The 57,671-nt window shown below is 71.2% G+C and carries 48 protein-coding genes (1 of these 48 running past the window's edge); 15 read left to right on the forward strand and 33 right to left on the reverse strand.

The annotated features are described in order from the left end of the window. Positions 1 to 103: 103 nt before the first annotated feature. Positions 104 to 1,159, reverse strand: a complete 1,056-nt coding sequence (locus tag N1031_RS05100) for a LacI family DNA-binding transcriptional regulator (protein WP_259478524.1) — start codon at positions 1,157 to 1,159, stop codon at positions 104 to 106. Between the two features lie 254 nt (positions 1,160 to 1,413). On the opposite strand from N1031_RS05100, the gene N1031_RS05105 reads away from it, so the two are divergent. The 3 genes from N1031_RS05105 (at position 1,414) to N1031_RS05115 (ending at position 4,625) form a co-directional block, all read left to right on the forward strand. Further along, positions 1,414 to 2,727: an NtaA/DmoA family FMN-dependent monooxygenase gene (locus N1031_RS05105; protein WP_259478525.1), complete on the forward strand. Its 1,314-nt coding sequence runs from the start codon at positions 1,414 to 1,416 to the stop codon at positions 2,725 to 2,727. Continuing rightward, positions 2,727 to 3,632 (forward strand): aldo/keto reductase, encoded by a 906-nt coding sequence (locus N1031_RS05110; protein ID WP_259478526.1) that lies wholly within the window; start codon positions 2,727 to 2,729, stop codon positions 3,630 to 3,632. The genes N1031_RS05105 and N1031_RS05110 overlap by 1 nt, the downstream gene beginning before the upstream one ends. A 366-nt stretch (positions 3,633 to 3,998) precedes the next feature. Then, entirely contained in the window at positions 3,999 to 4,625 is a 627-nt protein-coding gene (locus N1031_RS05115) for an endonuclease domain-containing protein (protein WP_259478527.1), read from the forward strand. 45 nt (positions 4,626 to 4,670) lie between these two features. Here N1031_RS05115 and N1031_RS05120 read toward each other — a convergent pair whose 3' ends face one another. The 5 genes from N1031_RS05120 to N1031_RS05140 are packed head-to-tail and all read right to left on the reverse strand — an operon-like array spanning position 4,671 to position 10,822. Further along, positions 4,671 to 5,897 (reverse strand): MFS transporter, encoded by a 1,227-nt coding sequence (locus N1031_RS05120; protein WP_259478528.1) that lies wholly within the window; start codon positions 5,895 to 5,897, stop codon positions 4,671 to 4,673. Positions 5,898 to 5,943: 46 nt separating this feature from the next. After that, the gene (locus N1031_RS05125; RefSeq protein ID WP_259478529.1) at positions 5,944 to 7,368 is read right to left on the reverse strand and encodes an aldehyde dehydrogenase family protein; all 1,425 of its coding nucleotides are present in this window, start codon (positions 7,366 to 7,368) and stop codon (positions 5,944 to 5,946) included. Then, positions 7,368 to 8,210, reverse strand: coding sequence for an amino acid ABC transporter ATP-binding protein (locus N1031_RS05130; protein ID WP_259478530.1), 843 nt, complete (start codon positions 8,208 to 8,210; stop codon positions 7,368 to 7,370). The genes N1031_RS05125 and N1031_RS05130 overlap by 1 nt, the downstream gene beginning before the upstream one ends. Continuing rightward, the gene (locus tag N1031_RS05135) at positions 8,188 to 9,141 is read right to left on the reverse strand and encodes an amino acid ABC transporter permease (protein ID WP_259478531.1); all 954 of its coding nucleotides are present in this window, start codon (positions 9,139 to 9,141) and stop codon (positions 8,188 to 8,190) included. The genes N1031_RS05130 and N1031_RS05135 overlap by 23 nt, the downstream gene beginning before the upstream one ends. A gap of 31 nt (positions 9,142 to 9,172) precedes the next feature. Continuing rightward, positions 9,173 to 10,822, reverse strand: coding sequence for a thiamine pyrophosphate-binding protein (locus N1031_RS05140; RefSeq protein ID WP_259478532.1), 1,650 nt, complete (start codon positions 10,820 to 10,822; stop codon positions 9,173 to 9,175). Positions 10,823 to 11,108: 286 nt separating this feature from the next. On the opposite strand from N1031_RS05140, the gene N1031_RS05145 reads away from it, so the two are divergent. The 4 genes from N1031_RS05145 to N1031_RS05160 all read left to right on the forward strand — a co-directional run bounded on the left by N1031_RS05145 (position 11,109) and on the right by N1031_RS05160 (position 15,391). Beyond that, entirely contained in the window at positions 11,109 to 12,413 is a 1,305-nt protein-coding gene (locus tag N1031_RS05145) for an NtaA/DmoA family FMN-dependent monooxygenase (protein WP_259478533.1), read from the forward strand. A gap of 90 nt (positions 12,414 to 12,503) precedes the next feature. Next, entirely contained in the window at positions 12,504 to 13,430 is a 927-nt protein-coding gene (locus tag N1031_RS05150; protein ID WP_259478534.1) for a transporter substrate-binding domain-containing protein, read from the forward strand. Positions 13,431 to 13,440: 10 nt separating this feature from the next. Continuing rightward, positions 13,441 to 14,340: a zinc-dependent alcohol dehydrogenase gene (locus N1031_RS05155; protein ID WP_259478535.1), complete on the forward strand. Its 900-nt coding sequence runs from the start codon at positions 13,441 to 13,443 to the stop codon at positions 14,338 to 14,340. A gap of 49 nt (positions 14,341 to 14,389) precedes the next feature. Further along, complete coding sequence (locus N1031_RS05160; RefSeq protein WP_259478536.1) at positions 14,390 to 15,391, forward strand: LacI family DNA-binding transcriptional regulator; 1,002 nt, start codon at positions 14,390 to 14,392, stop codon at positions 15,389 to 15,391. 16 nt (positions 15,392 to 15,407) lie between these two features. Here the strand turns inward: N1031_RS05160 and N1031_RS05165 are convergent, their stop codons facing one another. Continuing rightward, positions 15,408 to 16,715 (reverse strand): NtaA/DmoA family FMN-dependent monooxygenase, encoded by a 1,308-nt coding sequence (locus N1031_RS05165; protein WP_259478537.1) that lies wholly within the window; start codon positions 16,713 to 16,715, stop codon positions 15,408 to 15,410. A 125-nt stretch (positions 16,716 to 16,840) separates the two neighbouring features. Here N1031_RS05165 and N1031_RS05170 point away from each other — a divergent pair, with 125 nt between their 5' ends. Together N1031_RS05170 and nhaA are read left to right on the forward strand one after the other, a co-directional pair. After that, entirely contained in the window at positions 16,841 to 18,109 is a 1,269-nt protein-coding gene (locus tag N1031_RS05170) for an MFS transporter (RefSeq protein WP_259478925.1), read from the forward strand. 55 nt (positions 18,110 to 18,164) lie between these two features. Then, a complete protein-coding gene (nhaA, locus tag N1031_RS05175) occupies positions 18,165 to 20,051 on the forward strand; it encodes a Na+/H+ antiporter NhaA (RefSeq protein ID WP_259478538.1) in 1,887 nt (628 codons plus the stop codon). A gap of 131 nt (positions 20,052 to 20,182) precedes the next feature. Here the strand turns inward: nhaA and N1031_RS05180 are convergent, their stop codons facing one another. From N1031_RS05180 to N1031_RS05220, 9 genes are all read right to left on the reverse strand, one after another. Next, entirely contained in the window at positions 20,183 to 20,752 is a 570-nt protein-coding gene (locus tag N1031_RS05180; protein ID WP_259478539.1) for a GNAT family N-acetyltransferase, read from the reverse strand. 210 nt (positions 20,753 to 20,962) lie between these two features. Continuing rightward, entirely contained in the window at positions 20,963 to 23,029 is a 2,067-nt protein-coding gene (locus N1031_RS05185) for an SDR family oxidoreductase (RefSeq protein ID WP_259478540.1), read from the reverse strand. Beyond that, complete coding sequence (locus tag N1031_RS05190) at positions 23,026 to 24,522, reverse strand: FGGY-family carbohydrate kinase (RefSeq protein ID WP_259478541.1); 1,497 nt, start codon at positions 24,520 to 24,522, stop codon at positions 23,026 to 23,028. The genes N1031_RS05185 and N1031_RS05190 overlap by 4 nt, the downstream gene beginning before the upstream one ends. 53 nt (positions 24,523 to 24,575) lie before the next feature. Next, positions 24,576 to 26,222 (reverse strand): glycerol-3-phosphate dehydrogenase/oxidase, encoded by a 1,647-nt coding sequence (locus N1031_RS05195; protein ID WP_259478542.1) that lies wholly within the window; start codon positions 26,220 to 26,222, stop codon positions 24,576 to 24,578. Between the two features lie 4 nt (positions 26,223 to 26,226). After that, positions 26,227 to 27,156, reverse strand: coding sequence for a 3-hydroxy-5-phosphonooxypentane-2,4-dione thiolase (gene lsrF / locus N1031_RS05200; RefSeq protein WP_259478543.1), 930 nt, complete (start codon positions 27,154 to 27,156; stop codon positions 26,227 to 26,229). Continuing rightward, the gene (locus N1031_RS05205; RefSeq protein WP_259478544.1) at positions 27,149 to 28,210 is read right to left on the reverse strand and encodes an ABC transporter permease; all 1,062 of its coding nucleotides are present in this window, start codon (positions 28,208 to 28,210) and stop codon (positions 27,149 to 27,151) included. The genes lsrF and N1031_RS05205 overlap by 8 nt, the downstream gene beginning before the upstream one ends. After that, a complete protein-coding gene (locus N1031_RS05210; protein ID WP_259478545.1) occupies positions 28,207 to 29,199 on the reverse strand; it encodes an ABC transporter permease in 993 nt (330 codons plus the stop codon). The genes N1031_RS05205 and N1031_RS05210 overlap by 4 nt, the downstream gene beginning before the upstream one ends. Beyond that, on the reverse strand, positions 29,196 to 30,770 hold the full coding sequence (locus tag N1031_RS05215) for a sugar ABC transporter ATP-binding protein (protein ID WP_259478546.1): 1,575 nt from the start codon (positions 30,768 to 30,770) through the stop codon (positions 29,196 to 29,198). Before N1031_RS05215 ends, N1031_RS05210 begins: the two co-directional genes overlap by 4 nt. 64 nt (positions 30,771 to 30,834) lie before the next feature. Then, a complete protein-coding gene (locus N1031_RS05220; protein WP_259478547.1) occupies positions 30,835 to 31,977 on the reverse strand; it encodes a substrate-binding domain-containing protein in 1,143 nt (380 codons plus the stop codon). A 163-nt stretch (positions 31,978 to 32,140) separates the two neighbouring features. Between N1031_RS05220 and N1031_RS05225 the strand changes: the two genes are divergently transcribed. Then, positions 32,141 to 32,890 (forward strand): GntR family transcriptional regulator, encoded by a 750-nt coding sequence (locus tag N1031_RS05225; RefSeq protein WP_259478548.1) that lies wholly within the window; start codon positions 32,141 to 32,143, stop codon positions 32,888 to 32,890. Here the strand turns inward: N1031_RS05225 and N1031_RS05230 are convergent. Next, positions 32,887 to 33,150 (reverse strand): hypothetical protein, encoded by a 264-nt coding sequence (locus N1031_RS05230; protein ID WP_259478549.1) that lies wholly within the window; start codon positions 33,148 to 33,150, stop codon positions 32,887 to 32,889. The genes N1031_RS05225 and N1031_RS05230 overlap by 4 nt on opposite strands. Between N1031_RS05230 and N1031_RS05235 the strand changes: the two genes are divergently transcribed. From N1031_RS05235 to N1031_RS05245, 3 genes are all read left to right on the forward strand, one after another. Beyond that, complete coding sequence (locus tag N1031_RS05235; RefSeq protein WP_259478550.1) at positions 33,149 to 33,577, forward strand: hypothetical protein; 429 nt, start codon at positions 33,149 to 33,151, stop codon at positions 33,575 to 33,577. The two genes, N1031_RS05230 and N1031_RS05235, sit on opposite strands and share 2 nt — an antisense overlap. Next, positions 33,574 to 34,215 (forward strand): sugar O-acetyltransferase, encoded by a 642-nt coding sequence (locus N1031_RS05240; RefSeq protein WP_259478551.1) that lies wholly within the window; start codon positions 33,574 to 33,576, stop codon positions 34,213 to 34,215. The genes N1031_RS05235 and N1031_RS05240 overlap by 4 nt, the downstream gene beginning before the upstream one ends. Positions 34,216 to 34,325: 110 nt before the next feature. Continuing rightward, positions 34,326 to 38,156, forward strand: a complete 3,831-nt coding sequence (locus tag N1031_RS05245) for a PDDEXK-like endonuclease domain-containing protein (protein ID WP_259478552.1) — start codon at positions 34,326 to 34,328, stop codon at positions 38,154 to 38,156. A gap of 326 nt (positions 38,157 to 38,482) precedes the next feature. Here the strand turns inward: N1031_RS05245 and N1031_RS05250 are convergent, their stop codons facing one another. Continuing rightward, positions 38,483 to 39,856: an aspartate aminotransferase family protein gene (locus tag N1031_RS05250; protein WP_259478553.1), complete on the reverse strand. Its 1,374-nt coding sequence runs from the start codon at positions 39,854 to 39,856 to the stop codon at positions 38,483 to 38,485. Between the two features lie 56 nt (positions 39,857 to 39,912). Here N1031_RS05250 and N1031_RS05255 point away from each other — a divergent pair, with 56 nt between their 5' ends. Further along, positions 39,913 to 40,878, forward strand: coding sequence for a quinone oxidoreductase family protein (locus tag N1031_RS05255; RefSeq protein ID WP_259478554.1), 966 nt, complete (start codon positions 39,913 to 39,915; stop codon positions 40,876 to 40,878). Positions 40,879 to 40,913: 35 nt separating this feature from the next. Here N1031_RS05255 and N1031_RS05260 read toward each other — a convergent pair whose 3' ends face one another. Genes N1031_RS05260 through N1031_RS05280 form a run of 5 tightly spaced genes read right to left on the reverse strand, consistent with a single transcriptional unit; the run spans position 40,914 to position 46,246 of the window. After that, on the reverse strand, positions 40,914 to 41,606 hold the full coding sequence (locus tag N1031_RS05260; protein ID WP_259478555.1) for a histidine phosphatase family protein: 693 nt from the start codon (positions 41,604 to 41,606) through the stop codon (positions 40,914 to 40,916). 10 nt (positions 41,607 to 41,616) lie between these two features. Continuing rightward, positions 41,617 to 41,886 (reverse strand): HPr family phosphocarrier protein, encoded by a 270-nt coding sequence (locus tag N1031_RS05265; protein WP_259478556.1) that lies wholly within the window; start codon positions 41,884 to 41,886, stop codon positions 41,617 to 41,619. 52 nt (positions 41,887 to 41,938) lie between these two features. Further along, a complete protein-coding gene (locus tag N1031_RS05270; RefSeq protein WP_259478557.1) occupies positions 41,939 to 42,769 on the reverse strand; it encodes a PRD domain-containing protein in 831 nt (276 codons plus the stop codon). Positions 42,770 to 42,795: 26 nt separating this feature from the next. Beyond that, on the reverse strand, positions 42,796 to 44,268 hold the full coding sequence (locus N1031_RS05275) for a glycoside hydrolase family 1 protein (protein WP_259478558.1): 1,473 nt from the start codon (positions 44,266 to 44,268) through the stop codon (positions 42,796 to 42,798). Further along, on the reverse strand, positions 44,255 to 46,246 hold the full coding sequence (locus N1031_RS05280) for a beta-glucoside-specific PTS transporter subunit IIABC (RefSeq protein WP_259478559.1): 1,992 nt from the start codon (positions 46,244 to 46,246) through the stop codon (positions 44,255 to 44,257). The genes N1031_RS05275 and N1031_RS05280 overlap by 14 nt, the downstream gene beginning before the upstream one ends. 159 nt (positions 46,247 to 46,405) lie before the next feature. Between N1031_RS05280 and N1031_RS05285 the strand changes: the two genes are divergently transcribed. Continuing rightward, entirely contained in the window at positions 46,406 to 47,419 is a 1,014-nt protein-coding gene (locus N1031_RS05285) for a Gfo/Idh/MocA family protein (RefSeq protein ID WP_259478560.1), read from the forward strand. A 25-nt stretch (positions 47,420 to 47,444) separates the two neighbouring features. On the opposite strand, the gene N1031_RS05290 is transcribed toward N1031_RS05285, so the two are convergent. From N1031_RS05290 to N1031_RS05335, 10 genes are all read right to left on the reverse strand, one after another. Next, positions 47,445 to 47,714 (reverse strand): hypothetical protein, encoded by a 270-nt coding sequence (locus tag N1031_RS05290; protein WP_259478561.1) that lies wholly within the window; start codon positions 47,712 to 47,714, stop codon positions 47,445 to 47,447. A gap of 69 nt (positions 47,715 to 47,783) precedes the next feature. After that, the gene (locus tag N1031_RS05295; protein WP_259478562.1) at positions 47,784 to 47,939 is read right to left on the reverse strand and encodes a hypothetical protein; all 156 of its coding nucleotides are present in this window, start codon (positions 47,937 to 47,939) and stop codon (positions 47,784 to 47,786) included. 63 nt (positions 47,940 to 48,002) lie between these two features. Beyond that, positions 48,003 to 48,779, reverse strand: a complete 777-nt coding sequence (locus tag N1031_RS05300) for an SDR family oxidoreductase (protein ID WP_310795665.1) — start codon at positions 48,777 to 48,779, stop codon at positions 48,003 to 48,005. Beyond that, positions 48,776 to 50,026, reverse strand: coding sequence for a Tm-1-like ATP-binding domain-containing protein (locus tag N1031_RS05305; RefSeq protein ID WP_259478563.1), 1,251 nt, complete (start codon positions 50,024 to 50,026; stop codon positions 48,776 to 48,778). Before N1031_RS05305 ends, N1031_RS05300 begins: the two co-directional genes overlap by 4 nt. Beyond that, a complete protein-coding gene (locus tag N1031_RS05310; RefSeq protein WP_259478564.1) occupies positions 50,023 to 50,856 on the reverse strand; it encodes a DeoR/GlpR family DNA-binding transcription regulator in 834 nt (277 codons plus the stop codon). Before N1031_RS05310 ends, N1031_RS05305 begins: the two co-directional genes overlap by 4 nt. 10 nt (positions 50,857 to 50,866) lie before the next feature. Continuing rightward, positions 50,867 to 52,840, reverse strand: coding sequence for an oxidoreductase (locus tag N1031_RS05315; RefSeq protein WP_259478565.1), 1,974 nt, complete (start codon positions 52,838 to 52,840; stop codon positions 50,867 to 50,869). An 11-nt stretch (positions 52,841 to 52,851) separates the two neighbouring features. Continuing rightward, positions 52,852 to 53,985, reverse strand: a complete 1,134-nt coding sequence (locus N1031_RS05320; RefSeq protein ID WP_259478566.1) for a Gfo/Idh/MocA family protein — start codon at positions 53,983 to 53,985, stop codon at positions 52,852 to 52,854. Between the two features lie 18 nt (positions 53,986 to 54,003). Continuing rightward, positions 54,004 to 54,924: a creatininase family protein gene (locus N1031_RS05325; RefSeq protein ID WP_259478567.1), complete on the reverse strand. Its 921-nt coding sequence runs from the start codon at positions 54,922 to 54,924 to the stop codon at positions 54,004 to 54,006. A 26-nt stretch (positions 54,925 to 54,950) separates the two neighbouring features. Beyond that, positions 54,951 to 56,432, reverse strand: coding sequence for an FAD-binding oxidoreductase (locus tag N1031_RS05330; RefSeq protein ID WP_259478568.1), 1,482 nt, complete (start codon positions 56,430 to 56,432; stop codon positions 54,951 to 54,953). A gap of 169 nt (positions 56,433 to 56,601) precedes the next feature. Continuing rightward, positions 56,602 to 57,671 carry the 3' portion of a zinc-binding dehydrogenase gene (locus tag N1031_RS05335; protein ID WP_259478569.1) on the reverse strand. It continues 25 nt past the right edge of the window, so only the last 1,070 of its 1,095 coding nucleotides appear in the window; its start codon lies beyond the right edge, outside the window — the gene reads right to left on this strand; it ends in the stop codon at positions 56,602 to 56,604.

Genomic DNA, 57,671 nt, shown 5'->3' on the forward strand with positions numbered 1-57,671 from the left:
GCTGGGGCGGTGGGCAGGAGGCGCTGGGCGGTGGGGGCGGGGGGGTCGAGCGTGGGGGGCGGGGGGCGGTCGAGCGTGGGGTGGGGCGTGAGGCGGTGGGGCGCTACTGGGGGTGCGCGGGTGGGGCGACGGATGCGCGGGGTACGAGGCGCACGCCGAGTTCGCGTCGTTCGGTGGGGCCCTTCTCCCCCGCCAGGCGGCGGAAGAGGAGATCGGCGGCCACGCGGGCGAGTTCGTCGAGGTCGCGGTCGATGTGGGTGGGGGCGGGGGTCCAGAGGTCGTCGAAGGCCTGGCGGTCGACCACGGCGATCGAGACCTGGTCGGGGATGCGGACGCCCCGTTCGAGGCAGGCGCGGTAGGCGCCGCCCGCCATCGGGGCCGAGGAGACGAACACCGCCGTGGGCGGGCTCGGAGTGGAGAGGAGAGCGTGCATCGAGGCGTGGCCGCCGTCGGGGCGGTCGGTGGAGCGGGCGATGTGGGCGTCGTCGACGCGGAGCCCGGCGGTGCGGGCGCCGTCGAGGAATCCGGCGAGGCGTTCTCTCGCCTGGGAGGTGTCGAGCCGGCCGGTCACGACGCCGACGCGGCGGTGTCCGGCGGCGGCGAAGTGCTCGGCGACGAGGCGTCCGCTCGCGTGGTGGTCGGAGACGACCGCGTCGGCGGCGGGGGCGTGCGGGCCGTCCAGCGACTCCCCCACCTCGCCGTCGAGCTGCACCACGGCGATGCCGGCGGCGGCGAGACGGGCGACGACCGGGTCGTCGATGCTCCACGGGATGACGATCGCACCGTCGACCCGACCGCGGAGCTTCTCGACGAGGTCGTCGGCGGGGCCTCCGCCGTGGGGGCTCTCGCCGCTGAACAGGGCGACGGTGTAGTCGTGGGCGCGGGCGGCACGCTCGGCCGCCTGCACGATCGTGACGGTGAAGGTGCTCGCGACGTTGGGCACGACGAGGGCCACGACACCGCTGCGCCCGAGCCGGAGCGTGCGGGCGGCGTCGTTGCGTCGGTAGCCGAGGCGGGCGACGGCGTCGTCGATCGCATCGGCGCTGCGCACGCGCTGCCCCGAGAGGTGCCGCGACACCGACGCGATCGACACCCCGGCGAGCGCCGCCACGTCGAACACCGTCGGATCACGCCGCGACCTCTCCCCCGCGCTATCCACGCCCGCTCCTTCCCGCATCCGTCACCCACCACCTTCGCCCCACTCACGCCGCATCCCGCTTCACCCGCGCATCCGACAGCCCACGCGTCCGCCAGTCCGCCCATCCCGCGCACCCGCGCATCCGCACCTCTCACCCGTGACACGAAGGATACGCGGTCGATACGCATCCGAAACACGGGCACGCCAGACTCAACTGTAAAGCTTTACAGTTCCCCGCGCATCCGCACCGCCACCCTCGACGCGAAAGGCCCCCGATGCCCGTCAAGAAGTTCCATCTCGGCTGGTTCGCCCAGTACCGTGTGCCCGTCTGGTACCGCGGCAGCGACCCCTGGGCCGGCAACGTCGGCCGCCAGTGGCAGGACGGCACCTTCCTCATCGACATGGCCCGCATCCTCGACCGCGCCTGCTTCGACTTCATGATCCTCGAAGACTCCTCGAAGGTGCCCGACGCCATGGGCGGCAGCTTCGAGGCCGACCTGCGTCAGGGCCGCTTCGCCCCGAAGCACGACCCCATCCCCCTCGTGCCGCTGCTCGCGCAGGCCACGAAGAACATCGGCTTCCTCGCCACCATGTCGACCACCTTCTACCCGCCCTACATCCTCGCCCGGCTCATGTCGACGCTCGACCACGTCACCCACGGCCGCGCCGGCTGGAACATCGTCACCTCCTCCGGAGACGCCGCCGCCCAGAACTTCAACCTCGACAGGCTCTTCGAGCACGACCTGCGCTACGACATCGCCGACGAGTTCACCGAGGTCGTCACCGACCTCTGGAAGTCGTGGGAACCGGATGCGCTGGTCGCCGACCAGGCCAGCGGCACCTACGTCGACCACACGAAGGTGCACGAGATCAACCACCGCGGCGAGTTCTTCAAGGTGAAGGGACCGCTCAACACGCTGCCGTCGCCGCAGCACATCCCGGTGCTCTCGCAGGCCGGCGCGTCGTCTCGCGGCATGGAGTTCGCGGCGCGGCACGCGGAGGTCATCCTCGCGCCGGTCACGACGATCGCCGGGATGAAGGCGTTCCGCGACTCGATCCACGAGCGCATGACGGCCTACGGCCGGGCGCCGGAGCAGTGCAAGATCATGTACCTCGTCGAGCCGATCCTCGGCGTGAGCGAGGCGGATGCGCGCGAGCGGCGCGAGGCGCGCGACCACCCCTCCGACTACGAGCTCGAGGATTCGCTCGACATCATGAGCGCCCACTCCGAGATCGACTTCTCGAAGTTCGACCTCGACGCGCCCCTGCCGCCCGGGCTCACCACGAACGGGCACCAGTCCGGGCTCGCCGGGTATTACCAGATGGGCTCGACCGTGCGCGAGATCGCGACGAAGCACCTGCAGCGGGCGATCGTCGAGGAGCTCGTCGGCACGCCGCAGACCGTGGCGACGCGGATGGGCGAGATCATCGACGAGGTCGGCGGCGACGGGTTCCTCATCGCGCAGGCGATGACGCGCACGTACATCACCGAGATCGCCGACGGGCTGGTGCCCGCGCTGCAGGAGCAGGGGCGGGTGCGGACGCGGTACTCGTACGAGCACTTTCGCGACAACCTGATGGAGTTCTGATGGCGGGGTCTGCATCCGTCGCCGATAGCGGCTTCGCGTTTCCTTCCTTCCCGATCGGGTTCGGTGTCTTCCCGCTCACCGGCGAGGCGCGGCCCGGATACGACGAGTCACTGACCGTCATCCACGCGGCGCTCGACGCCGGTGTGCGTTTTCTCGACACGGCCGACTCGTATCAGCCGGTGGGCGGCGAGGTCGGGTTCGGCGAGACGCTGGTGGTGGATGCGCTCCGCAGCTGGCGGGGCGGTGATCCGTCGGAGGTCGTCGTCGGCACCAAGGGCAGCCGCATCCTGCTGCCGAACGGCGAGCGGGTGAGCAACGGCGACCCTGCGTATCTTCGCGCGGCGTGCCGGGCGTCGCTCGCGCGGCTGGCGCCACGCTCGGGCGCGCTCGACCTCTACCAGTTGCACCGGCCCGACCCGGCCGTGCCGTACGAGGACTCGCTCGGGGCGCTCGCTGAGCTGTACGACCAGGGGCTCGTGCGAGCGGTCGGGATCTCGAACGCGAACCCGGCCCAGATCGCAGTGGCTGTGGAGACGCTCGGACGCCGACTCGTGTCGGTGCAGAACCAGTTCGGGCCGGGGTTCCTGTCGTCGGAGCCGGAGCTCGAGCTGTGCGCATCGCTCGGGCTCGCGTTTTTGCCGTGGTCGGCGTTCGGCGGGGCCGACCCCGAGGTGGCACTGCCGGTCACGTTCCCCGTGCTGGGCGAGATCGCGGCAGCCCACGGGGTGTCGTGGTACCGGGTGGTGGTGGCGTGGATGCTCGCGAAGCCGGGTCGCGTGCTGCCGATCCCGGGCGCCCGTCGAGTGGAGAGCATCGTCGACACGATCGCCGGCGCTTCCCTCGAGTTGAGCCCCGACGAACTCGCCCGCATCGAGTCCGCCCTCCACCCGGAGCGCACCGCCTAAGGCGCCTAAGGCGGTCACTGCTCCTGCACAGCACCAGACCGTCGCGAAGGTCTCGACAGTTCACCCACCCGCAATGGGTGGCGCACCAGTTGGTGACCAGCCTGGAGCATGCTACTTGAGCTGGTGGAGCGTCTGGGTGGCGTCGCTCCTGTGCACGAACTCCGAAACCAAGGCGTCACCGAACGACAACTCGCGACCGCCATAGACCGAGGTGAGTTGATTCGGCCGCGGCGCGGTTGGGTCGCACACCCCACGGCCGATCCCAGATTGGTCGCGGCCATGCGAGTCGGAGGAGTGCTGACGTGCACGAGTCTGCTGCGTCGACATGGGCTGTGGGTGCGGGACGACGGACGGTTGCATGTCAGAGTGCCGGCCACGCAGTCGCGGCTGGCCTCACCCGCCCACCGCGAGCGGCCACTCTCGCCCCACCATGCCGTGTGCATCCACCGGCCGGAATGGGCTCCCACCCGACTGGCGGCTCGTGACGACATCGTGGTCGCACTTGCGGTCGCGACCTGTTGTCAGCCGCCGATCGATGCGATCGCCACCCTGGACTCCGCGCTGAACCAAGGTCTGGTCAGCCGCGCCGATTTGGCCGTGGCGCTGGCTCCGCTGCCGGCGAAGTACCGCCGGCTGGGCGACCTGACCGACGGCACCGCACAGTCGGGGCTGGAGACGAAGGCGCGGGTGTCGTTGCGAACGCGCAACATTCGTGTGCGCACTCAGGTCTGGATCGCGGAAGCGGGTCGCGTCGACACCGTCATCGGCGACTGCCTGGTGCTCGAGCTCGATGGGTATGCGTTCCACTCCGGCAGGCGGGAGTTCGAGGAGGACCGCAGGCGTGACCTCGCGCTCACGCGAGCCGGATTCCGGGTGGTGCGGTTGAGCTACGACCAGGTCATGAACGACTGGGAAGCCTGCGAGGAGGTGATTCTGGGTCTGGTGAGAGCCCGGAAGCACCTGTGGCCGCGGCGGAGCGTAGGTTCTGCATAGGAATTCGAGGGGGCATCGACACTATGCACATGCCACCCCGGAATCCTATGCAGAACCTACGGCCGGATGGGGGCCGGGGTGGGTGGGGCCGGGGCGGCGGCCCCAGGGGAGGCCGGCCAGGAGGCCGAGGCCGGCGGCGCCGAGTTGGCTGAGGCCGATGAAGACGAGCAGGCCGCTGCCGCCGGCGGCCGCGCCGAGCGCGCCGCCGACGAGGGCGCCCGCGGCGCTGGTGGCGCGCAGACTCATCGCCGTGGTGAACACCTGGGTGCGCAGGGCCTCGGGGGTGTACGCCGAGCGCACGATGATGGTGGAGGTCGTCATGGGCCCGTTGAGCAGCCCGCACGCGAACATCACCACGAAGGTCAGCGTCGGGTCGTCGGTGAACCCCAGCAGCACGAACGCGAGACCCGACACCACGAGGCTGAGGTAGAGGATGCGCGACGCGTACCGCAACCCGATCGGCCTCACCGCGACGATCACACTCCCGAGCACGCCTCCGAGCGCGTGCGCCACGAGCAGCAGCCCGCCCTCCTCGGCGGCACGCCCCCACTCGAAGGCGAGGAGCGTGACGGCCAGTGGCAGCACCGCGTCTTTGCCGAAGGAGGCGAGCGAGCTGGCGACGGTGGTTCCGCGCAACTGGGGCACCCGGGTGAGCACGACGAGCCCCGTCCAGACGTCACGCACCCGGAAAGGCGGCAGGATGCGCGGCCCCCGCATCGGGATCGACAGTAGCGCGATGAACGCCCACGCGGGCAGCGCGATCACCGCCGCCGCGACCACCGCCCAGAACGGGCCCCAGAGCGCCGCGGTGAAGGTGGCCACCAACGGCCCGATGATGGCCGACACGCTGTAGGTGCCCACGTCGACCGCGTAGCCGCGGGCGAGCTTCTCAGCCGGCACCACGCTGACCACCAGCGGCGTCATCGCCCCTTCGAACAGCGGCGTGGCGCACCCGGTGATGAAGGCGAAGAGCAGCGCGAGCGGCCACAGCCCCGCACCCAGCGTGAGCGCCACCGCCGTGAGGCTCGCCGCGAACACCGGTGGCGCGGCGAGGTAGAGCCGTTTCGGCCGGGTGGCCCGGTCGACGATCATGCCGAGCAGCGGCCCCAGCACGAGCGACGGCAGCACCGTGAACGCCGTCACGGCACCGGCCACGAGCGGATCCCCCGTGGTCGCCACAGCGAGCAGCGTGATCGCGAGCGCCGACGCCCGCGCCGCCAGCCTCCCCGACGCCGCTGCCGCCGCGTAGAGCGCGAGACCCCCGCGCCTCACGACGTCGGGCGAGCGCGGGCGCTGGCACCACCGCGGCGCCTCGCGCTCACAGGCACAGCGTCTTCGTGGTGAGGAACTCCCGCAGCCCGAACTCCCCCGCCTCGCGCCCGTGCCCCGACTGCTTGAAGCCGCCGAACGGCGCCCCCTCGGGCTCGTCGCCGCCGTTCACGTGCACGATGCCGCTCCGGATGCGCCGTGCCACCCGTGTCGCCGTCGCCGTGTCGCTCGACCACACCCCCGCGGCCAGCCCGTAGTCGGTGCCGTTCGCCACGGCCACCGCCTCCTCTTCGGAGTCGACCGGGATGATGACGAGCACCGGCCCGAAGATCTCCTCCTGCGCGATCGTCATCGACGGCGCCACGTCGCTGAACACGGTGGGCGCCACGTAGTACCCACGCGAAAGACCCGCAGGCGCACCGCCACCACCCACGAGCAGCCGCGCCCCCTCGCGCGATCCGGTCTCGATGTACCCCCGCACCCGGTCGCGCTGCACCGACGACACGAGCGGCCCGATGCGCACCGCCGGGTCGCGCGGGTCGCCCACCGTCCACGTCGACACCGTCTCCTCGACCGTGCGCTCCACCTCCCCGAGCCGGTGCCGCGGCACGATCATGCGCGTGAGCGCGCTGCAGGTCTGCCCGGCGTTCGGGAAGCAGCTCGCCACCCCACGCGTGACCGCCGCCGCCATCTGCAGCTCGTCGAGGTCGTCGAGCAGCAGGTTCGGCGACTTGCCGCCGAGCTCCATCGCCGTGGCCTTCACGGTCGCCGCGGCCAGCTCCGAGATGCGCCGCCCCGCCCGGGTCGACCCCGTGAACGACACCATGTCGACGAGCGGATGCGCGACCAGCGCCTCCCCCGCCTCGACGCCGTAGCCCGTGACGAGGTTGAACACCCCGGCCGGCAGTCCCACCTCGTGCACCGCCTCGGCGAGCACGAAGGCGTTGAGCGGGGTGACCTCGCTCGGCTTCAGAACGACTGTGCACCCCGCGGTGAGCGCCGCGGCGACCTTGTCGGCCGTCTGCAGCAGCGGGTAGTTCCACGGCGTGATCGCCGCGACGACGCCGACGGGCTCCTGCACCACGATCGACCCCCCCAGGAGCGTCTCGGGCTCGAGCGCGGCCGCGAGCGACGGCATGGCGAGGAACTTGTCGATCGCCGCCCCCACCTGCACCCCGCGGGTCGCCGCGGTGGTGCTGCCGAGCTCCGACTGGATGACCCGCTCCAACTCCGCGCGGCGAGCGTCGAGCGCCCGCCCCACCGCGGCCACGAGCGCGGCCCGCGCTGCCATCGGCACCGCGCGCCACTCCTCCGCGGCCGCCGCGGCAGCTGCCACGGCCAGCTCCACCTCCGCGGCCCCGGCCTGCGGCACGGTCGCGATCACGCTCTCCGTGACGGGGTCGACCACCTCGATCTCCGGCAGAGCGGTCTCCACCCACTCCCCGCCGATGTACAACGACGACAGCCGCTCCATCAGGCCGCCTTCCCCGACGAGAACACCCGCGACACGAAGTTGATCGTGCGCTCCTCCTTCGGGTTCATCAGCACCTCGGAGGGGTGGCCGCTCTCCACGATCCGCCCGCCGTCCATGAACACCACCCGGCTGGCCACGTCATGGGCGAAGGTGAGCTCGTGCGTCACCACCACCATCGTCATGCCCTCGGCCGCGATGTCGCGCATCACCTGGAGCACCTCGCCCACGAGCTCGGGGTCGAGCGCCGAGGTGGGCTCGTCGAACAGCATCACCGACGGCCGCATGGCGAGCGCGCGGGCGATCGCCACCCGCTGCTGCTGCCCACCGCTGAGGTTGCGCGCGAAGGCGTCTTTGCGGTCGATCATGCCGACCCGCTCGAGCTGCAGCAGGGCCTCGTCGCGGGCGGCCTGCTTCGACAGTCCCTTGAGGGTGCGCGGCGCCACCATCACGTTCTCGATGGCCGACATGTGCGGAAAGAGGTTGAACCGCTGGAACACCATCCCGATCTGCATGCGCTGCCGCTGCACGTGCTTCTGCTTCGCCGTCATGAGCCGCCCGAAGCGGTTGCGCTCGAAGCCGATGACGTCGTGGTCGAGCTCGATGTGCCCGAGGTCGGGCGACTCGAGGTTGTTCATGCAGCGCAGCAGCGTGCTCTTGCCGGAGCCGGAGGGCCCGATGATGCACGTGGTCTCGCCCGCGTGGCACTGCAGGCTGATGCCCTTCAGCACCTCCAGGCTGCCGTAGCTCTTGTGCACCTGGCGCACCTCGATGGTGCCCGGGTTCTGCACCTCGAATCCGGCAGAACCGGCCGAACCGGACTTAGGAAGCCGTGGAATCGCCATGGCGCCTCCTCAGGAGAGAGTGGATGATGCGGTCGGAGAGCTTCTGCACCGGACCGGTCTTGCGGGTGAGCGAGCGGCCGTAGTGGCGCTCGAGGTAGTACTGGCCCACGCTCATCACCGAGGTGCACACGAGGTACCAGAAGGCCACGACGAGCAGGATCTCCATGACCCGCCCGTTGACGAAGTAGAGGGACTGCGCCCGGTTCACGATCTCGGGGTAGGACACCAGCGACGCCAGCGACGAGGTCTTGAGCAGACCGATCGCCGAGTTGCCGAGGTTCGGCAGCACCGCCGGCATGGCCTGCGGCAGGATGACGATGCGCATGGTGCGCCAGCGCGAGAACCCGAGCGCCGACCCGGCCTCGGTCTGCCCGTGGTCGACCGAGAGGATGCCGCCGCGGATGACCTCGGCGAGATAGGCCCCCTCGTTGATCGACAGGCCCACGATCGCGGTCATCATCGGCGTCATGATCGCCACCGTCGACACCACCCCGAACCCGGGGAACCAGATCGACGGCAGGATGAGCGCGAGGTTGAACCACAGCAACAGCTGCACCAGCAACGGCGTGCCGCGGAAGATCCACACGTACACCCACGCGATCCCCGCGAGCACCTTGTTCTCGGAGAGCCTCATCGTGCCGAAGACCACACCGAGCACGAGGCCGATCACGAACGACAGCACCGTGATGATGATGGTCTTGCTCAGCCCCTCGAGGATGAGCGGGTTGAACACGTAGCTGAAGGTGACGGGCCAGTCGATCTTCGCGTTGGCGAAGGTCACCACCACGAAGCCGGCCACAACCACCGCGATCGCGCCGAGCACCCACTGCATGGGCTGGGGGCGCGAGTGCAGGGTGGAGGGCTCGCCCTTCTCCACCTGTTCGAGCCAGGCGTCATGCTCCTTCTGCGACGTCTCGGTCGGTGTGGCCATCGGGTGTCTCCTCGATACTCGGTGGTGCAGGTCACAGCACGGCGGACTGCCGCGCGACGATCACGGTGGGCACGGTGCCCGGATGCACCAGGCTGTCGGCGACCGCCTCGACGAGCGAAGCGATCGAACCCGCCTCTCGCGCCTCGCATCCGAGGGCCCGGGCGAGCAGCGCCAGGTCGGGCACGTGCAGGTCGACACCGAGCGACGGGATGTCCCGGCTCACCATCTGGTCGCGGATCTCGCCGTACCCGCCGTTGTCGAGCACCACCACCGTGAACCCCAGCCCCTGCTCCACCGCGGTGACGAGCTCCTGCACCGAGAACAGGAACGCCCCGTCTCCGAGCAGCGCCAGCACCGGCCGGCCGGGGTTGCCGAGCGAGGCCCCCACGGCGGCGGGCACCGCATAGCCGAGCGTGGCGAACCCGTTGGGGTAGAGGAAGCTCCGGGCCGCCCCCTGCAGCAGCAGCGGTGCGGTTCCGCGGTACGACACCTGCGAGCTGTCGCCGCACACGATCGTGTCGGGCGCCAGCGCAGCGGCCAGGGCATCGTGCAGAGGCACCCACGACGACGCGCTCCCGCGCACCAGGTCCCGGATGCGCGCGGCGCGGTCCAGAGCGTCGGGATGCGCGACGGCGTCGGCCGGCCCCGCGACCGCGAGCGCCTCCACCAACTGGGCGAGCACCCGGTCCGCGTGCCCGAGCAGCGCCACCGTCGGCGCCACCGGTTTCGCGAGCTGGGCCACCGAGATGTCGACCCGCACCACTGCGGAGAGCTCGGAGAACACGTCGGGGTCGACGTCGGTCTCGGCCAGCTCGCTCCCCACCACGAGCACCACGTCGGCCTCGGCGAGAGCCTCGGCCGCGTAGGGCACCGCCACCCCGCCCGAGAGCGGGTGCGTCTCGGCCAGCGCGGCCTTCCCCGTGGTCGTCGTGACGACGGGTGCCCCCAGCAGCTCGGCGAGCGCGGCGAGGCCCACGCCCGCATCCACCGCTCCCCCGCCCGCGAGCACAAGCGGGCGCTCGGCGGCCCGGAGCACCGCGGCGGCCCGCGCCACGGCATCGGTGTCGGCGCTCACAATCCCCGGGAGCACGGAGGCCTCGGCCGCCACCGCGATGGTGCGCGACTCGAGCACGTCGATGGGGATCTCGAGGTGCACCGGCCGGGGCCGCGACACGCTCCACTCGGCGAACGTGCGCGCGATCTCGGCCACCGCCTGCTCGGCGCTGTGGCACCGCACGCTGCGCGCGACGACGGCGTCGACGGCGGCGCGCTGGTCTTTCACCTCGTGCAGCCAGCCGATGTCGGCGCGCTCGAGTCCGGTCGCCGGCCCGGGCGAGAGCACGAGCACCGGGATCGAGTCGGCGTAGGCCGTGCCGAGCGCGGCGAGCGCGTTGAGGAGGCCCGGGCCGCTGGTCGTGATGACGACCCCGGGCCGGCCGGTGCTGCGGGCGTAGGCATCGGCCGCGTAGCCCGCCCCCTGCTCGTGGCGCGGCGTGACGTGGTGGATGCCGGAGCCCTCCGCGCCGCCGCGCAGCCCTCGGTAGAGCTCGAGGTTGTGCGTGCCGGGGATGCCGAAGACGTGCGTCACGCCGTGGGCGGCGAGGGCGCGCACGATCGCTTCGCCGACGCTCTCGGTGAGGAGTCCGGAGAGCTCGGCCGGTTCGTGATTGACGAGTGCCACGGTGCTATTCCACCCCGCGACTGTTTCGACCAGGGCACGCAATCGTTACCACTGTGTTTCGAATTTCACGCCCAAGAGCGGCTCAGCGCACGCCGCACTCACGAAACCGCCTCCTACAAAGACAAGAGGTAACACCCCCGGATTTCCGGGCGATTACGCATGTCAACACTGTGTTACGAGCCCTCGGATGCTGTTGCAGGCGATTTGCCACGCGTAGTACAAACGTTTACGCAAGTACGGCAGAAATGTGGCTCCGGCCACGCGAGGCGACCGGGAGGTCATCGAGATGGGATCCAAACCGTTCCACCTGGGCTGGTTCACGAACTACGCCACTCCGGTGTGGCAGGGCCCGTGGTCGGGCAACGAGACCACGTCGTGGATGGACGGCGAGTTCTACGTCGACATGGCCAAGTCGATGGAGCGGGCCGGCTTCGACTTCATCATGCTCGAGGACTCCGAGATCGTGCCCGACGCCTACGGGGAGTCGATGGTGAAGGCCCTGAAGTACAACATGAGCGCCCCCAAGCTCGACCCCGTGCTGCTGCTGCCGGCCATCGCCCGCGAGACCGACAAGCTCGGCCTCGTCGCCACCATGACCACGAGCTTCTACCCGCCCTTCATCCTCGCCCGGTCGATGCAGACCCTCGACCACATGACGCACGGCCGGGTGGGCTGGAACATCGTCACCTCGAGCGAGGACCGCGCGGCCCAGAACTTCGGCCTCGACAAGCTCTACGAGCACGACGAGCGCTACGAGCGCGCCGAGGAGTTCACCGACCTGGTGGGCGAGCTCTGGAACTCGTGGAAGCCGGATGCGCTGGTCGCCGACTACGAGACCGGCACCTACACCGACGGCGACAAGGTGGAGGTCATCGACTTCAAGGGCACCTATTACTCCAGCCGCGGGCCCCTCAACGTGCCGCCCGGGCCGCAGGGCCGCCCGGTCATCTGCCAGGCCGGCTCCTCGGAGCGCGGACGCGAGTTCGCCGCCAAGTACGCCGAGATCATCCTCGCCGTGCCCACGGGCCTCGAGCGCCAGAAGCAGTTCCGCGACGACATCCGGGCCCGCATGGAGCGCATCGGTCGCGACCCCGACAGCTGCAAGATCCTCTTCATCGCCGAGCCCGTGCTGGGCTCCACCCAGGCCGAGGCCGAGGCGGTGTGGGAGAAGATGAACGAGCCCACCGACGCCAACGTCGAGCGCGGCCTGATCGGCATGAGCACGGTGACCGACATCGACTTCTCGAAGTTCCCCCTCGACGAGCCGCTGCCCAAAGACCTCACCACCAACGGCCACCAGTCGAGCCTGAAGAACTTCTACACCTACGGCGAGACCCTCCGCGACGTGGCCATGACCTGGCTCTACCACTACGCCGACAAGAGCCTCGTGGGCACCCCCGACAAGGTCGCCGAGCGCATGGAGGAGATGATGGACTACGTGGGAGGAGACGGTTTCCTCATGCACGGCCCCATGTCGCGCCGCTACATCAGCGAGGTCTGCGACGGGCTCGTCCCCGCGCTCCAGCGCCGCGGGCTCACGCGCACCTCCTACACGCACGACACACTGCGCGAGAACCTCCTCGCCTTCTGAGCCGCACCACCCGGAAGCACCACCGCACCACCTGTTCCACCAGCACCAGCCGCACCGATCATCCCGACAACCAAGCGACAGGAATCTGGAATGCCCACCTCTCACATCACCCGCGCCGGCCGCAGCCGCCGGCTGCTCGCGCCGCTCGCCCTCACCGCCGTCACCGCGATCGCCCTCGCGGGCTGCGCCAGCGGCAGCTCGGCCGAGACCACGGCCACGCCCGACGCCGAGCTCAGCGAGCTCGCCGCCCAGCTGCCCCAGTCGATCCTCGACAAGGGCAAGATCGACGACCTCGTGCAGACGCCGGCGGCGCCGTTCGAGTTCGTCGACGAGTCGACCGGTGAGCTCACCGGCATCGACATCGACCTCACCAACCGCATCTCCGAGGTGATCGGGTTCCCGATCGAGATCACCCAGGTGAGCGACTTCGCCAACCTCATCCCGGGTGTGCAGAGCGGCCGGGCCGACATGGTGATGTCGGGCACGCTCGACAAGCTCGAGCGTCAGGACGTGGTCGACATCGTCGACTACTTCACCACCGGCACCGTCTTCATGAAGCTCGCCTCCAACAGCGACATCAACGGCTACGAGGACCTCTGCGGGCAGACCGTCGTGACCGCCAGCGGCACCGACTACCCGAGCCAGACGCAGGCGATCTCGGAGGAGTACTGCGGCGACCCGAACAGCATCCAGATCCTCACCACCTCGTCGGGCTTCGGCGACTACGTGAACCAGCTGGAGCTCGGCCGCGCGGTGGCCCTCGTCAACGGCTCCGACTTCAGCGCCTACGAGGCCGCCGAGAACTACCCCGACGAGCTCGAGGTGGTGGGCGACCCCGTCATCAACCCGGGTGTCTACGGCGTTCTCGTGAACAAGGATCTGCCGGAGCTCCGCGACGTCATCCAGCAGGCGCTCACCATCATGATCGAGGACGGCAGCTACCAGGAGATCCTCGAGAAGTGGGGTCAGGGAGCGGCCGCAGTCGACGAGATCACCATCAACTCCGCCACCCAGTAGCCTCGAGATCATGACCGGAATCCTTCTTCGCACCGAGATCTCGTCCATCTGCGGCTCAGACCTGCACGGTCTCCGCGCCGGTCACGAGGCGGGTTCGAACCTGGAGGAGCTCGGTCACGAGTCGGTCGGGGTCGTCGTGAAGAGCGACGACCCCGGCTTCACCCCCGGCCAGCGCGTGCTCCACGCGCCGGTCGTGGAGGACGGCCGCACCTTCGCCCCCTTCCAGCGCGCCCGCCCCGGCTTTCTCGTGGCGGTGCCCGAGGGCCTCGACGCCGAGCGCGCGGTGTTCGGGCAGCAGCTGGGCACCGTGCTGTGGTCGCTCACGCACTACCTGCCGACCGGCGCCGTGCCGACGACCGCGTTCATCGCGGGAGCGGGGCCGGCCGGCCTGCTCTTCCTCCAGGTTCTCCGCGGCCTCGGCGCCGAGCTCGTCGTGGTGAGCGAGCCCGTCGAGTGGCGGCGGGAACTCGCGGCCCGGTTCGGCGCGGTCACCACCACGCCCGAGGAGGCGGACGGGCTCGTCGCCTCGCTCACCGACGGGCGCGGGGTCGCCCTGGCCGTCGACGCCTCCGGGGCCGCCGTCGCCCGCGCCCAGTGCGTGCAGCTGGCCGCGCAGGAGGGCGTGGTGGGCTTCTTCGGCATCCCCAACGACGACGAGATGCGCTTCGACCTCGACCTCTCGGCCGCCTTCGGCAAGAACCTCACGCTCTCCACCGTGCAGGGCGCCCAGTTCGAACCCGGGCTCACCTCGTTCAGCCGCGCCCTCGAGATGATCGCCGACGGCAGCATCGACGTCGACTCCCTCATCAGCCACCGGCTCACCCTCGACCAGGTCGGCTACGCCTTCGACATCGCGGCACGCATCGCCGACGGCGCCGTGAAGGTGCTCGTCGACGTGCGGGACGCCTGACCGCCGCCGGCCGCCCCGCGCCGCCCGGCCCAGCCAGTATCATTCAACCGTGACAGTCGACCTCCGCGCCGTCGCAGAGGCGAGCGGCGTCTCGATCAGCACGGTGTCGCGTGCGCTCAGCGGCTCGCCCCGGGTGAGCCCCACCACCCGCCAGCGCGTGGAGAAGATCGCGGCGAGCCTCGGCTACCGGCCCAACGTGGTCGCGCGCGGGCTCCGCACCCGGCAGTCGAACCTCATCGGCCTGGTCATCCCCAACCTCGTGAGCTTCACCTTCGTACAGCTGTTCTCCGACCTGCAGCGCGGCTTCCGCGAGCACGGCTACGAGATCGTGCTGAGCGTCACGAACAGCGACCCCGAGCAGGAGCTCGCCTCGTTCCAGACCCTGCGCGGTCACCAGGTCGACGGCGTCGTGGTGATCGGCTCCTACGAGGTGAGCACGGAGTACCTGCGCACCACCGGGCTGCCCGCCGTGCACCTCTTCCGCCCGCCGGAGCGGCCGGCCGGCGACTGCATCACCATCGACGACGTGGAGAGCACCCGCAGCTCCATCAGGCTGCTGGCCGAGAAGGGCCACCGCCGCATCGCGTTCATCAACGGCCGCGACCCGGAGACCATGGACGGCTACCGCGTCGCCCTGGCCGAGGCGGGCATCCCGTTCGACGACGAGCTCGTGCACGTGGGCGGCTACAACACCGACACGGGCATCGCCGGGGTCGACAAGGTGCTCGCCCTCGACGACCCGCCCACCGCCGTCTACTTCGGCTGCTACGAGACCTGGCTGAGCGGCATCCCGCGCCTGCAGGAGCTCGGGCGCACCGTCGGCGACGACGTGTCGATCGTGTGCCGCGACGACGCCCCCATGCTGCGCTGGTGGCGCCCCTCCATCACCGTCACCGACGTGGAGGTGGGCCGCATCGCCGGGCTCGCCATCTCACGGCTGCTCGACGCGATCTCGGTGCGCACCGCGGGCGGGCGCACCGAGAGCGGTCGCTACCAGGTGAGCGCGAAGCTCATCGAGCGCGACTCCGTCGTCGAGCTCAGCGCATCCTGACTCAGCACATCCCGACTCAGAACTCCATCAGGTTGTCGCGGAACAGCTCGTGCGTGTACGACGTGCGCGTGAGCCCCCGCCGCTGCAGCTCCGGAACCAGCGCGTCGGTGATGTCGGCGATGTAGCTCCGGGTGAGCACCGTCGTCTCGATGAGGAACCCGTCGCCCCCGATCTCGTCCATCGCCGCCTCCATCGCATCCGCCACCTGCTCGGGCGTGCCCACGAAGTCCTCGTTGATGTAGTGGTGCCACCAGGTCTCGGCGATCTCCCGCACCGTGTCGCCCATGTGGTAGAGGCTCTTGAGGCTCGTCTGGTGCGCGTTTGTGGAGAGTTCGGGCAGCGGCGCGTCGAGGTCGAGGGTGGAGAAGTCGATCTCGGTGTGCGCGCTCAGCCACGACAGCGAGCAGTGCAGCTGGTACTCGTCGAGGGTGTACCGCACCTTCTTCTTCACCTGCGCCTCCTCCGCCGTGCGGCCGATGATGGGCTCGGTGATGAAGAGCACCTTGCAGGTGTCGGGGTCGCGGCCGAAGAACTTCATGCGGGCGCGGATGTCGTCGCGGTACTCCTTCATCGCCTCCACGCCCTGCGAGGCGCAGAGGATGAACTCCGAGTACTTCGCCGCGAAGTCGCGCCCCGCGTTCGACCCGCCGGCCTGCCCGAACACCGGCATGCCCTGCGGCGACGGCAGCGTGGTGAGCGGCCCGCGGCTCTTGAACCAGCGCCCCTCGAAGTCGATGGTGTGCACCTTGTCGGGGTCGACGTACTGGCCGGTCTCGCGGTCCATCAGCAGCGCATCCGGTTCCCAGCTGTGCCAGAGCTCGCGCACCAGCCGCACGTACTCGTCGGCCATCTCGTAGCGCAGATCGTGCTCGATGAGCTTGTCCATGCCGTAGTTCTTGGCCGCCAGGTCGCCGGATGAGGTCACCATGTTCCAGCCCACGCGGCCGTGGGTGAGGTGGTCGAGCGTCGACATGAGGCGCGCCAGGATGTAGGGCGGGTAGAAACTGGTCGACATGGTGCCCACCACGCCGATGTGCTTCGTGGCGGCGGCGAGGATGCCGAGCAGCGGGATGGGGTCGTGCTTGGGGGCGAAGTTGCCGTAGGCGAGGTCCCACTTCGTGCTGCCCTGATAGGTGTTGGGCACCTTCGTGGAGTCCTCGAGCATCATGAGGTCGAAGCCTGCCCGTTCGAGGCTCTGCAGCATGTCGATGTGGAAGGAGCCGTCCATCCACTCGGCGCCGTTGTTGCCGGAGTAGACGTCGTTCCAGTACGGGGTGTTGAAGCTGAGGAACCAGCCGAGGTGGAAGCGGCGATCCTGGACCATGAGACCTCTTTCGCGAAACCGGGGTGGGTGAGCGGATGCTCGTGCAATCGTTTGTAGTACACGAACGTTTCAGGCGGATGAACGCGGGGGTGGGTTCGGAAATATGCTGGTAATGTCAGGTCGTGATGGGGAGCCAAACGATTGCGCGACGGCGCGTGGAGAGCGGTGCCGACCTGCGCACCATGCTCGCCTGCGCCGTCGTCATGTTCGCCTCGGTGGGCATCGGCTTCTACGGCATCTCGGTGGTGATCGACCTGCTCATCGAGTCGGCGGGCGTGGCGCTCGGCGTGGTGAGCATCGGCACGAGCGCGTTCCTGCTGGCCGGATGCGTGGCCAACCCCCTGGTCTCGGTGGCGATGCAGAGATTCGGCACCCGGCGCACGATCGCGCTCGGCGGCGTGGTGACGGTGGGCGGGCTCGCGCTCGTGACGGTGTCGTCGCTGCCGGCCGTGCTCATCGCGGCGTTCGTGCTCATCGGCGCCGGTGCCGCGGCCTGCTCGTTCCTCCCCGTCTCCACCACCCTCGTCGCGCTCCCCCACCGCACGCGCTCGCTCGGCATGACCATCGGGTACTCGGGCGGCACCCTCGGCGGGATCGTGCTCGCCCCCGGCATGATCGCGGTCGCGGAGGCCGCGGGGTTCGTGCCGTCGGTTTTGGCGGCGGCCGGGGTGCTGCTCGTGGTCGTAGTGCCGAGCGCACTGTGGGCGCTGCCGCCCGCGCCCGTCGGCGCGCCCGTCGTGCCGCTCACCGCGGGGCCGGCCGAGATCGCGAGCGAGCTCTCGGCCGAGGCGGTGTCACCCGCGCCACCCCCCGCATCCGGTGCTCTCGACCTGCGGGCGGCGCTGCGCGCATCCTCGTTCTGGTGGCTGCTCGTGGCGCTCTCGCTCATCGGTGCCACGGTCACCGCGGTGCAGCTGCAGATCCTCACCATCGCGCGGTTCGCCGAGATCCCGGATGCGGCGGTGGTCACCGTGGTCGTCGCCGCGTCGGTGGCGGTGGCGCGGTTCGCGGGGGTGGCGGCGCTGCGGGTGCTCAGCACGAAGGCGCTCTCGGTGCTCGCGTGCGGGGTGCAGGCGGCCGCGTTCGTGGTGCTGGCGCTCGCCCGAGACACCACGGGCATCGTGGTCGGCGCGGTGCTCGTGGGGGTGAGCGTGGGGGTGTCGGTGCTGCTGTCGCCGCTCATCACGGTCGACGTGGTGGGCACGGCGCACTTCGCGCGGGTGTACGGGGTGATCCTCGCGGTGACCGGGCTCGTGAACGCGGGGGCGCCGCTCGTGATGACGGCGCTGTACCGGCCCGACAGCGGGTACCTCGTGCCGCTCGTGGTGTTCGCCGGGCTGAGCGCGGCGGCGGCGGGGGCGTTCGCGCTGGTGCGGCTGCGCCCCGGTTCGTAGCGCACCCGGCTCAGCCAGTGGACAAGGCGCGCGCCCGAGCACCACACTGTCACTGATGACCACCAACCTCACGATCATCCAGCGCTCGCCCGACCCCGAAGAGTCGGGCACGAGCACGCAGCGGCGCGCCACGATCGCCGACCGCATCCGGGAGATGGGTCAGAACCGCATCGGGGCACTGCTGCTCCTGCTCGCCACGATCGTCGCCATCCTCTGGGCCAACATCTCCACGCACTCCTACGAGGCGCTGTGGGAAACGCACATCACCGTGGGGGTGCAGGACTTCCAGCTCGACTTCACCCTGCACGCCCTCGTCAACGACGCGCTCATGGCGCTGTTCTTCTTCACGGTGGGGCTCGAGGTGCGGCGCGAGTTCGCCATCGGCGAGCTCACCAGCTGGTCGCGGGCGGTCATCCCGGTGATCGCCGCCGTCGCGGGGCTCGGGGTGCCGGCGCTGCTGTTCCTGCTCATCGCCTCGGGCACCGGGCAGGAGCACGCGTGGGGCGTGGTCATCTCCACCGACACGGCGTTCCTCGTGGGGGCGCTCGCGCTCGTGGGGCCGAAGGCGCCTGGGCGGCTGCGGGTGTTTTTGCTCGCGCTCGCCGTGGTCGACGACATCGGGGCGCTGTCGATCATCGCACTCGCCTACACCGAGAACTTCAACCCGATGCCGCTCGTCATCGCGGCTCTCGGGCTCGCCGGCATCTTCTTCACCCGTTACCTGCGCGGCGGGCGGGGGCCGGTGTACGCGACCCTCTCCATCATCGTGTGGCTGGCGTTCCTGGCGTCGGGCGTGCATCCGACCCTCGCCGGTGTCGCGATCGCGCTGCTCGTGCCGGTGTACCGCCCCAACCGGCGCGACGTCGAGCACGCGCTCGACCTCGCCCGCACCTTCCGGCAGTCGCCCAACACCGAGTACGCGCGGGCGGCGGCGAACAGCCTGCGCGAGTCGATCTCCATCAACGAGCGGCTCCAGACCGCATACGCGCCCTACGTGGCCTACGTCATCCTGCCCTTGTTCGCGCTGGCGAACGCGGGGGTCGTCATCGACGGCGACATCCTCTCGGCCGCCTTCGTGTCACCGCTGTGCTGGGCCATCGTCGTGGGGCTCGTGGCGGGCAAGTTCATCGGCGTGTTCGGCGCGAGCGCCGTGATGAAGCTGTTCCGGCTCGGCGAGTTCGGGGCGGGGCTCACGCTCGACCGCATCGCGGGCGGGGCGGCGCTGTGCGGCATGGGGTTCACCATCGCGCTGTTCATCGTCGACATCGCGATCGACGACCCCGAGGTGCAGAACGAGGCGCGCGTGGCGGTGCTGGCCGCATCCGTCATCGCCTTCGTGTTCGCCACCGTCATCTTCAGGCTCTCGGATGCGCGGCGCGGGCCAGAAGACAGCGGCCGGCTCGTGCGCCCGGTCGACCCGCGGCGCGACCACATCTACGGCGACCCGGATGCGCCGCTGACGCTGCTGGAGTACGGCGACTTCCAGTGCGGGTTCTGCCTCAAGGCCACGGGGTCGGTGGGCGAGGTGCGGGAGGTGCTCGGCGACTCGGTGCGCTACGTGTGGCGGCACGCGCCGCTCACGCGCTACCACCCCAACGCGCAGGCGGCGGCCGAGGCGTCGGAGGCGGCGGCCAGGCAGGGCAAGTTCTTCGAGTACGAGCGGAGCCTGTTCGCCGACCAGGAGAACCAGATGCCGACCGACATCCTGGCGCGGGCGCGCGCACTCGGGCTCGACATGCGGCGCTTCGAAGAAGACCTCAGTTCGCCCGAGGTGGCGGCGCGCGTGCGCGACGACATGCTCGACGCCGAGGCGATGGACATCACGGCGGTGCCGACGTTCTTCATCAACGGGCGGCGGCACACGGGGCCGTACGACGCGCAGTCGCTCATCCGCGCGCTGCAGGCGCCCGTGCCGGGCACCTCGGCGCCCGTCGCGCGCTGACCCGTCGCTGCGAGAGGGGGCGGTTCCTTCGCGCAAGAATCCCGCACACCGAGCCGACATGGGCGGCGGATGCGCGCATCCTTGCGTCAGCGAACCGCTGGCGGCGTTGAGGCCGTGGTGGCGCGCGCGTTCTACGGTGCGGGCGCCGGGCGGGTGAGGCAGGTGAGCTGGGGGCGCTCCTCCCAGGAGGGTGACGGGAGGAAGCCCGCGCGTTCGTAGGCGCGGAGGGCGTCGGTGCGCCAGGCCCAGACCGAGAGCCGGAGCGCCTTCTCGGGCGCACCGGCCGCCGCCGCCTCGAGGAGCGCGCGGCCGAGGCCCGACGCGCGGTGGACCGGCTCGACCCACAGCCGCTTGAGCTCGACCTCGTCGGGAGTCGGGCCGGCGGTGGGGCCGGCGGCGGGGCCCGAGGCGGGCACGGCGATCAGGATGCCCGCGGCCTCGGCGGGTGCCGGCCCCGCCTCGGCGTCCGGCAGGTGCACGGCGTCGACGGCGGGTGGGAACGCGAGATACACGGCGGCGCCGGCGGTGGCGGTGGCGGGGTCGTCGACCTCTCGCTGGTAGCGGGCGGGGAGCATCCCGTCTCCCGGGTCCGTCGCGAGTCCGCGATCGACCTTCTCCCGCTCCGTCTGCCGCAGGTACGCCTCGAGCAGCCGGGACACCGCCGCCGCATCCTCCGGGAACACCGCCCGCCGCACACTCATCCCTCCATCCTCGCCCACCGCACCTCGCCGCGCGCACCGCCGATCGGCCGCTCGGCACCCGGCCTCCCGAACCTCCCACCCCGCAGCGCGCACCGCGCATCCCGAACCTCCCACCCGGCACCGCGCACTCCGCATCCCGGTCGTCCCCACCGCGCACCGCGCATCCCAAACCTCCCACCCGGCGGCGGGCAGAACGGTGGGAGCTGCAGGTCAGAGGACGCGGTCGTTGCCGCCGTCGACGGTGAGGACGGTGCCGGTGGTGGCGCGGAGGGCGGGTGAGACGACGGCGAGGACGGTCTGGGCGACGTCGCGGCTGGTGACCTCGAGGCCGAGCAGGTTGCGGGTCTTGTACTGCTCGACGGTCAGTCCGTAGCTGGCGGCGCGTTCGGCGAGGAGCTCGGGGGTCCAGATGCCGGTGTCGAACACGGCGTCGGGCTGCACGAGGTTCACGCGGATGCCGTCGGTCGCCCACTCCAGGGCCGCCACCCGGGCCAGCTGCGCGGCGGCGGCCTTCGAGGCCGAGTAGGCCGCAGCTCCCGGGCCGGGGGCGGGCACGTTCTTCGACGAGACGAGCACGAAGCGTCCGCCGCGCGGCGCGAGAGCGAGAAACGGATGCGTCGCCCGCAGGCACTCGAGCACCGCCGAGGTGTTGACGTGCAGACTGCGTTCCCATGCGGCCGTGCTCACGTTCTGCACGGGAGTCGGCGGAGCGAAGACCCCGGCGGCCGCCACGACCACGTCGATGCCGCCGAAACGGCGCGCCGCCGCGTCGACCGCTGCGGCGAGCACCGCGGGATCGCCCGCGTCGCCCTGCACGCCGGCCCAGGCCGCTCCCCCGAACGCGTCGACGACGCCCGGCGAGAGATCGACCCCCACCACGGCCGCGCCCGAGGCGAGCAGCGTCTCCGCGATCGCGCGCCCGATGCCCGAGGCGGCACCCGTGACGAGTGCGACCTCGCCCTGCAGGAGCGGGGCCGAACCGGCCGAGCGGATGCGCGCCTGCTCCAGCTCCCAGTACTCGATGTCGAACGAGAGGTCCTCGTCGAGCGAGCCGTAGCGGCCTACCGAGTCGGCGGCCTCGACGACGGCGATGGTGTGGAGATAGAGCTCTTCGGCGATGCGGGCGTCTTTCACGCTGCGGCCTGCGGTGAGGAGGCCGAGCTCGGGGTCGAGCACCACGCGGGGGGCGGGATCGAGGAGTTCGAGCTCGGCGCCGGCGCGGTCGCGGTGCTGTTCGACGTAGGCGCGGTAGCGGTCGGCGTACGCCTCGACGTCGCGGCCGACGAGCGGCGCGCGCTTCGTGCGGATGAGGTGCTCGGGCGTGATCGTGCCCCGCGACGAGGCCTCCGCCACGTCGGGCCGCCGCGCGAAGGCGGCACCTCGCGCGGCCTCGCTCTGCGCGACGATCATCGGCCGCCCCGCCGCCGCACTCAGCGCTGCGCGCACCTCCGCGAGTTCGACGGCCGAGCCGCGCGGCGCCTCCGCGGTGTGATGGGTGGGGGTGGGGATCGGCGCATCCGCGGTGGAGGGGGAAGGAGGGGCGGACGCGGCGGGGGTGGGGTCCGGGGCGGCGGTGGCGGCTGCCGCGGCAGCAGCCGTGCCGAGGAGGTCGGCACCGTGGGCCGGTCCGAAGGAGGCGGCGGCGCGGCGCACGAGCTCGTGGTGGCGGGCCAGCGCCCGGGCGGAGTCGTCGTCGAAGGTGAAGAGGCCGTGGTTCATGAGCACGAGGGCGTCGACCTGGCCCGAGACCACCTCCGGGATGCGCGCGACGGCCCGCGCGAGATCGAACCCGGGCTTCACGTACTCGAGCACCGCGACGCCCTCGCCGAGCACCTCGCGCACGCGGGAGGGCCCGTGGCCGGTCTCGGTGAGCGCCACGATCGCATCCGAGTGACTGTGCAGCACCACCCGGCGAGGGATGACCGCGTGCAGGATCGCCTCGATCGACGCCGTCGGCGCGGTGGCGGAGAGCGAAGCCTGCCGCAGCTCGTTCACCATCGCGGTGTCGGTCAAGGCGGGCAGCGCCGCGAGCTCGAGCAGGCGGGCCCGGCGCAACGGCGCGAAACCGGCCGCCTCGATGGTGCCGAGGTCCCAGCCGCTGCCCTTCACCCACACCACGTCGACGGAGGCGCCGGTGACGTCGGTCTCGACCGTCTTCACCGAGGTGTTTCCTCCGCCGTGCAGCACGTAGGCGGGGTCGCCGCCGAGCTCGCGCGAGGCGCGCACGATCTCGTCGAGCGCGGAGACGGGCGCAGCCGCAGCCGCTCCCCCGCTCACGACGCCGCCGCCGTCCACACCGAGTCCAGCGCCGCCAGCGCCGCGTCGAACCGCCGGTTCTGCGTGAGGTACGACAGCCGGTCCGTCCCCGGCCGCACCACGAGCGCCGGGTCGGGGTCGGAGATCCACCGCGACACGTCGAGCCCCGCCGCCCCCGCCGCGAGCGACGCCACACCCCGCGCACCGAGCTCGGTGCCGAGCTGCCGGCGCACCGGGTGGCCGATCACGTCGGCGAACATCTGGGCCCACACCGGGTTCTTCGCGCCGCCGCCCGCGAGCGTCCACGGCGCATCCGTCACCGCCGCCGTGCTCTGCAGCTTCTCGAGCTGCACCCGGTGGTACTGCGTGATGCCCTCCGCCACGGCCCGCGCGAACTCGCGGTAGCCGTGGTGCGCCTGGGCGCCGATGAAGGTGCCCGAGGCGCCGAGGTGGTCGGGCGCACCGTTGATGAACGGGAGGAACAGCAGGCCGTCGGCGCCCGCGGGCACTGTCGACGCGGCGTGCAGCAGATCGCGCGGCGACAGACCGTCGATCGAGGTCGACGACATCATCGACGCGAACCACTCGATGCTCGCCGCCGAGGTGGGCGCCACCTCCTGGGCGAGCATGTAGCGCGGGTCGGGCAGCAGCGCGTTGAGCGTGACACGGGGCGGTGCGGCGTCGGCCGGCACCACGACCGAGTTGATGGCCCAGGTGCCCACGATGATCGTGACATCCGAGGGGTTCGTGCTGCCCGCGCCCAGCGGGCTCGCCACGCAGTCCATGCACCCGGCGACCACCGGGATGCCGAGCGGCAGACCCGTGGACGAGGCTGCCGAAGCGGTCACCGCGCCCACCACGTCGCCCGAGGCGCTGAGCGGCGGGAACTTCTCGCGCAGCGCACGCGAGAGCCCGAGGTTGTCGAGCGTGCTCGGCGCGTAGCTGCGGTGCTCGAGGTCGACCAGGCCGCAGGCCGAGGCGTCGGAGAGGTCGGCGCTCGGCGCACCCGTGAGGTTCGTGGTGATCCAGTCCTTGCACGAGAGCACCCAGGTGGCGCGGTCGACCGACTCGGGCTCGTTCTGCGCGAGCCAGGCGAGCAGCACGGCGGGCTGACCGGCCCACGGCATCGATCCCGTGACCCGGTGCTCGCGCGCGATCGTCGCCGCGTCGAGCCGCGCCACGATGCTCTCGGCCCGGTTGTCGTTCGAGGCGATCGCGGCCCGCACGGGCCGGAGGTCGTCGTCGACGAGGTAGAGCCCGTTGCCGTGCCCGGTCGCGCCGACCGCCGACGGCACGTAGCCGCGCGCGGCCAGCCCCGCCGTGAGCTCGCGCAGCACCTGCGCCACCACCCGCCACAGGGCGGCCATGTCGATCTCCTGGCGCCCGCCGCGCGAGGCCTCGCGCGGGTTGGGCATCGCCACCGTGAGGATCTCGCTGCCGTCGGTGCCGAACGCGGCCGCCTTGGCCGAGGTCAGCCCCACATCGATCCCGATGAAGCACTCGTTCGTCGTCATTGTCGATCCGCTCTTCGCGGCCGCGGCCGCGCTTTCGTCTTCGTTCTACTTCGCTACTTCGTCGTATCGGGCAGGATGCGCGCCGCGCGCGGCCGGAATCGCCTCGCCGATCGAGAATATCGGGCGAGCTCCTCGTCGGCGTAGTCGCGCGACCACCCCGCGTGGCTCACGCACACCTCCGCCACCGCCGGCGCCGCGGAGAGCCCCACGTCGCCGTTCACCCCGATGGCCGTGCGCCGCAGGATGACGTCGTCGAGCGTGAGCGCGCCCTCCGCCTCGATCGCGTGCACCACCTCGGCGGCGATCGCCCCCGTCTCGCGGTCGACGACCGCCGTCAGCGCGGGGTCGGCCACGGCGAGCGCCTGCACCTGCTCGGCGATCGCCCCGTAGGTGTCGACGAGCCGGGTGGCCGCGGCGGTGCCGAGCGGCGAGCTCCGGATGAACGCGAGACGGTACGCGTCCCAGTCGCCCTCCGGCGCTCCCGGCAACGGCTCGTGCTTCGTGGGCGACGAGGTGTCGCCGCGGCCGAGCCGCTTCACCAGCAGCGAGCCCATCTGCTCTCCGAGGGCCCGGTGCGTCGTGAGCTTGCCACCCACGATCGTGACGAGCCCCGCATCCGCCCCCTCGTGCTGCACGAAAGTGTGCTCTCGCGTGACGGACGCCGGGTCGTCGACGTCGCCCACGTAGGGCAGCGGGCGCACGCCGGAGTACGACCAGAGCACGTCGTCGGGGGTGAGCCCGGCCTGCGGAATGAGACCGTTCACCGCCTCGAACAGGTAGTCGACCTCGTCGTCGTCGGTGACGATCTCCTCGATGTCGCCGTCGTAGGGCAGGTCTGTGGTGCCCAGCATGTAGCGGCCAGCCCAGGGCAGGATGAACATCGGCCGGGTGTCCTTGGCCTCGAAGAAGATGCAGGTGTCGGGCGCGCCCGGGAAGGCGTCGACCACGAGGTGGCTGCCCTTCGTGGGCCCGATGCGGCGCTTGTGGTCGTCGGCGAACGTCAGCACGGCGTCGACCCAGGGCCCGGCGGCGTTGACGACGACGGAGGCGCGGAGCTCCCGCTCCCGCCCGTCGCGATCCTCGAAGCGCACCCCGCTCACCCGGCCGCCGTCGCGCAGCAGACCGGTGACGGGGGTGTGCGTGAACACCGCTCCGCCATGCTGCTGCACGCTGATGGCCAGCTCCACCATGAGGCGCTCGGTGAGCTCGACGTTGGAGTCGTGGAAGAGCCCGCCCCAGCGCAGCCCGGCCTCTTCGAGCGAGGGCCAGCGCCTGCGCAGCCCGCCGCGGAACACGATGCGGTTGTAGGGCAGCTGCTTCGGCTTCGGGAAGGAGAGCACGTCGTGCAGGATGAGGCCGCAGGCGAGCATCCAGCCCGGCCGGCTCTGCGACTTCGAGAACGGGATGAGCATCGGGTAGTGCTTCACGAGGTGCGGCGCGAACTCGAGCAGCCGGTTGCGCTCGTGGATCGACTCGTAGACGAGCTTGAGCTGGAAGCGCTCGAGGTACTTGAGCCCCCCGTGCACGAGGCGGGTGGAGATGCTCGAGGTGCGGGAGCCGAGGTCGTCGCGGTCGAAGAGGGCGACCGAGAGGCCGCGCGAGGCGGCCTCCCTGGCCACGGCGAGGCCGTTGATGCCGGCGCCGATGACGACCACGTCGACGGGGTCGAGCTCCGCGTGGTCGGTGGTGAGCAGTGCCATCGGGTCAGACTCCGGCGGGCTCGAGGGCGGAGGCCGAGGCGGAGGCCGGCGCGCTGCTGCTCGCCGCGAGGTCGAGGAACTGCTCGTAGGCCTCGGCCGCGGTGAACCCGTCGTGCACCACGGAGCGCACGGCCGTGATCATGGCGAGCGGGCTCTCCGACTGGAAGATGTTGCGGCCCATGTCGACGCCCGCGGCACCCTGGTCGATGGCCTTGTAGGCGACCTCGAGGGCCTCCTTCTCGGGCACCTTCTTGCCGCCGGCGATGATGATGGGCACCGGGCACGAGGCGGTCACCGTCTCGAAGCCCTCCTCGACGAAGTAGGTCTTCACGAACTGCGCGCCGAGCTCGGCCGGGATGCGCGTGGCGAGCCTGAAGTAACGGGCGTCGCGCACCATCTCGCGCCCGACGGCGGTGACCGCGAGCACCGGGATGCCGGCCGCCTGCCCCTGGTCGACGAGCGTGGACATGTTCGCCACCGACCGGGTCTCGTGCTCGCCGCCGATGAACACCTGGATGGCGAGCGCCGAGGCGTCGAGCCGCACGGCCTCGTCGATGCTGAGGGTGAGCTGCTCGTCGGAGAGCTCCTTGAGCACCGAGGGGCCGCCGCTCGCGCGGAGCACGATGCCGGCGGGGTTCGAGGCCGGGATGGTGGTGCGCAGCGCGCCGCGGGTGAGCATGAGCGCGTCGGCCGAGGGCGCCAGCGGCAGGATGGAGCGGTCGAGGCGCTCCAGGCCCGAGGTGGGGCCCTGGAAGTAGCCGTGGTCGAAGGCCAGCATCACCGTCTTGCCGGTGTCGGGGCGGAAGATGCGCGAGAGCCTGCTGCGCATGCCCCAGTCCTGGCCGCCGAGGCCCTTGAGGTGGAAGCCGCCGTTCGCTCCGGCGCTCGAGCCGGTGAAGTCGGATGCTTCGCGCAGGTCGTCGAGATCAGGCATGGGTGTTCTCCTTCGTGAGGGCGGGGGTGTCCGCGGGGGTGGGAGTCGCGGCCGGTTCACGGCGCAGACTCGAGAGGAAGCGGGAGAGGGTGGAGCGGCCGGTCTTGGTGACCCGGCTCGAGATGACGATCACGACCACGACGAGCAGGCCCTTGAGCACGTTCTGCGCGCCGAGGTTCCAGCCCACGAGGTTGAGCAGGCTCGACAGCAGCACGAAGAACACCGCGCCGGTCCAGAGCCCCGCCACGACGGGGCGCCCGCCGGCGATGAGCGTGCCGCCGAGCACCACGACCGCGATCGAGTCGAGCAGGTAGGAGTCGCCGAGCACGGTGCTGGGCGAGATGTAGGCCGCGAGGAGGCCTCCGGCGAGACCGGCGAAGGCGCCGGAGAGCAGGTAGGTGGTCACGATGGTGGAGGTGACCCGCAGTCCCGCCTTGCGGGCGGCGAGCGTGCTCTGGCCGATGGCGGCCACCGAGAGGCCGTACATCGTGCGCTTGAGGGCGAGCGCGATGAGCACGGTGAGCACCGCGACGAGGATGGCGGTGACCGGGATGCCGAACACGCGGGCGTTCACGAAGCCGCGCAGCGCCGCATCCGCCCCCGCCCGGTTGGCGTCGGCGAGCAGCAGGGTGGCGCTGGCCACCACGAGGCTCGTGGCGAGCGTGGCGATGATCGGCGGCACGCGCAGCAGCATGATCGCGATCACGCTCAAGAGGGCTGCCGCGACGCCGGCGAGCACGGCGGCCGCGAGCCCGGCGAGCGGTCCGGCCAGGGCGCCGACGGCCACCGACACGTACGACGCCATGGAGACGATCGCGCCCACCGACACGTCGATGTTGCCGGGGCCGAGCGAGATGACGAGCATCTGGCCGATCGACACGAGCACGAGGTAGGGCGCGAGCGAGAGCGCCTGCAGCACCGGGCCGCCGGGGTTGCCGCCGCCCACGGCGATGATGCAGAGCCAGACGCCCAGGACGCCGATGAGCGACCAGCCCCAGGCGGGCCAGGTGAACCGGGATGCGGTCTTCGTCTTGGTCGCGTTCAGCGCGTTCATCGCACGAACCTCTCCGTGATGACACGGCCCGCCAGCACGGCGAGCACGATGAGCCCCTGCGCCGCCGACTGGAGGCTCGAGGACAGGTTGATGAGGCCGAGCAGCACGGTGATGAGGCTGAGCGTCACCACACCGAAGGCCGTGCCGACCGGGAACGACTGGCCGCCCTTGAAGTTGCCGCCGCCGAGGATCACCGCGGCGATCGTCATGAGCGTGTAGTTGCCGGCCGAGTTCACGTCTCCCGACTGGGTCTGCGAGGCCAGCACGAGGCCGGCGAGCACGGCCAGCACCGCGGCGGCGGCGTAGGTGAGCACGCGGGTGCGGCTGAGCGACCAGCCCGCCCGCGACAGGGTGGGCGAGCTGGAGCCGAGGGCGCGCATCCGGGTGCCGAACCGCGTGCGCTTGGCCAGGAACCAGGCCACCAGGGTGATGGCGACGATCCACACCACGGGCGCGGGGATCCAGTCGGGGCGCCAGGCGCTCAGCTGCGCGAGCCACTCGGGCGTCTGGCCGCCGGGTGTCGGGAGCAGCTGCAGGCCGAGGCCGAGCCACACGAACGACATGCCGAGCGTGGCGATGATGGAGGGCACGTTGCGCTTCTGCACGAGGAGGCCGAGCAGGGCGTAGGCGCCCACGATCGCGAGCAGGGCGAGCACGCCGAGCAGCGGATCGGTGGTGAGCATGGTCGCCGCGATGACGGTGACCAGGCCCACCAGCTGCCCGATGCCGAGGTCGATGTCGCCGACCGACATGATGAGCATCTGCGCCTGGGCCGCGAGCAGCAGCGGCACCGCGGCCGTGAGCATGAGGGTGAGGCCGTAGACCGAGAGGATGCCCGGCTGGTTGGCGACCGCGATGACGAAGATCACGATCATCGCCACGAGCGAGAGGGCGCCCGGGGCGGAGTGCTTCGCGCCGATGGTGGCGCGGGAGCGGAAGGTGGGGACGGAGGAGCGGCCGGATGCGCGGGGCGCGGTGAGGGTGGTCACGCGGCGGCCCCCGCATCCTTCGTGGTCGCATCCCGCGCATCCCGCGCATCCTGATGCTCGTCGAACGACTCGGCGATCACGCGCTCCTCGCTGATCTCGTCGCCCACGAGCTCCGAGACGATCCGTCCGGCGCGGAAGACGTAGACGCGGTCGCAATGCGCGACCTCCTTGTTCTCGGTGGAGTACCAGACGATGCAGCGGCCCTGGGCGGCCTCGGCCTTCATGAGGGTGTAGAGCTCGTCTTTCGTGGCCACGTCGACGCCGCGGAAGGGGTCGTTCAGCAGCACCAGCGGCGCATCCGTCGCGAAGGCGCGCGCGATCAGCACCTTCTGCTGGTTGCCGCCGCTGAGGCTCGTGATGGGGGCGGAGGCGCCGCCCTTGATCGAGAGGGTGCCCACCCAGCGGTCGGCGAGGGTGCGGCGCGCCTTCAGCGAGACGAAGCCGGCGCGGGCCAACTGCCTGGCCGCCGCCACCGCGAGGTTGTCGGCCACGGTCCAGAGCGCGAACACGCCGCTGGTCTGCCGGTCGCCGGGCACGTAGGCGCGCCGCCGCGGCACCGTGATGCGGCGCGAGAGGCCGTTGAACCAGAGGCGGTCGAGCAGCTCGTCCTGCCCCTGGCCAGCGAGGCCGGCGAGACCGACGATCTCGCCCGCCTTCGCCTCGAACGGGAGCGAGGCCCCGGCGAGCGACGCGGTGGCGACGGTCTCCCCCGCCGCCGGCCGCTCGCCGGAACCCGCCACGGCATCCCCCACCACAGGGACGTCGTGCACGCGCGGGCTGTCCCCCCGCACGTCTCCACCCATTGCCACGAGGAGGTCGTCCTCGGTGACATCGCCCGCATCCGCCGTCAGCACGGTCGCGCCGTCTTTCAGCACCGAGATGCGGTCGGAGTGCTCGAGCACCTCGTTCATGCGGTGCGAGATGAGCAGGATGCTCACCCCCCGGGCCGCGAGCACGTGCAGGTGCGCATACATCTGCCGCATGGCGTCCACGCCGAGCGACTCGGTCGGCTCGTCGAGGATGAGCAGCCGCGGTTCGTCGCTGCACAGGGCCCGCGAGATCTCCACCACCTGCCGCTCGGCCATGCTGAGCTCGCCCACGTAGCGGGAGAGCTCGATGCCGTGGCCGGGGAACACGGTGTCGAGCACCTCGGCGATGCGGCGCTCGGCCTGGGCCCGCCAGCGCAGCGGCCGCAGGCGGCGCGCGTCGCTGAGGGAGGCATTCTCGGCCACCGTGAGGTCGGGGGCGAGGGAGAGCTCCTGGTAGGCCATGCGCACGTCGCCGGGCCGGGCCGATGTGGCCGCGGTGGCCGCCCCGTCTCCGTCGAACTCGACCGTGCCCGAGGTGGGCTGCTCGATGCCGGTGAGGATGCGCATGAGGGTGCTCTTGCCGGCCCCGTTGTGCCCGACGAGTCCGTGGATCTCGCCCGCCGCCACGTCGAGGTCGACGCCGCGGAGGGCCCTGGTGACCCCGTACTCCTTCACGATGCCCCGCACGCGGATGCGGGAGGGGGCGCCGTGCGGTGCCCCGGACGACGCGGGTGGTGGTGCCAGTGTCGTGACCTGGGTCATGAGTGCTCCTTCGGACTCGTCGGGCTGGGTGGGTGGGGTGAGTGCTCGGTCGCTCGGGTCGCCGCTAGAGCGCGGGCGCCGGGGCGTCCTCGCCGTTCGCGATGGCCTCGAGGGCGGCGTCGACGCTGGCCTCGTCCCAGGCGAGCGCGGCGTACTCGTCGGCGCCGAGGTCGGCGTAGTTCGCCAGCTGGTCCTGACCGATCTGGATGAGCGGCAGCACGACCTCGTTCGGCACCTCCTCGCCGGCGGCGATCTTGGTGGCGATGTAGAGGGCGGCCACGGCCTGGCCGGGGTCGGTGAGGGCGGCGAAGGAGCCGTTCTCGATGCCGCTGTCCTGCCAGAACTTCAGCGACTTGCCGTCGGTGTCGAACACCACGACCGGAACGTCTCGACCGGCCGACTCGAAGGCCTGCACCACGCCCATCCCGCCGATGCAGCCGGGAACGGCGGCGATGTCGGGCAGCGAGCCGAGCACGCCCACGAGCTCCTTCTGGGCGGTGCTGGAGTCGCAGAAGCCGTTGATCTCGGCCGAGACGGTCACGTCGGGGTAGTCCTCGAGGATCTCGAGCTGGCGGTTGTAGAACTCCTCCTCGGGCTGCGAGCCCACGACACCGCGGTTGATGACGATGTTGCCGGTGCCGCCGATGGCCTCCAGCGCCGGCACGATGCTCACCTCGCCCCAGGTGGCGTAGTCGTTGCGCACCACGGTGCCGCACGAGGTCTCCATGTCGGCGTCGAGGATGATGACGGTGATGTCGGCGGAGCAGGCCTCCTCGATCACGGGCTTCAGCGCGGTCGACGAGGCCGGGATGACCATGAGCACGTCGGGGTTCTGCAGGATGAGCGAACGGATCTGCGAGGCCTGCTCGGTGGCGCTGTTCTCACCGGGGGCGTTGACCACGGAGTAGTCGGAGACGACGCCCTCCTGCTTGAGGGCCTCGGCGGTCTCCTCGAACTTGTTGATGAGGGTGAGGCGCCAGCCGTTCACGAAGCCGTTGCTGAGGGCCACCGAGAGGCCTTCGCCGGTGCCGGCGCCCGAGGTGCTGCCGGCGTCGGCGCTGCCCGAGCCGGCGCAGCCGGTGAGCACGAGGGCGGTGGCCGCCACGGCGCCGGTGGCCAGGAGACGGAGCTTCGTGGCGGGGGTGCGGGATGCTGCGGTGCGGGGCTGTGCTGCTGTACGGGATTGGGGGGTGCGGGGGAACTTCATCGTCTGCCTCCAGGTGCGCGTCGTTGCGATGCGGAACGAGCGGGTCTTGTCCGTTCCAACTCGTCATTACTGACTTGTAGTGACAAGACTGTACGGAGTATGTTCGAGGTTGTCAACACAGCCGTCGACATCGATGTCGGCGTAGTCTTCGAGCGGAGCAGCCATGACCATCGACAGCGAACGCGCCACCCTCGACCGCGACGCGGTCGAGCCCTTGTGGTCGCAACTCGCGGGCCTGCTGCGCACCGCCATCACCGCGGGCGAGCTGCGGCCCGACCAGGCGCTGCCCTCCGAGGCCGAGCTCATGGGCCGCTTCGGCATCTCGCGCACCGTCGTGCGGGAGGCGCTGGCCGAGCTCGTGCGCACCGGGATGATCTACAAGGTGCGGGCCAAGGGATCGTTCGTCTCACCCCCGAGCCGCGACCTGCGCTTCGTCGGTTCGTCGGCGGGGTCGGCCGCCGATCTCACGGCCAGCGGGCGCACGGTCGTCACGCGCATCCTGAACCAGGAGGTCATCGCGGCCGACGCGCGAGCCGCCGAGGCGCTCGACATCGACCCCGGCGACGAGGTGACGCGGCTGCGACGGCTGCGGATCGTCGACGGGTCGCCGTGGTTGCTGGTCGACACGCTCATCCCACGCGCGGTGGCCCCGGGGCTGGATCGCGCGAATCTCGAGAACCGGTCGCTCTACGAATACCTGCGGCGCACCCACGGCATCGTGGCGGGGGCGGCCGACCGGTGGCTGCAGGCCGTCATCCCCGACAGGGAGTCGGCCGCACTGCTGTCGCTGCCCGCCGGCGCACCCGCCCTGCACATCGAGTCGATCGCCTACGACCAGGACTCCCGCCCCTTCGAGTTCTACCGCGGCCTCCACCGCAGCGACGAGTCCCGCTTCTACGTCGGCATCCGCTAGCCGCCCTCCCCCGGCCCGCTCATCCCGCGCGCCTGCTCACCCCGCGCATCCCGCCCCGTCCACGCACGTACGCGTCGATTTCGCCACGCCAGACGACGGGTGGCGTTGTAGACGGCGAGGATCGCTGCTCGCGTGGCGAAGTGCGCAACGCCGGCGAGCAGGCGGGTCGGGCGCAGGGCGGTGCGGGGTGGGGTGAGGGAGGGGGTGAACGCGGGGCGGGCGGTGACGGGCGGGCGGGGCGGGCGATATCGTCGGGGCATGGGGATGCGTGAGGCGGGGCGCGGGGTGCGGGTGTCGTTGCAGGTGGTGGGGTGGTTCAACCTCGTGTCGGCGCTGGCGGGGATGATCGGGCTGTCGTTCGCGGGTGGGATGGGGATTCCGCTGGAGTGGATCGAGGGGAGCGTGTTCGACTCGTACTTCTGGCCGGGCATCATCCTCGGGGTGGTCGTGGGCGGCACGCAGGCGCTCGCGCTGGTGGCACAGTACCGGCGGTTCGCGCTCGCGTGGGGGCTGCACGCCGCGGCCGGGCTCGTGATGATGACGTGGATCTTCGTGGAGATCGCGATCATGCTGGTGTGGTCGCCGCTGCACGGCATCTACTTCGTGACCGGGCTCGTGCAGACGACGCTCGCGGTGCTGGCGCTGGGGGCGTGGCCGGTGCCGTTCTTCGGGCGGCGGCCGAGATGAGCGAGCGGGCAGGCGACGCCGCCACGCAGGCGGGCGACGCCGAGCAGGCCCGCCGCCGCGAGGTGCTCGACCGCATCGCGCGCGGTCTTGTCTACAGCGAGAGCGAGGCGGCGTTCCAGGCGCCGCAGCGCCGCACCGACCTCGTGTTCGAGTACAACCACACACCTCCCTCGCACGAGGCCGAACGCCGCGCGCTGCTGGAGGCGATCTTCGGCTCGGTCGGTGCGCGCACGGTGCTCACGCCGCCCTTCCACGCCGGGTTCGGCAGCAACACCCACCTCGGCGACGACTTCTTCGGCAACGCCAACCTCAGCTTCGTCGACGACGTCGAGATCCGCATCGGTGACGGCGTGATGATCGCACCCAACGTGACGCTCACCACCACGGGGCACCCCGTGCATCCCGCCCGCCGTGTCGACTTCGCCCGCTTCTCGGAGCCGATCACGATCGAGGACAGGGTGTGGATCGGCAGCAACGCCGTCGTGCTGCCCGGCGTGCGCATCGGGTACGGCTCGGTGATCGGCGCGGGGAGCGTGGTGAGCCGAGACGTGCCGCCGATGGTGGTGGCGGTGGGAGTGCCGTGCCGCGTGGTGCGGGAGATCACGGAGGCCGACCGCGCGACGCGGGCGGGCGGGTGAGCGGTCCCGCGCATCCGGAGCCTGAAGGTCGATGACAGGGGTGTGTGCGACACTGGCGCGCGGGTGCCCGGAGTCGCCGGCCGCCCCCGAGGAGGCCAGGTGAGCGCACGGTGAACGCACTCGAGTCCGCATCGCGGGAGTGGCGCGCCGCGCTGATCGACGTGGGCGGCACCAACCGGCTGCTGCACTTCAGGGCGACGGGCACCACGCTCGATCTGGCGGGGGCTCAGGATGCGGCGCTCACGCGGCTGCTCGACGGCGGCTCGGTCACGCTCGCAGAGCTCTTCGACGACGAGGCGGCCCGAGTCGCCGCGGTGAAGGCCGTCGCGGGACTGGCCAAGAAGCAGCAGGAGGCGCTGGAGGAGTACGGCGTCTCGATCGCCTACCTCGCGGCCGGACTGTGCAGCTGGGAGGGCGACGGGGCGCCGAGCGCCGCACCCGTTCTGCTGCGCGGCGTCGAGCTCGTGCGGCGACGAGGGGCGCGTGAGTCGTGGAGCCTGCGGGCGGCCGACGAGTTCCAGGTGAACCCGGTGCTGCTGCACGTGCTCAACTCCGACCGCGTGCGGGTCGACGACGACGAACTGCTCGCCGAGGCGGCGGCGACGGATGCGGGCGTGGCGTTCGAACGACTGGCCGCGGCGTGCGCCGACCTGCCCGGGTTCGCCGTCGCGCCGGCGCTCGTCGTTGGGGCGTTCAGCTACGCGAAGCAGCCGATGGTCGACGACGTCACCGACCTCGCGGCCCTGGCCGGCCACGACGTGGTCTCGGCGCTGGCCGGTGACCTCGCGGCGGCCGAGCGGGTGCGCGCATCCGGTGCCGACCGCGAGGAGAACGCGCCCGACTACGAGCCCGTCGAGACCGAATATCTGGTGCTCGACGCCGATGCGAGCCAGGCGTTCGTGGTCGACGCGGCGGTGTCGGGGCGGAGCCTCGTGGTGGAGGGGCCGCCCGGAACGGGCAAGAGCCAGACCATCGCGAACATCATCGCGGCCTCGGTGGCGGCGGGGCGCAGCGTGCTGTTCGTGGCGCAGAAGCGCGCGGCGATCTCGGCGGTGCTCGACCGGCTCGACCGGGTGGAGCTCGGGCACCTGGTGCTCGATCTGTTCGCGGCGACGAACTCGCGGCGGTACGTGGCCGATCAGCTGCGGGGCGTGCTCGAACGGCAGGGCGGTGCGGTAGGTGCCGGTGCGGCGGGTGCAGGTGCGGCGGGCGACGAGGCGCGGGTCGACGAGCTGCACTACACGCTCACCAGGGCGCGCGACCTGCTCGTGCGCCACAAAGACGCGCTGCACTCCCCCACCCGCGCCTGGGGCACGAGCGCTGCCGAGATGATCGCGCTCTCCCTCGCCACCCCGTCCGAGGTGCAGAGCGACGCCCGCCTGCTCACCTCGGAGCTGTCGGAGTGGGACGCCCTCGAACCCGCCCGCATCCGCACCGAGCTCACCGAGCTCACCCGCCTCGGGGCGCTCGACGCCGACTGGTTCACACGACCGGGGTGGTCACCCGGCGCGCTCGGCTCGGAGGAGGCGCTGCGCACCGCGAACGACGCTCTGGCCGCGCTCGCGGCGGGTGTCGGGTCCGCGCATCGGGCCCGGGTGGCGCTCGGCGGTGCCGAATCGCGGCTCGCGCCCACCACCTGGCCCGAGTTCGACACCGCGGTCGCGCTCTACAGCGAGAGCGACCGCCTTCTCGGGCTGGCTCCCGGCACCCTCGACCCGGCGACCGCGACCGGCACCGTGCGAGAGGCGTTGCTCACGACGAGTCGCGACTTCCGGTCGGAGACGGGCGAGCGGATGCGCGGCGCGGCCAAGCGGGCCGCCGTGCGGGCGGCGAAGGCGATGGTGGGGCGGCTGCCGCGGCGCGAGCGCGCGGCGGCACTGCGGGATGCGCTCGAGCTGCGACAGCGCTGGGAAGCATCGGTGCCCGGCGCCGACGCGACCTTCCGGGCGCCCGAGGGCTGGCGCGACGCGGCGGCCGAGCTCGAGGCGACGCGGGGGCGGATCGCGGCGGTAGACGCGGCCCTGCAGGGGATGCACCTCGGCGAACTCCCGCTCGACTCCGTCGCCGACGCGCTGCGCGGACTCGCCGCCGACCAGCGACGAGCGGCATCGATGCCGCGGGCGCACCAGCAGCGCAGCCGCCTCGAAGCCCTCGGGCTGACTCCCCTGCTCGACGAGCTCGTGGGCCGCGACGACGTGTCGAACACCGATCCCGCCCGTGCCGCCCTCGTCTTCGACCGAGTGGTCTCCGCCTCGGTGCTCGACGAGGTGCTGCTCTACGACAGCCACCTCGCCGGCACCACCGGTGCCGAGCTCGCGGCGGCGACCGAGGTGTTCCGCCGCGACGACGTGGGGCACTTGGCCGCGAACGCCGCTCGCATCCGCCGTCTCGCCGCCGAGCGGCTCGCCTCCACTCTCGACGGGCGCCCCGACCAGCACTTGCGGCTCACCACCGAGACCACGCGCAAGAGCCGTTTCACCCCGGTGCGAAAGCTCATGACCGAGCTTCCCGAGGCGATGCTCGCGGCGAAGCCGGTGTGGGCGATGAGCCCCCTGCAGGTGTCGCGCCTGCTGCCGGCGCGGGCGGCGTTCGACCTCGTCGTGTTCGACGAGGCGAGCCAGGTGGCGCCGGCGGATGCGATCCCCGCCGTGCTGAGGGGCCGCCACCTCGTGGTGGCGGGCGACAGCCGGCAGCTGCCCCCGACGGAGTTCTTCACCAAGACCCTCGACGCCCCCGACGACGAGCTCGCCGCCGACGAGGATGCGACGCTGCCCACGGCGGTCGATCCCACGGAGCGCGAGCCCGCCGACTCGCCCGCCGCAGCCGCCGTGCCCGATTCCGCATCCGTCGGCTCGCTCACGCGCGATGCGGAGAGCATCCTCTTCGCCATGGACCGCCTGCTCTCCGGCCGCTCGCGCAGATTGCTCTGGCACTACCGTTCCCGCGACGAGCGGCTCATCGCCGTGTCGAACGCCGAGGTCTACGACGGCACGCTCACCACCTTCCCCGCGGCGGACACCCCCGACGCCGTGCGTCACGTGCTCGTGCCACCGAGCCCGGGCATCGGGGGCGGCACCAACAGCCCCGAGGGCGAGGTGGCCGCGGTCGTCGAGGCGGTGCGCGAGCACGCGCGTTCGCGCCCCGGTGAGTCGCTCGGTGTGATCGCGTTCGGGCTCAAGCACCAGCGGCGGCTCGAGTCGGCGCTGGCCGCCGCATTCGCCGCCAACCCTGCCCTCGAAGACGCGCTCGTCGACGACCACCCGGCCGAACCATTCTTCGTCAAGTCGATCGAGCGCGTGCAGGGCGACGAACGGGATGCGATCATCCTGTCCGTGGGATACGGAGTGTCGGCCGACGGGCGGCTCCGGCTGTTCTGGGGTCCGCTGCTGCAGCCCGGCGGCGAGCGCCGGCTCAACGTGGCGATCAGCCGCGCGCGGCGGCGCATGACCCTCGTGAGCAGCTTCGGCCCCGAGCTCATGGCCGAAGACGCGCACCCGAGCCGCGGCTACCGGCTGATGCGGCGGTTCCTCGTGTTCATGGCGTCCGCCGACTCTCCAGCCGTCGCCGATGCCGCTGTGCCGAGCGCGCACGTGCAACACGGTGCACACGGGCTCGACGCGTTCGAGCGGGATGTGCGCGACAGGCTGACCACGGCGGGCATCCCCCTCGACACCCGGGTCGGCGTCGGGTCGTACCGCATCGAGCTCGCGGCACGGCACCCGGAGGTTCCGGGGCGCCACGTGCTCGCGATCGAGACCGACGGCGGCGCGTACCGTTCAGGTCACACCGCCCGCGAGCGCGACCGCCTGCGCCAGGAACTGCTCGAACGCCGCGGCTGGTCGTTCCACCGCATCTGGAGCACCGACTGGTTCGCCGACCCCGACTCCCAGACCGCCGCCGCCCTCACCGCCTACCGCGCGGCCGTAGCCCGCGCCGACTGACCCGCCGCGCATCCCGCCCGGCCCGCGGATCCCCCGGCCCACGCATCCCGCCCGGCCCACGCATCCCGCCCGGCCCACGCATCCCGCCCGGCCCACGCATCCCGCCCGCCGCGCCGACCTCCCCACGCGGAAACAGCCCGAACGGGCGGATGTCGATGCGCCCAGCCTGCACGATGTTCACAACGCCACGAATGACGGGGATCGAGCCGCTATAGACGCCGGATGCGCGGATTCGTGGCGTTGCGAACCACGCGAGGCCACGCTCACCCCGGCTGACGCAGGCAGCCCTACCTGAGGTACGGGGCACAGAGTGGGGTGGGTGGGGGTCAGGCGGAGGTGACGTCGGTGAGGGCCTGGTCGAGGAGGTCGAGGCCGAGGGTGATCTCGCCGGGGGTGCTGGTGAGGGCGGGGGCGAGGCGGAAGGTGCCGCCGATGCCGGGGAGCTGGACGATGTTCATGTGGAGGCCGAGCTCGAAGGCCCGGCGGGTGACGGCTGCGCCGAGTGCGTCGGCGGCTCGGGCGGCAGCCGCCCGGTCGGAAGCGATGCGGCCGGAGGCGGAGGAGGTTGCGCCCGGGCCCGCCGCGGCGGGCGTGCCGGCGGGGGCGAGTTCGAGGCCCTGGAGGAGGCCGCGGCCGCGGACGTCGCCGACCACAGGGTGGCGGCGCTGCAGTTCGAGGAGGCCGTCGCGCAGGAGGGCGCCGAGGGAGGCGGCCCGCTCCACGAGGTGGTCTCGTTCGAGCACGTCGAGCACCGTGCAGCCGACCGCGGCGACGAGCGGGTCGGAGACGTGCGTGGTGAAGAACAGGAACCCCCGAGCGTGCGCCTCCGCCTCGAGGGCGTCGGAGGTGATGACGGCGGCGAGCGGCAGCCCCGCCCCGAGCGTCTTCGAGAGGGTGAGGATGTCGGGCACGACGCCGTCGCGCTCGAACGCGTACATCGTGCCGGTGCGGCCGAGACCGGTCTGCGCCTCGTCGAGGATGAGGAGCATGCCGCGCTCCTCGCACTTGCCCTTGAGCGCGGCGAGGTAGCCGAGCGGCGGCTCGATGATGCCGCCCGAACTGAGGATGGGCTCCACGATGCACGCTGCGAGAGCACCCGTCGACTGCGCGTCGACGAGGTCGAACGCCAGGTCGAGCTGGCGCTGCCAGTCGAGGTTCCCCGCCGCGTCGACGAGGTCGGGCCGGTACGTGAACGGCACCGGGATGGCGAGGTTGCCCGGCGCGGCCGGCCCGTACCCCTTGCGCCCCGAGCTGTAGGTGGCCCCCACGGCCGCCTGGGTCATCCCGTGCCACGACCGCGCGAACGACACGATCTCGTGCCCGCCGGTGACGAGCTTGGCGAGCCGGATGGCGGCCTCGTTCGACTCCGCGCCCGTGGTGAGCAGCAACACCTTCGACAGCGACGGCGGCAGCGTCTCGGCGAGGCGGCGCGAGAGCTCCACCACCGGCCTCGACAGCATGCCGCTGTAGAGGTGGTCGAGACGCCCCACCTGCTCGCGCACCGTGGCGACGATGTCGGGATGCGAGTGCCCCAGGATGGAGCTCATCTGCCCCGAGGTGAAGTCCAGGATGCGCCGCCCCGACTCCGTGTACACGAAGCTCCCCGAGGCCCGGTCGATGACCTCGGGCACGAAGGCGCTCCCGTAGCGCAACACGTGCGCGTCGACATCGGCCCAGAAGGAGGGATCGCTGCTCGTCATGACTCGACGTTACCGGGCCGACCGGCACGCGTGAGCACCGGAGTACTCTGACGATCATGGCGGGCACAGCGCAGACGTGGGTGGCGACAGGCTTCGGTGGACTCGACGTGTTCGAGGAGCGCGAGCTCGACGTGCCCGACCCCGGCCCCGGCGAGGTGACGATCGCGGTGCGCGCCGCCGGCATGAACCCCGCCGACTACAAGCACGTCGCCCGCCGCGGCGACCCGGCCGCGCTGCCGATCGCGGTCGGCTACGAGATCTCGGGGGTCGTCACCGCGATCGGCCCCGACACCGTCATCGGCTCCGGCGCCGTCACCGTGGGCGACGAGGTGGTGGCGTTCCGCATCAGCGGCGGCTACTCCTCCGCCCGCACGGTGCGCGCCTCCGACGTGTTCGCGAAGCCACCGACTCTGCCGTTCGACCAGGCCGCGGGTCTGCTGCTGGCCGGATGCACGGCCTCCGAGATGCTGCACGTCACGGCGGCGCGCGCCGGCGAGACGGTGCTCGTGCACGGCGCCTCGGGCGCGGTGGGCGTGAGCGTGCTGCAGCAGGCGGCTCTCGCGGGCGTGCGCGTGATCGGCACCGCCAGCGCGGCGAACGCCGAGGTGGTGCGCCGCTTCGGCGGAGTGGCGGTGGAGTACGGGGAAGGACTCGCCGACCGCGTGCGGGCCCTTGCCCCCGAGGGCATAGCGGCCGCGCTCGACTGCGTCGGTACCGATGAAGCGGTCGACGTGTCGCTCGAGCTCGTGCCCGACCCTGACCGCATCGTGACCATAGCCGCCATGGCCCGCGTCGCGGCGGCCCCTCCCGGCGACCCGGCCGCGCGCATCCGGGTGATCGCCGGTGCCATCCCCGCGAGCACCGCTTACCGCGACTCGGTGCGCGCGCACCTGCTCGACCTGGCCGGCCGCGGCGACCTCGTGGTGCCGATCGCCCGCACCTTCCCGCTCGGCGAAGCGCGCGAGGCGATGGCCCTCCTCAAGGAGCAGCACCCGGGCGGCAAGCTCATCCTGCTGCCCTGAGGGCGACATCCGGCGCCGGCAGCCGGCGCCCCGCCTCAGGGCAGCACGAACCCCGACGTCACGTACTCCGGCAGCGAGCAGCTCGCGTCGAGCCGCCCGAGCGACGCGACCCCGTCGGAGATCGTCACCGTCGTCACCCCGCAGTTCGGGTACCCCGCCTCGATCCGCGCCCCCGGCACGAACGCCGGAATGAGCGTCTGCAACGCCGACCCGTGCGTCACCACGAGCACGTCGCCCGAGTCGACCGCCGTGGTGATGATGCGCACGGCCGCGCGCATCCGCTCGGTCACCTGCGCGGCGGTCTCCGCCAGGCCCGACACGTCGCTCGCGGCGATGAGGTCGATGACCTCCTCCGGCCCGTTCGCGGTGAGCAGCGCCCAGTGGCCTTCTTCGCCGTAGCGGTAACCACGCGAGGCGAACAGAGGCTCCCACAATGACGGGTTGGACTGGCCCTCCCAGCCGCCGAAGTTCCACTCCCGCAGTTCGCGCAGCCACACCGGCTCGATCGACGGATGCGCGGCGAGCCCGCCGAGGGTGGTCGCCCGGGTGCGGGTGAGGTCGCTCGAGAAGGCGGCGACCAGCGGCACGTCGCGGAAGTGCTCGCCGAGCGCCTCGACCTGCTTGAGACCGCGCGGCGTGAGCGGGGCGTCGCACCAGCCCTGCAGCTGGTGCCGCACGTTGAAGAGGGTCTCGCCGTGCCGGACGAGGTGCAGTCGCAGTGCGCTCACGGCGCCGCGCTCAGGCCGCGTCGAGGTCGCTGGTGAGCAGCGCCGCGAGCTCGTCGGCCACCGCGGCCTCGTTCTCGCCCGACACCTCGAGCGACACCTCGTCGCCGTTGCCGATGCCGATCGACATGAGCGCGAGCAGGCTGGCGGCGTTGACCGACTTGCCCTTCGCGCTGATCTGCACGGTGTGGCCGGAGCCGGTGACGGCCTTGACGAACAGGGCGGCGGGGCGGGCGTGCAGCCCGGTGGCGGATCCGACGGTGGCGGTGCGGGTGGCGGTCATGCGGGAGGGGTGTCCTTTCGGGAACGGGATGGGGATCGGAAATGCACGGTCTTCAGCTCTCGAGCACCCGCGCCACGTGCAGCGCGAGGAACGCGATCTCCTCGTTCGGCAGCGTCTGCCCGTACTCCTTCTGCACCAGCGTACGCACCCGCTCGGCGGCCGCGATGGCCGCCGGGTAGCGCTCGCTGAGGCTGGTGAACAGGAAGTCGTCGCCGCTGGAGGCGAGCCGACCGTCGAAGAAGCGCCGGGCGAAGTACTGCAGGTGCGCCACGAAACGGGCGCCGTGCAGCTCGTCGTGGTGCAGCTGCACCCCGGTGGAATGGGTGACGATGGTGGCCACCTGGCTCACCAGCTGCACGATGCGCTGCGAGTCGACTCCGGCGTTGGCGGCGTCGGCGTTCACGAGGTGGAACGCGATGTTCGCGGCCTCCTCCTCGGGCAAGGCCACGGCGAGTCGCTCCCGGAGCAGCGCGACGGCGCGCTCCCCCACCGCGTACTGGCGCGGGTAGATGGTGCGCACCTCCCACGCCAGCCGGTTCACCGTCACCAGCCCCTTCCGCTGCCGCTCCACCGCGAAGTGCAGGTGGTCGGTGAGACTGAGGTAGACGTGCGGGTCGAGCGTGAGGCCGTCGGCCTCGGCGAGCGCCACGATCGCGCGGCTGAGCTCCACGTACTCGGCCGGGATCTGCGTGAGCAGCTCCACGAGGTTGCGTTGCTCGCCCTCGGGCAACGACACGAACACCTGGTTCGCGGCGTCGTGTTCCACCGTCTCGCCGGGCTTGCGCCCGTAGCCGATGCCCTTGCCGAGCACCACGAGCTCGGCGCCGTTCTCGTCGACCGCCAGCACGACCGAGGAGTTGAGCACCTTCTTGATGGTCTGCAAGGGTGTCTCCTCTCGCAGAGCGGTGATCATGACAGGTCGGCGCCGTTCGACGCGATGACCTTCTGGTACCAGAAGAACGAGTCCTTGCGGCGGCGCTCCATTGTCCCATTGCCGAGGTCGTCCATGTCGACGTGGATGAAGCCGTAGCGCTTGGAGATCTGCGAGGTGGAGGCGCTGATGAAGTCGATCGGCGCCCAGCTGGTGTAGCCGAGCAGCTCCACGCCCTCGTCGACCGCCGTGATCATCTCGGCGAAGTGGGCGCGGAAGTAGTCGATGCGGTACGGGTCGTGGATCGAGCCGTCCTCCTCGACCGTGTCGCGCATCCCGAGCCCGTTCTCCACGATGAACAGCGGCTTGCCGTAGCGGTCGTAGAGGTCGATGAGCGAGATGCGCAGGCCCACGGGGTCGATCTGCCAGCCCCACTCGCTCGAGGGCAGGTAGGGGTTCTTCACGCCCAGGATGGTGTTGCCCGGCGTACGCTCCGCATCCGGGTTCACCGACTCGGTCATCGACATGTAGTAGCTGAACGAGATGAAGTCGACCGGATGCGCGGCGAGCAGCTCGGCGTCGCCCGGCTCGAACGGGATGGTGACGCCCTGGCGCTCGAGCAGGTTGAGCGCGAGACGGGGGTAGGCGCCGCCGGCCTGCACGTCGGTGCAGAGGTAGAGCAGCCGCTCCTTCTCCTGCGTGGCCGCGACGTCGTCGGGATGACAGGTGTTGGGGTAGGTCGTGAGCATGGTGAGCATGCAGCCCAGCTGCGACTCGGGGAACCGCTCCTTGAGCAGCTGCGTCGCGCGCGCCGAGGCCACGAACTGGTGATGCAGCGCGGTGTAGCAGGCCTGCAGCAGTCCGCTCTCGCCGTTCGCGAGCGGCGGCACGGTCTCCTCGATGATGCCGCCCGAGGTGAAGGGGTGGCGCACGATGCCGTCGATCTCGTTGAAGCTCAGCCAGTAGGTGATGAGGTGGCCGAAGCGGTCGAAGCAGGTGGTGACGAAACGTTCGAACAGGGGCAGGATGCTGCGGTCGGCCCAGCCGTTGTTCTTGAGCGCGAGGTGCAGCGGCGGGTCGTAGTGGGCGAGCGTCACCAGAGGCTCGATGCCGAGGCGGCGCATCTCGGTGAACAGCGCGAGGTAGTAGGCGACGCCCTCCGCGTTCGGCTCGAGCTCCTCGCCGGTGGGGTAGAGACGGGTCCACGAGATCGACACCCGCAGCACGCCGAAGCCCATCTCGGCGAACAGCGCGAGGTCTTCGGGGTAGCGGTGGTAGAAGTCGATGCCGCGCCGCTTCGGGTAGTAGGTGAGCTCGTCGGGGTCGGCCAGGGCCTCCTGGATGCTCGCCACGGTGTTCACGTGGTGGATCGCGTACTGCTTGGGGTCGGCGTTCGGCTTGTAGGTGTTGACGTCGGTGACGGCCGGGCCGCGGCCGCCCTCCTTCCAAGCGCCTTCGGACTGGTTGGCGGCGAGGGCGCCGCCCCAGAGGAACGAGTCAGGCAGCGCCATGGGCGAGCTCCTTCGTGGTGGTGCGGGCGAGCGGGGCGCTCGCGACGATCTCCCCGGCAGCGAGCGCCTCGACGGCGAAGCGGTCGGAGTTGGTGACGATGACGGGGGTGGTGGTGTCGTAGCCGGCCTCACGGATGGCGTCGAGGTCGGCCTCGACGAGCAGCTGAACGGCCTCGACCCGGTCGCCCTGGGCGACGTGGGCGGTGAACGGTGCGCCGTCGAGCTTGACCGTGTCGATGCCCACGTGGATGAGCACCTCCACGCCGTCGTCGGAGGTGACGCCGATGGCGTGCTTCGAGTCGAGCAGCGAGGTGACGGTGCCCGCGAAGGGTGCCCGCACGCCGCCCGCCGTCGGCACGATGGCGACGCCGTCGCCCAGGATGCCGCCCGAGAACACGGGGTCGGCGACCTCGGCGAGCGGGATGACCGAGCCCGAGAGGGGCGCGAGCACCGTGCTGGTGCCGGCGGCGGCCGCAGCGGCCGGGGTGGTCGCCGGGGTCGGCTCGGCCGAGACGGTGTCGCTCTCCCCCTCGGCCAGCGCCAGCTCGCGCTCGGCCCGCACGGTGGGCGAGGTCGAGTCCTTCCACACCACGAGGGTGATGACGAACGACACCGCGAGGGCGATGACGGCGCCGATGGCGGCGTTGACGATGTTCATGGGGTTCAGGGCGTCGACGAACATGGTGAAGCTCGCAAGCCCAGGGCCGACGAGCGCGAACGCCGACACCACGGTCAGACCGAGGTAGGCGCCGCCGGCGAACGCTCCGGCCATCACCGAGAGCAGCACCTTGCGGTTCTGCAGCGTGACACCGTAGATGGCGGGCTCGGTGATGCCGAACAGCGCCGAGATGCCGGCGGGGATGGCGGTGGCGCGCAACCGGATGCTGCGGGTGCGCAGGGCCACGGCGAACATGGCTCCCGCCTCGCCGAGGTTGTGGCCGAGCGAGGCGACCAGGTAGAAGCTGTCCTTGCCGGTGGCCGCCATGGTGGCGAGGGTCGGCGGGATGAACGCCTTGTGCATGCCGACCGAGATGATGAGCGGCAGCAGCGCGGCGAGGATGGCCACGGCCACCCAGCCGAGGGTGTTGTAGAGGCCGATCATCGCGCCGGTGAGGAGCGATCCCAGCCAGAAGCCCAGCGGGCCGAGCACGAGCATGAGCAGCGGCGCCACGATGAGGTAGCACATGAACGGCACGAAGAACACGCGGATGGGCCCGGGAGAGATCTTCGTGAAGAACCTCTCGAGCGGCCAGAGGGCGAGCACCGCGAGGATCGACGGGAACACCTGCGAGTTGTAGTTCACCGCCTGCACCTGCAGCCCGAACAGAGCTGCACCGCCGTCCTGGTTCACGAGGGTGGAGAAGTTCGCGAACAGCAGGAACGCCACGACTCCGAGGGCGAGGGGCCGGTTGACGTTGAGCTTCTTCGCCGCCGTGTAGGCCACGAGGATGGGCAGGAACGCGAACACCGCGTCGGGGATGACCGAGAGCAGCTGGTAGCTCGTGGAGTCGGTGGGCAGCCAGCCGAGTGCGCCCGCACCCACGAGGAGCGACTTGAAGATGCCGGCGCCGGCGATGGCGGGCACGATCGGGGTGAACACGCTCACGATGAAGTCCATCACGGCGCTGCCGAAGCGCTTCCACGAGAAACCGCGCCGCGCATCCGCACCGCCGCCGGCCGAGCCGCCCGCCGCGCCGGTGCCGCCCACGCCCGAGCCGCCCGCGGCGGGGACGCCCTTGCGCTGCTTCTCGACGGCGTTGTAGACGCTCACCACGTCGTTGCCGATCACCACCTGCGTCTGCGAGCCGCTGCGCACCGCCGTGATGACCCCGGGGAGCGCCTTCAGCGCGTCGAGGTCGGCCTTCGCGTCGTCGGCGAGCGTGAAGCGCAGTCGCGTGCTGCAGTGGGTGAGCCCCGCGATGTTGGCGGGGCCGCCCACGCCGTCGAGGATGGCCCTCGCGTCGTCGTCTCGTGTCATGGTGGGTCCTCCCTTGGATCCGTGCGGGCACAAAAAAAGGACCCGAAGGCGCCGCGAGTGCGATGCGTTCGGATCCTGCCTGCCTGACCAGTTACATGTCCTGCCGAGGACCCTAACACACGAATCCGGGTGCCCCGCACTGTGCTAGAGATGGTGGCCATGACTTCTCACGACGACGGTCCGAGGCTCCGCTGGGGTGTGCTCGGAGCCGGCAAGATCGCCGCGGTGTTCGTGGCGGATGCGCTCTCGGCCGGCATCGACGTGGCCGCGGTGGGCGCCCGTGACGGCTCCAGGGCGGCCGCGTTCGCGGAGCGCTTCGGCATCCGCTCGACCTTCGGATCGTACGAGGAGCTCTGCGCCTCGCCCGAGGTGGACGTGATCTACGTGGCCACCCCGCAGGCCTTCCACGCCGAGCAGGCGCTGCTGGCGATCGCGGCCGGCAAGCACGTGCTGGTCGAGAAGGCGTTCACCACCGACGCGGCGTCGACCCGCCGCGTGCTCGAGGCGGCCAGGGCCGCCGGGGTGGTCGTGCTCGAGGCGATGTGGACGAGGTTCACGCCGACGATGCGCGAGGTGCGAACGCGGGTGGAGCGCGGCGATCTCGGTGCCCTCCGGGCGGTGCGGACGGCGCACCACCAGAAGCTCGACCTCTCCCCCACCGGCCGTCACGGCGACCCCGCACTCGCGGGCGGTGCGCTGCTCGACCTGGGCGTCTACGCCTTCGCCCTCGCGATCGACCTGCTCGGCGAGCCGGCCGAGGTGATCGCCCGCGGACGCCTCGACGGCGCCGGGGTCGACCTCGCGCTGTCGGTGCTGCTCGACTACCCGTCGCTCGGCGCCCAGGCGTCGCTGCAGGTGTCGATGGCGGGCCCCGGCCCCAACGACGCGACCATCCTCGGCGACGGCGGATGGATCCACCTCGACGCCCCCTACTTCACCTGGACGCCGTTCCAGCGCTACGACGCGTCACGCCCCAGCCGCCTCGTCGAGGAGTGGACTCCGACCGACTGCGGTGCTGAGGGGAGCCCATATTCCTCTCGCGGAATGCAGTTCCAGGCACTCGAACTCGAACGGTGCGTCGCCGCCGGCCTGCTCGAGAGCCCCCTCATGCCGCACACCCACACCCTCTCCGTGATGGCGGCCATGGACGCCGCCCGGGCCCAGCTCCGCTGAGCTCGGCACGCGCGTCGATCCTGCCTCAGACGAAGCTCACGCTGAGCGTCGCGGCGCCCATCTCCGGCACATTGCGTGGCGTCGCCGTGAAGGTGTAGGTGCCCGCACCGGCGGGGCGGAAAGGGCCGGGCTGAGGGGTGACGGTGATCGGCGCGCTCGACTGGCCCGCGAGGATCGAGGCCGTCCACTGGAAATCGATGAAGGTGGTGCTCCCCCCGGCGTAGGCCCAGGGTGCGGGCGCCTGATAGGTCGGCGCGATGGTGTTCGTCGTCGCGCCCGTGAATCGCACGATCACGTCGGCGTCGATGTCGGTGGAGTTCGGGTTGTAGATGGCGAGGTCGCTCGTCGTGTAGGGCGCTGAGCTCTACTGGTTCGGGATCGAGGCCGGCGTGAACACCAGCACCAGCGGCACCGGCCCCGTGCTCGCCGAAGCGCTCGGCGCCGCCACCGCGACAGCCACCACCGGCAGTGCCCACGCGCCCGCGGCGAGCACGCTCCGCCGCTCGATCTCCCCCGTCATGCGACGATGATGACAGAACACCCGCGGCCGGCAGAGTCCCCTCTTCGAGGGCCCGGGTGCGGCTCAGCGGCCGAGCCAGCCGCCGTCGACGGGGAGCACCGTGCCGGTGACGTAGGCGGCCGCGTCGCTGGCGAGGAACACGGCGGCGCCGGCGATGTCGGCGGGGCGGCCCCAGCGGCCGATCGGGATGCGCTCCAGGATCTGGCGTGATCGCACCGGGTCGGCGATCAAGCCCTCCGTCACCGCCGTGTCGATGTAGCCGGGCGCGATGGCGTTGACCGTCACGCCCCGCCCCGACCACTCGTTCGAGAGCGCCTTCGTGAGTCCCGACAGCCCCGACTTCGCGGCGGCGTAGCCCACCACGTTCAGGCCGCCCTGAAAGCTCAGCATCGAGGCGGTGAACAGGATGCGGCCGTGAGCGCGATCGAGCATGCCCTCTCCCAGCGCCCTGGCGAGCAGGAACTGCGCCGAGAGGTTGACCTCGAGCACCTCGTCCCAGTCGTCGTCGCTCTGCTCGAGCGCGGGCCGGCGCCGGAAGGCGCCCGCGTTGCCGAAGAACACGTCGATCGGGGTGGCGCCGTCGCGGGTGAGCTCCGCGCCGAGCCGCTCCGTGGCGGTGCGGTCGGCGAGATCGCAGGCGTAGGAGGTGAACGAGCGCCCGGCCGCCGTGACGGCCGCCTCGAGCTGGAAGTGGTCGGCGGTGCGGCTCACCGCCACGATGTCGGCCCCGGCCTCGGCGAGCGCGCTCGCGACCGCCAGCCCGATGCCGCGGCGGGCGCCGGTGACCAGGGCGGTGCGGCCGGTGAGGTCGAACACCGACGACGAGAACGCCGCCATCATCGGCGCACCGCCGCTTCGCGCGCCGAGGCCCTGGCCATCACGTCGAAGAACGTCTCCGCCACCAGCCCGGCGAACTCCTCGTCGTTGATGGCGAGCGGCGAGGTGCGGAACCCGACCCCGGCCGGGACCGCCACCTCGAGGCTGCGGGCGAGCGCCGCATCCGCCGCCGCGTCGGCGATCGGGCCGCCCGGCACGCCGATGAGCGACAGTCCGCCGAGTGGCACGATCACCTCGGTGGGCGCCGTCGCCCCGGCGAGGCGTGCGGAGACGAGGCGCCCGAGCTCGGCCATCTCGGGTTCGGTGAGCCGCACGAGCGTCGCCACCGGGTTGTGCTTGTAGAGCGCCCGGTCGCGGTAGACGGCCGGCACCGTGTCGAGCGGACCCTGGTTGAAGAAGTCGCCCGCACCGGGCACCACGACGAGCGGCACCCCCGCCTGCGCCGCCACGGTCAGTCGCTCGGGCCCGGTGGCGTGGATGCCGTCGAACAGGGTGTTCGCAAGCTCCGAGAGCGTGAGGTCGATGACCCCCGCGAGCATGCCCTCCCGCACCAGGTCCTCCATGGCCGGGCCGCCGACGCCGTTGGCGTGGAAGATGATCGGCTCGTACCCGCGCTCCTCGAGCATCCGGCACAGCACCATGGCGCCGGGCGTGGTCTGCCCGAGCATGGTCACGCCCACCGAGGGCCGGTCGCTCGCGGGCGGGCGCCCTGCCCAGAGCACCATGCCCGCCATCGCCGCGACGGCGTTGTCGAACACGCTGCGCGAGAGCGAGTTGATGCCCAGGATGTCGACGACCGAGTGCATCACGAGCACATCGCTCGAGCCCATGAACGGCCCGAACTCGCGCCGGCCCGAGGCGCTCGGCGACACGATGAGCTTCGGCGCCCCCACGGGCAGCGCCTGCATCGCCGCCGCGCCGAGCAGCCCGCCCTCCGCCCCGCCGAGGCACATCACCCCCACGATGCGCCCGTCGTCGTAGAGGGTGCGCACGAGCCGCACGAGCCCCTCCTGCATGAGCTCGACCGCGGTACCGCGGCTGCCGGACTGCTGCACCTGCTCGAGCGTGTGGCCCGAGGCGGCCGCCACCTCGGAGCGCGTCACGTCGGCGCGCAGGGTGGGTGTGCCGAGGATGCCCGAGTCGATCACGATCGGCATGATGCCCGACTCGCGCAACCGCTCGGCCACGTAGCCGATCTCGGCGCTCTTGGTGTCGAGGGTGCCGATGAGGGCGATGGTACGCGAGTTCATGGGTGCCGTCCTTCCGGCCGGGGCGAGCGCGCGAGGCTCTCCGCGCGCGCCAGCAGCGGGGTCGCCACCTCGATCGGGTAGCCCGCCGCCCGGTAGCGCTCCACCACGCTGGTGGGCAGGTTGTCGTCGGTGATGACCGCCGCCAGCTCGTCGCGGTGCGCGGTGGTGACGAAGGCACCGGTGTCGAACTTCGTGGAGTCCACGAGCGCCACCAGCCGGTCGGAGCGCGGGATGAGCGCCTTGGTCACCTCGGCCACCTCGCGCTGGGTGGTCATGAGACCGCCCTTCTCGTGGATGCCCGCCGCCGACACGAACGCGGTGTTGAGCGACACCCCTTCGAGGAACTCGGCCGTCCAGCGGCCTGTGAGCGCCCGGAGCGACTGGTCGAGTTCGCCGGGGGTCACCACCACGTGGATGTACGGGGCGTGCAGCTGGAAGGCGATCGCGGGCGAGTTGGTCACCAGGGTGAGACCGCGGCTGGGCTCGAGCTCGAGTCGTTTCGCGAGCGCGAGGGCCGTGGTGGAGGAGTCGAGGAAGATCGTGGAGCCGTCGGAGATCTCGAGCATGGCGCGCTCGGCGATCGCCATCTTCTCCCTGGCCGCCTCGGCGCGCCGCAGACGGTACTCGTTCTGGATCTCGTGCCGCCCCACCACCGAGCTGCGCGCCCCGCCCCGCACCCGCTCCACGTCGGCCGTCACGACGAGGAAGTCGAGGTCGCGGTGGATGGTGACGGGCGACACGCCGTAGCTCTGGCTGAGGTCGCGCAGGCGCACGAAGCCCTCGCGCTCGATGCGCTCGCGGATCTCCTCACGGCGCTCCGACGTCTCCATGGCAGGCATCCTAGATCCTCGTCCCGGCCCAGAATCCGGACTGGGTGGCCTGGTAGAGCCGGCCGCCCTTCACCCGGGCGCCCACCTCGACCACCTCGACCGAGCCGGGGAGGCCGGCGAGCCACTCGAGGCCGGCCACCGGTTCGGGGTCGGCGACCCAGTCGGGGGCCCAGAGGGTCGTCGTGGAGGCCTCGACTGCGGCCGCACCGGCGTCCGCCACGATGCGCACGCCCGCCCTCTCGAGCAACTGCACGGTGTGCGCCGCCAGGATCGGGTTCATGTCGTAGCCCGCCGCGCGCTCACCGGTCACCACGGTCACCTGAGCACCCTGCTGGGCGGCATAGGCGGCTGCGTTGAGGGCGATCTCGTTCGCCCCCTGCACCAACACCTCACCCGAGAGAGGGCTCCCGGTGCGCATGACCTCGACGGCGTCGAGCGCCCCCGGCTCACCGGCGGCCGAGACCCGCGCCCCCGTCGCGACGACCACCACATCGGCGTCGACGAGGGCGGGGTGGTCGGCTCCGAGGGCGGCGCCCGTGTGCACGCGCACCCCCACGTGCTCGAGCTCGCGCTCGAAGTAGGTGACGTAGGCCTCCATCTCGCGCTTCTTGTAGTCGGCGGCCGAGGCGGTGAGCACCTGGCCGCCGATGCGGTCTCGCGCCTCGAACAGCTGCACGTCGTGGCCGCGCAGCGCGGCGGCCCGCGCCGCCTCGGCCCCGGCCGGCCCGCCGCCGATCACCACCACGCGCTTGCGCGTCGCGCCGAACTGGGGCCTCAGCAGGGCGTTGGCCTCGCGCTCGTAGCCGAGTTCGGGGTTCATGACGCAGTGCAGCCGCCAGCCTCCGAAGAGGAAGGTGCCCACGCACTCGTTGCAGCCGATGCAGCGGCGCGCCCGGTCGGACTCGCCGTTCTTGACCTTGAGGATGAGCTTCGCATCCGTGAGCTGAGTGCGGCCCATCGCCACGAAGTCCATCTCGCCGGCGGCCACCGAGTCGGCGGCGGCGTCGAGGATCCAGCCGAGCCGGCTGATGCCGACCACCGGCTTGCCGACGATCGCCTTCACCCGCGCGGCCAGCGGCAGCAGCTCGCCGGGCTCGCGACCCTGCATCATGAAGATGGAGTCCATGCTCTCGTAGGTGGCGGCGGTGACGTTGAAGACGTCGACGTAGGGCTCGATGAGCGTGCAGAACGCCAGGCCGTCGTCGGCCTCCATGCCGCCCTCCACCCGCTCTTCGAGGCTGATGCGGTAGCTGAGCGGGAAGTCGGGGCCGATCTCCTCGCGCACGGCCCGCACCACCTCGAGCGGGAAGCGGGCCCGGTTCTCGAACGATCCGCCGTACTCGTCGGTGCGGTGGTTGGCCTGCGGCGAGAGGAACTGGGTGAGCAGGTAGCCGTGCGAGCCGTGGATCTCGATCATGTCGAACCCGGCCATCACCGAGCGCCGCGCGGCGTCGCGGAACTGCTGCACCACCTCCGCGATCTGCTCGTGCGTCATCGCGTGGGGCTCGTCACCGATGGCGGTCGAAGTGATGGCCGACGGGGCGAGCGCGCCCACGCCGCCCTCGGTGTTGGCCGTGGAGCACTGCCGGCCGGCGTGGTGCAGTTGCGTGGCGATCATCGCGCCCTCGCGGTGCACCGCCTCGGTGAGGTCGCTCAGGCCGGCCACGAACAGGTCGTCGTCGATGCGCACCGGGTTGCCCGCCGCGCGGCCCCTGGCCCAGTCGACCGCGGTGTTCTCGAGGATGATCATGGCCGCGCCGCCCTTGGCGCGCTCCACCAGGTAGTCGGTGAGCTTGTCGGAGACCTCGCCGAACTCCGACGAGAACTTGGAGTGCATCGGCGACTGGATGAACCTGTTCTTGAGGGTGAGGCGGCCGATGCGCGCGGGCGTGTAGAGCACCTCGAGCGAGCTGCCGTCGCCACCGCCCGGCCCGCCGAGCACACCCCGCGTGCCGGTGCTGCGATCCCGATCGATCAACGTCATGATCGTCTCCTTCACTCCGCCGGAACGGCGGTCCACTCGCGGGATTCGGCCGACTCCATCACGGCCTCCTCGACGAGGGTCGACTTGAGGCCCTCACGGAAGGTGGTCTGCGGCCGCTCGGTCTCGCCGGCGACGGCGTGCACGAAGTCGGCCAGCTGGATGACCTTGGTGTCGGCGTAGCCGATCTGGTAGCCGGCGATGGGCCAGAACCAGTCGCCCGAGGGATGCGGCGGGCCCGTGTAGATGGTGCGGAAGCCCTGCCGGTCGGCGGCATCCGACCCGTCGTAGAAGCGCAGTTCGCTGAGGTGCTCCCAGTCGAAGGAGAGCGACCCGGTGGAGCCGATCACCTCGAAGCCCGCGCCGGTCTTGTGGCCGGCGGCCGACCACGAGCACTCGATGTAGCCTGAGGCGCCGCTGGCGAAGTTCACCAGGAAGGAGGTGGCGTCGTCGACGTCGACGTCGCCCTCTCCCGAGCCGTCGAGCAGCTGGCGCTTCGCCACGAACTGCTGTTGCACACCCTGCACCTCGGTGATCTCGCCCGCCAGGAAGCGGGCGAAGTCGATGGCGTGGCTGCCCAGGTCGCCGAGCGCGCCCGAGCCCGCCTGCTCCTTCTTGAAGCGCCACACGAGCGGGGTCGACGGGTCGTTGAAGAACTCGCCCAGCCAGAACGCCTTCACGTGGCGCACCTCGCCGATGGCGCCCTCGTCGATGAGCTTCTTCGCCAGCTGCACCGCCGGTGCGAGTCGCCAGTTGAAGCCCACCTGGTTCACCACGCCCGCCGCATCCGCCGCATCCGCCATCTCGCGCGCCTTCGCCGAGGTGAGCGCGAGCGGCTTCTCGCAGATGACGTGCTTGCCGGCCGCCACGGCCGCCATCACCACGTCGTAGTGCAGCACGTTCGGCACCAGGATGTCGACCACGTCGATCTCGGGGTCTTCGACCGCCGCGCGCCAGTCGGTGGAGGCGCGGTTGTAGCCGAACCGCTTCTGGCTCTCGGCGGCGAGCTCGTCGTTGATCTCGACGATGAGCTCGCGCACCGGGTAGAGCGGGGTGGGCCAGACGTACATCGGGTAGGAGGCGAGGGCGATCGAGTGCGCCTTGCCCATGAAACCGCCGCCGATCACGGCGAACTTCAGATCACGCATGGTTCTGTGTCTCCTTCGTCACATCACACGGTCGATGAACTCGCGGAGGTGCACCGTGACGGGCACCTTCTCGAGCTCGAGGATGCCGCGGGCGACGTGCTCGCTCAGGCGGCGGAAGGCTTCGTGCCCCTTCTCGGCGGTCGCCCGCATCGGGTTGCCGATGATGCCGTTCTCCACGAACTCGTGGTGGTCCATCGGGAACGAGAAGTACTGGTAGCCCTCGAACTCGGCGTCGGGCATGCCGTCGTCCTTCGAGAACGACTTCGGCAGGAACTCGGGGATGTGCGCCCGGGTGTCGACGGCGCGCTCCATGCGTACCAGGTCGGCGTTCCAGGCGAGGTCCTGCGAGGTCTCGAGCTCGGAGGAGTGCCAGCCCGGGGTCTCCTCGGGCGGGTTCTCCATGAGGCCCTTGAGGATGCCCTCGTAGCGCTCCATGTAGGGCTTCACGAACGAGATGAGCGCGCCGGTCTCGTAGCGCAGCTGCCGCAGCACCGGGTCGACGACCTTGATGTTCGAGCCGTGCCCGTTGATGAAGATGATGCGGTTGAAGCCGTGGTGGATGAGGCTGCGGGCCACGTCGTGCATCATCGCGAGCAGGGTGGAGCTGCGGAGCGTGATGGTGCCGCGGCCCTCGCCGGCGCCGTACATGTGCTGCGGCGAGTAGCCCGCCCAGATCGGCGGGGTGTGCAGCACGCCGATCTCCTCGGAGATGCGCTCCGAGATCTCGACCGCGGTGATGGTGTCGGTGGCCAGCGGCAGGTGGGGGCCGTGCTGCTCTGTGGAGGCCATCGGCACGAGCACCGTGTCCTTGGTGGTGAGGTACTCGCGGATGTCGACGTAGGACAGGTGCGAGAGGTTCCAGGAGCGGAACTTGGCGCGGAAGTCGTCGTCGCCCTCGGTGAGCCGGTTGATGACCCGGGCGGGGTTGGGGTTCGTCATGGGTGCTGCACTGCCTTTCGTGTGGTCTAGACGCGGCCGATGGAGGGCGGGCCGAAGCCGAGTTTTCCGGGGTTCATGATGCCGTCGGGGTCCCAGGCGGCTTTGAGGCCCTTCATCAGCTCGAATCCGGTGCCGTACTGGGTGCGCATGAAGCGGCCGAGCTTGAGGCCCACGCCGTGGTGCTCGTTGATGGTGCCGCCGTTCGCGATGGAGGCCTCCACGCCCACGTCCCACAGCCGGTCGTGCAGGGCGATGGCCTCCGCGGGGTCGGCCGGGGGCTCGTCGATGTAGAAGCGGTCGTAGATCATGGCGCCCCAGGGGAACCAGTGCGAGAAGTGGGCGGTGTAGCGGGCGCCCACGTCGCCGAACTGCGACTCGATCGCCTCCTTCTTGGCCCGGTAGATGCGCGGGATGTCGCGGAAGCGCGCGACCGTGTCGAAGGTGCCGTACATGAGAGGCGGCTGGGGCAGCTTGCCCTTGGCGTAGGGCTCGTATTTGCCCTCCCACCAGATGCGGCCCACGTCGGGCCCGAGCGAGGTGCCGCCGGCCGACTCCGCCACCGCGGTGATGGCCGCCGTCTCGTAGTCGACGAGCGCCTGGTCGCCGTCGCACATGACGACCATGAGGTTGCCGGTGAACGGCGTGCCCACCCAGTCCTTGAGCTTCACGCTGTCGGCGGTGTCGTAGAGCCGGATGACGCTCGGCCGGAGCCTCGACGTCATGATGCGGCGGCCCGCCTCCACCCCCGCGAAGACGTCGGGGAAGCTGAACGAGAGAAAGGCGCGCGCCTCGGGGAGCGGGTCGAGCCGCATCGAGAGCTCGGTGATGACGCCGAGCGTGCCCTCCGATCCCACGAAGGTCTGCAACAGGTCGGGCCCGGAGGCGTGGCTCGGCACCGGCAGGGTCTTCACGGTGCGGCCCGGGGGCACCACCGCCTCCACCTGCAGCACCATGTCCTCGGCCTTGCCGTACTTGGTCGACACCACGCCCGATCCGCGGGCGGCGACGTAGCCGCCGAGCGTCGCCCCGAGGTGGTACGAGCCCGGGTAGTGCGCGAGCGTGAGGCCCTTCTCGTTGAGCGTCTGCTCGAGCACCGGACCTTCGAGGCCGGCCTGAGCCGTCACCACGAGGCTCTCCTCGTCGAGGTCGACGATCGCGTTCAGCCGGCCCAGGTCGAGCGAGATGCCGCCGTAGGGGGCGAAGGTGCCGCCCTGGGTGCCCGATCCGCCCCCGCGGGTGATGACCGGCACCTTGTAGTCGCTCGCGATCTGCACCACGCGCTCCACCTCGGCGGTGGAGCCCGGTCGCACCGCGAAGTCGGGTGCGGGCACCTCGAGCCCCTTGTACTGCAGGTACTTGCTCACCCACGACCAGTCGGCCGCCTGCTGCTGCAACTCCACGGGCTCGCGGCTGACGTGCTCGGCGCCGATCGCGGCGGCGAGCTCTCGCTCGATCTGACCGTGGAGGAATCCGGGGCCGCTGACCCCGTCTGGCCGGTTCTCGCCCATGCCGTCTCCTCCGCTCGTGAGCCGCGCGGAGGGTGGATCACCGGCTCCGTCGCGGGTAAGAAGATGCAATCACGAGCGCACGAATCTGTCGCGAAAATGAAAGAAACCCGCCGGAATCCGACGGGAATCTTTCACTGGACCATCACGACCGGTGCGGGTCGGGCTCGGTTCAACTGAGCCCGGAGGTGATGACGACCCGCGTGACGTCGGGCTCCTTGAGCGCCGCGTAGCCCTCGTTCACCCCGTCGAGCGCGATCTCGCGCGACATGAGGTCGTCGAGCTCGAAGCGACCCTGCAGGTAGAGGTCGGCGTAGAGCGGGATGTCGTGCTTGGGCGTGGTGGAGCCCATGTAGACGCCCTGGATGCGCTTCTGCGCGCCGATCAGACCGATGGTGAGCAGAGGCAGCGTGGCCGAGGGGTCGATGATGCCGATGAGGTAGAGGCCGCCGCCGGGACGGATCATGTCGAGCCCCGACTGCGTGACCGCGGGGATGCCCACGAAATCGAACGCCGCATCCGCACCGCGCCCCGTGATGGCCAGCACCTCGGCGACGGCGTCGGCCTTCGTGGAGTTGATGACGTGGGTGGCCCCGAAGCGCTTCGCCTTCTCGAGCTTGTCGTCGGCCACGTCGACCGCGATGATCGTGGTCGCGCCCGCCACGACGGCGCCGTTGATGGCGTTCAGGCCCACGCCGCCGGCGCCGATGATGACGACCGAGTCGCCCGCCTGCGTGTTCGCGGTGTTGATGACCGCACCCGCCCCGGTCACCACGCCGCAGCCCAGCAGGGCCGCCTGCGGGAACGGGATCGCGTCGTTCACCTTCACGAGCTGGTTCTCGTGGATGAGGGCCTGCTGGGCGAAGCCGCCCAGGCCGAACACCTGCTCGACCGGCTCGCCGCCCGCCGTCACGCGCGGCGCATCCGTCGCGTGCCGCAGGGTCTCCTCGGGGTGCTCGCACTGGAAGGTGCGACCGGTGAGACAGGCCTCGCACTTGCCGCAGGACTGCACCAGGCAGCCGACCACGTGGTCGCCCACGGCGAACTCGGTGACACCGGGGCCGACGGCGGCGACGACACCGGCGACCTCGTGCCCGAGCAGCATCGGCAGCGGGGTGCCCATGTCGTTGCGCGAGAAGGTGAGGTCGGTGTGGCAGAGCCCCGACGCCTTCACGTCGACGAGCACTTCGCGGCCGATCGGGGCGGCCAGCTCGACGTCTTCGGTGACGAAGCCGGCGCCGA

It is taken from the genome of Herbiconiux moechotypicola (assembly GCF_024979255.1).
Classification (GTDB): domain Bacteria; phylum Actinomycetota; class Actinomycetes; order Actinomycetales; family Microbacteriaceae; genus Herbiconiux; species Herbiconiux moechotypicola.

Bases quoted from the DNA above. Each gene is read 5' to 3' on its own strand.
- N1031_RS05250 (WP_259478553.1), bottom strand. From the start codon at position 39,856: ATGACGAGCAGCGATCCCTCCTTCTGGGCCGATGTCGACGCGCACGTG.
- N1031_RS05255 (WP_259478554.1), top strand. From the start codon at position 39,913: ATGGCGGGCACAGCGCAGACGTGGGTGGCGACAGGCTTCGGTGGACTC.
- N1031_RS05230 (WP_259478549.1), bottom strand. From the start codon at position 33,150: ATGCCCCGACGATATCGCCCGCCCCGCCCGCCCGTCACCGCCCGCCCC.
- N1031_RS05240 (WP_259478551.1), top strand. From the start codon at position 33,574: ATGAGCGAGCGGGCAGGCGACGCCGCCACGCAGGCGGGCGACGCCGAG.
- N1031_RS05195 (WP_259478542.1), bottom strand. From the start codon at position 26,222: ATGGCACTGCTCACCACCGACCACGCGGAGCTCGACCCCGTCGACGTG.
- N1031_RS05280 (WP_259478559.1), bottom strand. From the start codon at position 46,246: ATGACACGAGACGACGACGCGAGGGCCATCCTCGACGGCGTGGGCGGC.
- N1031_RS05235 (WP_259478550.1), top strand. From the start codon at position 33,149: ATGGGGATGCGTGAGGCGGGGCGCGGGGTGCGGGTGTCGTTGCAGGTG.
- N1031_RS05285 (WP_259478560.1), top strand. From the start codon at position 46,406: ATGACTTCTCACGACGACGGTCCGAGGCTCCGCTGGGGTGTGCTCGGA.
- N1031_RS05125 (WP_259478529.1), bottom strand. From the start codon at position 7,368: ATGGAGCGGCTGTCGTCGTTGTACATCGGCGGGGAGTGGGTGGAGACC.
- N1031_RS05150 (WP_259478534.1), top strand. From the start codon at position 12,504: ATGCCCACCTCTCACATCACCCGCGCCGGCCGCAGCCGCCGGCTGCTC.
- N1031_RS05325 (WP_259478567.1), bottom strand. From the start codon at position 54,924: ATGACGAACCCCAACCCCGCCCGGGTCATCAACCGGCTCACCGAGGGC.
- N1031_RS05315 (WP_259478565.1), bottom strand. From the start codon at position 52,840: ATGACGTTGATCGATCGGGATCGCAGCACCGGCACGCGGGGTGTGCTC.
- N1031_RS05310 (WP_259478564.1), bottom strand. From the start codon at position 50,856: ATGGAGACGTCGGAGCGCCGTGAGGAGATCCGCGAGCGCATCGAGCGC.
- N1031_RS05330 (WP_259478568.1), bottom strand. From the start codon at position 56,432: ATGGGCGAGAACCGGCCAGACGGGGTCAGCGGCCCCGGATTCCTCCAC.
- N1031_RS05170 (WP_259478925.1), top strand. From the start codon at position 16,841: ATGGGGAGCCAAACGATTGCGCGACGGCGCGTGGAGAGCGGTGCCGAC.
- lsrF (WP_259478543.1), bottom strand. From the start codon at position 27,156: ATGCCTGATCTCGACGACCTGCGCGAAGCATCCGACTTCACCGGCTCG.
- N1031_RS05305 (WP_259478563.1), bottom strand. From the start codon at position 50,026: ATGAACTCGCGTACCATCGCCCTCATCGGCACCCTCGACACCAAGAGC.
- N1031_RS05135 (WP_259478531.1), bottom strand. From the start codon at position 9,141: ATGGCCACACCGACCGAGACGTCGCAGAAGGAGCATGACGCCTGGCTC.
- N1031_RS05265 (WP_259478556.1), bottom strand. From the start codon at position 41,886: ATGACCGCCACCCGCACCGCCACCGTCGGATCCGCCACCGGGCTGCAC.
- N1031_RS05190 (WP_259478541.1), bottom strand. From the start codon at position 24,522: ATGACGACGAACGAGTGCTTCATCGGGATCGATGTGGGGCTGACCTCG.
- N1031_RS05110 (WP_259478526.1), top strand. From the start codon at position 2,727: ATGGCGGGGTCTGCATCCGTCGCCGATAGCGGCTTCGCGTTTCCTTCC.
- N1031_RS05295 (WP_259478562.1), bottom strand. From the start codon at position 47,939: ATGACGGGGGAGATCGAGCGGCGGAGCGTGCTCGCCGCGGGCGCGTGG.
- N1031_RS05205 (WP_259478544.1), bottom strand. From the start codon at position 28,210: ATGAACGCGCTGAACGCGACCAAGACGAAGACCGCATCCCGGTTCACC.
- N1031_RS05155 (WP_259478535.1), top strand. From the start codon at position 13,441: ATGACCGGAATCCTTCTTCGCACCGAGATCTCGTCCATCTGCGGCTCA.
- N1031_RS05165 (WP_259478537.1), bottom strand. From the start codon at position 16,715: ATGGTCCAGGATCGCCGCTTCCACCTCGGCTGGTTCCTCAGCTTCAAC.
- N1031_RS05300 (WP_310795665.1), bottom strand. From the start codon at position 48,779: ATGATGGCGGCGTTCTCGTCGTCGGTGTTCGACCTCACCGGCCGCACC.
- N1031_RS05220 (WP_259478547.1), bottom strand. From the start codon at position 31,977: ATGAAGTTCCCCCGCACCCCCCAATCCCGTACAGCAGCACAGCCCCGC.
- N1031_RS05105 (WP_259478525.1), top strand. From the start codon at position 1,414: ATGCCCGTCAAGAAGTTCCATCTCGGCTGGTTCGCCCAGTACCGTGTG.
- N1031_RS05320 (WP_259478566.1), bottom strand. From the start codon at position 53,985: ATGCGTGATCTGAAGTTCGCCGTGATCGGCGGCGGTTTCATGGGCAAG.
- N1031_RS05275 (WP_259478558.1), bottom strand. From the start codon at position 44,268: ATGGCGCTGCCTGACTCGTTCCTCTGGGGCGGCGCCCTCGCCGCCAAC.
- N1031_RS05130 (WP_259478530.1), bottom strand. From the start codon at position 8,210: ATGGCGATTCCACGGCTTCCTAAGTCCGGTTCGGCCGGTTCTGCCGGA.
- N1031_RS05215 (WP_259478546.1), bottom strand. From the start codon at position 30,770: ATGACCCAGGTCACGACACTGGCACCACCACCCGCGTCGTCCGGGGCA.
- nhaA (WP_259478538.1), top strand. From the start codon at position 18,165: ATGACCACCAACCTCACGATCATCCAGCGCTCGCCCGACCCCGAAGAG.
- N1031_RS05145 (WP_259478533.1), top strand. From the start codon at position 11,109: ATGGGATCCAAACCGTTCCACCTGGGCTGGTTCACGAACTACGCCACT.
- N1031_RS05225 (WP_259478548.1), top strand. From the start codon at position 32,141: ATGACCATCGACAGCGAACGCGCCACCCTCGACCGCGACGCGGTCGAG.
- N1031_RS05180 (WP_259478539.1), bottom strand. From the start codon at position 20,752: ATGAGTGTGCGGCGGGCGGTGTTCCCGGAGGATGCGGCGGCGGTGTCC.